Source organism: Actinomycetospora lemnae, assembly GCF_028737315.1.
Lineage (GTDB): Bacteria > Actinomycetota > Actinomycetes > Mycobacteriales > Pseudonocardiaceae > Actinomycetospora > Actinomycetospora lemnae.
Window position 1 is genome coordinate 455,655 of record NZ_JAQZAO010000005.1, and the last position, 57,302, is coordinate 512,956.

54 protein-coding genes and 1 tRNA gene (2 of these 55 cut by a window edge) are annotated in these 57,302 nt (G+C 74.1%); 36 read left to right on the plus strand and 19 right to left on the minus strand.

Annotated features, from left to right (window positions below):
• Nucleotides 1-762, minus strand: partial view of an ArsA-related P-loop ATPase gene (locus tag PGB27_RS14360; RefSeq protein WP_274201029.1) — the 5' portion only. The gene continues 255 nt to the left of window position 1, outside the view; 762 of the gene's 1,017 nt are visible here — the first part of the coding sequence; it begins with the start codon at nt 760-762; the stop codon falls past the left edge of the window.
• Nucleotides 763-857: 95 nt separating this feature from the next.
• On the opposite strand from PGB27_RS14360, the gene PGB27_RS14365 reads away from it, so the two are divergent.
• From PGB27_RS14365 to PGB27_RS14390, 6 genes are all read left to right on the plus strand, one after another.
• The gene (locus PGB27_RS14365; protein ID WP_274201030.1) at nt 858-1,025 is read left to right on the plus strand and encodes a DUF4177 domain-containing protein; all 168 of its coding nucleotides are present in this window, start codon (nt 858-860) and stop codon (nt 1,023-1,025) included.
• Nucleotides 1,022-1,486, plus strand: coding sequence for a RidA family protein (locus tag PGB27_RS14370; RefSeq protein WP_274201031.1), 465 nt, complete (start codon nt 1,022-1,024; stop codon nt 1,484-1,486). The genes PGB27_RS14365 and PGB27_RS14370 overlap by 4 nt, the downstream gene beginning before the upstream one ends.
• A gap of 152 nt (nt 1,487-1,638) precedes the next feature.
• Nucleotides 1,639-2,250 (plus strand): hypothetical protein, encoded by a 612-nt coding sequence (locus PGB27_RS14375; RefSeq protein ID WP_274201032.1) that lies wholly within the window; start codon nt 1,639-1,641, stop codon nt 2,248-2,250.
• Nucleotides 2,243-5,347 (plus strand): hypothetical protein, encoded by a 3,105-nt coding sequence (locus PGB27_RS14380; RefSeq protein WP_274201033.1) that lies wholly within the window; start codon nt 2,243-2,245, stop codon nt 5,345-5,347. Before PGB27_RS14375 ends, PGB27_RS14380 begins: the two co-directional genes overlap by 8 nt.
• Before the next feature lie 10 nt (nt 5,348-5,357).
• A complete protein-coding gene (locus PGB27_RS14385; protein ID WP_274201034.1) occupies nt 5,358-6,176 on the plus strand; it encodes an NUDIX hydrolase in 819 nt (272 codons plus the stop codon).
• Nucleotides 6,173-6,988 carry an MBL fold metallo-hydrolase gene (locus PGB27_RS14390; RefSeq protein WP_274201035.1) on the plus strand — a complete coding sequence of 272 codons (816 nt, stop codon included), beginning with the start codon at nt 6,173-6,175 and terminating at the stop codon, nt 6,986-6,988. The genes PGB27_RS14385 and PGB27_RS14390 overlap by 4 nt, the downstream gene beginning before the upstream one ends.
• Here PGB27_RS14390 and PGB27_RS14395 read toward each other — a convergent pair.
• The gene (locus PGB27_RS14395) at nt 6,985-7,659 is read right to left on the minus strand and encodes a Crp/Fnr family transcriptional regulator (RefSeq protein WP_116708603.1); all 675 of its coding nucleotides are present in this window, start codon (nt 7,657-7,659) and stop codon (nt 6,985-6,987) included. The genes PGB27_RS14390 and PGB27_RS14395 overlap by 4 nt on opposite strands.
• 245 nt (nt 7,660-7,904) lie before the next feature.
• On the minus strand, nt 7,905-8,159 hold the full coding sequence (locus PGB27_RS14400; RefSeq protein WP_274201104.1) for a hypothetical protein: 255 nt from the start codon (nt 8,157-8,159) through the stop codon (nt 7,905-7,907).
• Nucleotides 8,160-8,316: 157 nt separating this feature from the next.
• Between PGB27_RS14400 and nth the strand changes: the two genes are divergently transcribed.
• Genes nth through PGB27_RS14420 form a run of 4 tightly spaced genes read left to right on the plus strand, consistent with a single transcriptional unit; the run spans nt 8,317 to nt 11,658 of the window.
• Nucleotides 8,317-9,069: an endonuclease III gene (gene nth / locus PGB27_RS14405; RefSeq protein ID WP_408630063.1), complete on the plus strand. Its 753-nt coding sequence runs from the start codon at nt 8,317-8,319 to the stop codon at nt 9,067-9,069.
• A complete protein-coding gene (locus tag PGB27_RS14410; protein ID WP_274201036.1) occupies nt 9,066-9,716 on the plus strand; it encodes a TlpA family protein disulfide reductase in 651 nt (216 codons plus the stop codon). Before nth ends, PGB27_RS14410 begins: the two co-directional genes overlap by 4 nt.
• Nucleotides 9,713-10,465 carry an NUDIX hydrolase gene (locus PGB27_RS14415; protein ID WP_274201037.1) on the plus strand — a complete coding sequence of 251 codons (753 nt, stop codon included), beginning with the start codon at nt 9,713-9,715 and terminating at the stop codon, nt 10,463-10,465. Before PGB27_RS14410 ends, PGB27_RS14415 begins: the two co-directional genes overlap by 4 nt.
• Nucleotides 10,462-11,658, plus strand: a complete 1,197-nt coding sequence (locus tag PGB27_RS14420) for a MarP family serine protease (protein WP_274201038.1) — start codon at nt 10,462-10,464, stop codon at nt 11,656-11,658. The genes PGB27_RS14415 and PGB27_RS14420 overlap by 4 nt, the downstream gene beginning before the upstream one ends.
• A gap of 82 nt (nt 11,659-11,740) precedes the next feature.
• On the opposite strand, the gene PGB27_RS14425 is transcribed toward PGB27_RS14420, so the two are convergent.
• From PGB27_RS14425 to PGB27_RS14440, 4 genes are all read right to left on the minus strand, one after another.
• Nucleotides 11,741-12,592, minus strand: a complete 852-nt coding sequence (locus PGB27_RS14425; RefSeq protein WP_274201039.1) for an alpha/beta fold hydrolase — start codon at nt 12,590-12,592, stop codon at nt 11,741-11,743.
• Between the two features lie 74 nt (nt 12,593-12,666).
• Nucleotides 12,667-13,146 (minus strand): phage holin family protein, encoded by a 480-nt coding sequence (locus PGB27_RS14430; protein WP_274201040.1) that lies wholly within the window; start codon nt 13,144-13,146, stop codon nt 12,667-12,669.
• Between the two features lie 179 nt (nt 13,147-13,325).
• Complete coding sequence (gene arfB, locus PGB27_RS14435; RefSeq protein WP_274201041.1) at nt 13,326-13,772, minus strand: alternative ribosome rescue aminoacyl-tRNA hydrolase ArfB; 447 nt, start codon at nt 13,770-13,772, stop codon at nt 13,326-13,328.
• 18 nt (nt 13,773-13,790) lie between these two features.
• Entirely contained in the window at nt 13,791-14,459 is a 669-nt protein-coding gene (locus PGB27_RS14440; RefSeq protein ID WP_274201042.1) for an acetate uptake transporter, read from the minus strand.
• Nucleotides 14,460-14,643: 184 nt separating this feature from the next.
• Here PGB27_RS14440 and PGB27_RS14445 point away from each other — a divergent pair, with 184 nt between their 5' ends.
• The 9 genes from PGB27_RS14445 (at nt 14,644) to PGB27_RS14485 (ending at nt 21,631) form a co-directional block, all read left to right on the plus strand.
• Nucleotides 14,644-15,381 carry an oxidoreductase gene (locus tag PGB27_RS14445; RefSeq protein WP_274201043.1) on the plus strand — a complete coding sequence of 246 codons (738 nt, stop codon included), beginning with the start codon at nt 14,644-14,646 and terminating at the stop codon, nt 15,379-15,381.
• A gap of 169 nt (nt 15,382-15,550) precedes the next feature.
• Nucleotides 15,551-16,657 (plus strand): septum site-determining protein Ssd, encoded by a 1,107-nt coding sequence (gene ssd / locus PGB27_RS14450; RefSeq protein WP_274201044.1) that lies wholly within the window; start codon nt 15,551-15,553, stop codon nt 16,655-16,657.
• Nucleotides 16,654-17,946 (plus strand): TadA family conjugal transfer-associated ATPase, encoded by a 1,293-nt coding sequence (locus PGB27_RS14455; RefSeq protein WP_408630064.1) that lies wholly within the window; start codon nt 16,654-16,656, stop codon nt 17,944-17,946. The genes ssd and PGB27_RS14455 overlap by 4 nt, the downstream gene beginning before the upstream one ends.
• On the plus strand, nt 17,943-18,761 hold the full coding sequence (locus PGB27_RS14460; protein ID WP_274201045.1) for a type II secretion system F family protein: 819 nt from the start codon (nt 17,943-17,945) through the stop codon (nt 18,759-18,761). The genes PGB27_RS14455 and PGB27_RS14460 overlap by 4 nt, the downstream gene beginning before the upstream one ends.
• Nucleotides 18,762-18,801: 40 nt before the next feature.
• Entirely contained in the window at nt 18,802-19,521 is a 720-nt protein-coding gene (locus PGB27_RS14465) for a type II secretion system F family protein (protein ID WP_274201046.1), read from the plus strand.
• A 42-nt stretch (nt 19,522-19,563) separates the two neighbouring features.
• The gene (locus PGB27_RS14470; protein WP_274201047.1) at nt 19,564-19,758 is read left to right on the plus strand and encodes a DUF4244 domain-containing protein; all 195 of its coding nucleotides are present in this window, start codon (nt 19,564-19,566) and stop codon (nt 19,756-19,758) included.
• Nucleotides 19,759-19,826: 68 nt separating this feature from the next.
• The gene (locus PGB27_RS14475; RefSeq protein ID WP_408630065.1) at nt 19,827-20,342 is read left to right on the plus strand and encodes a TadE family type IV pilus minor pilin; all 516 of its coding nucleotides are present in this window, start codon (nt 19,827-19,829) and stop codon (nt 20,340-20,342) included.
• On the plus strand, nt 20,339-20,740 hold the full coding sequence (locus PGB27_RS14480) for an Rv3654c family TadE-like protein (RefSeq protein WP_274201048.1): 402 nt from the start codon (nt 20,339-20,341) through the stop codon (nt 20,738-20,740). The genes PGB27_RS14475 and PGB27_RS14480 overlap by 4 nt, the downstream gene beginning before the upstream one ends.
• 246 nt (nt 20,741-20,986) lie before the next feature.
• Entirely contained in the window at nt 20,987-21,631 is a 645-nt protein-coding gene (locus PGB27_RS14485) for a bifunctional DNA primase/polymerase (protein WP_274201049.1), read from the plus strand.
• Nucleotides 21,632-21,955: 324 nt separating this feature from the next.
• On the opposite strand, the gene PGB27_RS14490 is transcribed toward PGB27_RS14485, so the two are convergent.
• On the minus strand, nt 21,956-24,298 hold the full coding sequence (locus tag PGB27_RS14490) for a DEAD/DEAH box helicase (protein WP_274201050.1): 2,343 nt from the start codon (nt 24,296-24,298) through the stop codon (nt 21,956-21,958).
• A gap of 221 nt (nt 24,299-24,519) precedes the next feature.
• Here PGB27_RS14490 and PGB27_RS14495 point away from each other — a divergent pair, with 221 nt between their 5' ends.
• From PGB27_RS14495 to topA, 3 genes are all read left to right on the plus strand, one after another.
• Entirely contained in the window at nt 24,520-26,838 is a 2,319-nt protein-coding gene (locus tag PGB27_RS14495) for a sodium-translocating pyrophosphatase (protein ID WP_274201051.1), read from the plus strand.
• Between the two features lie 124 nt (nt 26,839-26,962).
• Nucleotides 26,963-27,922 carry a hypothetical protein gene (locus tag PGB27_RS14500; RefSeq protein WP_274201052.1) on the plus strand — a complete coding sequence of 320 codons (960 nt, stop codon included), beginning with the start codon at nt 26,963-26,965 and terminating at the stop codon, nt 27,920-27,922.
• A 205-nt stretch (nt 27,923-28,127) separates the two neighbouring features.
• Nucleotides 28,128-31,130, plus strand: a complete 3,003-nt coding sequence (gene topA, locus PGB27_RS14505) for a type I DNA topoisomerase (protein WP_456298476.1) — start codon at nt 28,128-28,130, stop codon at nt 31,128-31,130.
• Between the two features lie 95 nt (nt 31,131-31,225).
• On the opposite strand, the gene PGB27_RS14510 is transcribed toward topA, so the two are convergent.
• The gene (locus PGB27_RS14510) at nt 31,226-31,885 is read right to left on the minus strand and encodes an FMN-dependent NADH-azoreductase (RefSeq protein WP_274201053.1); all 660 of its coding nucleotides are present in this window, start codon (nt 31,883-31,885) and stop codon (nt 31,226-31,228) included.
• Nucleotides 31,886-31,986: 101 nt separating this feature from the next.
• On the opposite strand from PGB27_RS14510, the gene PGB27_RS14515 reads away from it, so the two are divergent.
• The 3 genes from PGB27_RS14515 (at nt 31,987) to PGB27_RS14525 (ending at nt 35,899) form a co-directional block, all read left to right on the plus strand.
• The gene (locus PGB27_RS14515) at nt 31,987-32,475 is read left to right on the plus strand and encodes a MarR family winged helix-turn-helix transcriptional regulator (RefSeq protein ID WP_274201054.1); all 489 of its coding nucleotides are present in this window, start codon (nt 31,987-31,989) and stop codon (nt 32,473-32,475) included.
• A 141-nt stretch (nt 32,476-32,616) separates the two neighbouring features.
• Complete coding sequence (locus PGB27_RS14520; RefSeq protein WP_274201055.1) at nt 32,617-34,551, plus strand: bifunctional MFS transporter/dTMP kinase; 1,935 nt, start codon at nt 32,617-32,619, stop codon at nt 34,549-34,551.
• A 148-nt stretch (nt 34,552-34,699) separates the two neighbouring features.
• Nucleotides 34,700-35,899 carry a DNA polymerase III subunit delta' gene (locus tag PGB27_RS14525; RefSeq protein WP_274201056.1) on the plus strand — a complete coding sequence of 400 codons (1,200 nt, stop codon included), beginning with the start codon at nt 34,700-34,702 and terminating at the stop codon, nt 35,897-35,899.
• Between the two features lie 187 nt (nt 35,900-36,086).
• Here PGB27_RS14525 and PGB27_RS14530 read toward each other — a convergent pair whose 3' ends face one another.
• The gene (locus PGB27_RS14530) at nt 36,087-36,629 is read right to left on the minus strand and encodes a CGNR zinc finger domain-containing protein (protein WP_274201057.1); all 543 of its coding nucleotides are present in this window, start codon (nt 36,627-36,629) and stop codon (nt 36,087-36,089) included.
• A gap of 88 nt (nt 36,630-36,717) precedes the next feature.
• Here PGB27_RS14530 and PGB27_RS14535 point away from each other — a divergent pair, with 88 nt between their 5' ends.
• Both PGB27_RS14535 and PGB27_RS14540 read left to right on the plus strand, forming a co-directional pair.
• Nucleotides 36,718-37,548, plus strand: coding sequence for an alpha/beta fold hydrolase (locus tag PGB27_RS14535; protein ID WP_274201058.1), 831 nt, complete (start codon nt 36,718-36,720; stop codon nt 37,546-37,548).
• Between the two features lie 125 nt (nt 37,549-37,673).
• Nucleotides 37,674-38,030, plus strand: coding sequence for a hypothetical protein (locus tag PGB27_RS14540; RefSeq protein WP_274201059.1), 357 nt, complete (start codon nt 37,674-37,676; stop codon nt 38,028-38,030).
• A gap of 6 nt (nt 38,031-38,036) precedes the next feature.
• On the opposite strand, the gene PGB27_RS14545 is transcribed toward PGB27_RS14540, so the two are convergent.
• Nucleotides 38,037-38,825 carry a carbon-nitrogen hydrolase family protein gene (locus PGB27_RS14545; RefSeq protein WP_274201060.1) on the minus strand — a complete coding sequence of 263 codons (789 nt, stop codon included), beginning with the start codon at nt 38,823-38,825 and terminating at the stop codon, nt 38,037-38,039.
• Between the two features lie 20 nt (nt 38,826-38,845).
• Between PGB27_RS14545 and PGB27_RS14550 the strand changes: the two genes are divergently transcribed.
• From PGB27_RS14550 to PGB27_RS14560, 3 genes are all read left to right on the plus strand, one after another.
• Nucleotides 38,846-39,595: an arylamine N-acetyltransferase family protein gene (locus PGB27_RS14550; protein ID WP_274201061.1), complete on the plus strand. Its 750-nt coding sequence runs from the start codon at nt 38,846-38,848 to the stop codon at nt 39,593-39,595.
• 41 nt (nt 39,596-39,636) lie between these two features.
• Nucleotides 39,637-40,008 (plus strand): hypothetical protein, encoded by a 372-nt coding sequence (locus tag PGB27_RS14555; protein ID WP_274201109.1) that lies wholly within the window; start codon nt 39,637-39,639, stop codon nt 40,006-40,008.
• A gap of 48 nt (nt 40,009-40,056) precedes the next feature.
• A tRNA-Thr gene (locus PGB27_RS14560) sits at nt 40,057-40,130 on the plus strand.
• Between the two features lie 174 nt (nt 40,131-40,304).
• Here the strand turns inward: PGB27_RS14560 and PGB27_RS14565 are convergent.
• Nucleotides 40,305-40,826 (minus strand): hypothetical protein, encoded by a 522-nt coding sequence (locus PGB27_RS14565; protein ID WP_274201062.1) that lies wholly within the window; start codon nt 40,824-40,826, stop codon nt 40,305-40,307.
• 259 nt (nt 40,827-41,085) lie between these two features.
• Here PGB27_RS14565 and PGB27_RS14570 point away from each other — a divergent pair, with 259 nt between their 5' ends.
• The 3 genes from PGB27_RS14570 to PGB27_RS14580 all read left to right on the plus strand — a co-directional run bounded on the left by PGB27_RS14570 (nt 41,086) and on the right by PGB27_RS14580 (nt 44,465).
• Nucleotides 41,086-42,588, plus strand: coding sequence for a Z1 domain-containing protein (locus PGB27_RS14570; protein ID WP_274201063.1), 1,503 nt, complete (start codon nt 41,086-41,088; stop codon nt 42,586-42,588).
• A 5-nt stretch (nt 42,589-42,593) separates the two neighbouring features.
• A complete protein-coding gene (locus PGB27_RS14575; RefSeq protein WP_274201064.1) occupies nt 42,594-43,184 on the plus strand; it encodes a hypothetical protein in 591 nt (196 codons plus the stop codon).
• A gap of 906 nt (nt 43,185-44,090) precedes the next feature.
• A complete protein-coding gene (locus PGB27_RS14580; protein ID WP_274201065.1) occupies nt 44,091-44,465 on the plus strand; it encodes a hypothetical protein in 375 nt (124 codons plus the stop codon).
• 109 nt (nt 44,466-44,574) lie between these two features.
• On the opposite strand, the gene PGB27_RS14585 is transcribed toward PGB27_RS14580, so the two are convergent.
• Together PGB27_RS14585 and PGB27_RS14590 are read right to left on the minus strand one after the other, a co-directional pair.
• Nucleotides 44,575-46,173, minus strand: a complete 1,599-nt coding sequence (locus tag PGB27_RS14585) for a serine/threonine protein kinase (protein ID WP_274201066.1) — start codon at nt 46,171-46,173, stop codon at nt 44,575-44,577.
• Nucleotides 46,170-46,925 carry a hypothetical protein gene (locus PGB27_RS14590; protein WP_274201067.1) on the minus strand — a complete coding sequence of 252 codons (756 nt, stop codon included), beginning with the start codon at nt 46,923-46,925 and terminating at the stop codon, nt 46,170-46,172. Before PGB27_RS14590 ends, PGB27_RS14585 begins: the two co-directional genes overlap by 4 nt.
• 667 nt (nt 46,926-47,592) lie before the next feature.
• Between PGB27_RS14590 and PGB27_RS14600 the strand changes: the two genes are divergently transcribed.
• Nucleotides 47,593-47,925, plus strand: coding sequence for a hypothetical protein (locus PGB27_RS14600; protein WP_274201068.1), 333 nt, complete (start codon nt 47,593-47,595; stop codon nt 47,923-47,925).
• 228 nt (nt 47,926-48,153) lie between these two features.
• Here the strand turns inward: PGB27_RS14600 and PGB27_RS14605 are convergent, their stop codons facing one another.
• The 4 genes from PGB27_RS14605 to PGB27_RS14620 all read right to left on the minus strand — a co-directional run bounded on the left by PGB27_RS14605 (nt 48,154) and on the right by PGB27_RS14620 (nt 54,868).
• A complete protein-coding gene (locus PGB27_RS14605; RefSeq protein ID WP_274201069.1) occupies nt 48,154-48,507 on the minus strand; it encodes a hypothetical protein in 354 nt (117 codons plus the stop codon).
• Nucleotides 48,508-49,601: 1,094 nt separating this feature from the next.
• Complete coding sequence (locus PGB27_RS14610) at nt 49,602-50,099, minus strand: HAD domain-containing protein (RefSeq protein WP_274201070.1); 498 nt, start codon at nt 50,097-50,099, stop codon at nt 49,602-49,604.
• A 133-nt stretch (nt 50,100-50,232) separates the two neighbouring features.
• Nucleotides 50,233-50,658, minus strand: coding sequence for a hypothetical protein (locus tag PGB27_RS14615; RefSeq protein ID WP_274201071.1), 426 nt, complete (start codon nt 50,656-50,658; stop codon nt 50,233-50,235).
• Between the two features lie 169 nt (nt 50,659-50,827).
• Complete coding sequence (locus PGB27_RS14620) at nt 50,828-54,868, minus strand: nSTAND1 domain-containing NTPase (RefSeq protein ID WP_274201072.1); 4,041 nt, start codon at nt 54,866-54,868, stop codon at nt 50,828-50,830.
• Between the two features lie 152 nt (nt 54,869-55,020).
• Between PGB27_RS14620 and PGB27_RS14625 the strand changes: the two genes are divergently transcribed.
• Nucleotides 55,021-55,674, plus strand: a complete 654-nt coding sequence (locus tag PGB27_RS14625; protein ID WP_274201073.1) for an RNA polymerase sigma factor — start codon at nt 55,021-55,023, stop codon at nt 55,672-55,674.
• Nucleotides 55,675-55,986: 312 nt separating this feature from the next.
• Entirely contained in the window at nt 55,987-56,367 is a 381-nt protein-coding gene (locus tag PGB27_RS14630; RefSeq protein ID WP_274201074.1) for a hypothetical protein, read from the plus strand.
• Nucleotides 56,368-57,027: 660 nt separating this feature from the next.
• Here PGB27_RS14630 and PGB27_RS14635 read toward each other — a convergent pair.
• Nucleotides 57,028-57,302 carry the 3' portion of a hypothetical protein gene (locus PGB27_RS14635; protein WP_274201075.1) on the minus strand. 133 nt of this gene lie beyond the right edge of the window, so the window shows 275 of its 408 coding nt (coding positions 134-408); its start codon lies off the right edge, out of view; it ends in the stop codon at nt 57,028-57,030.

Sequence of the window (57,302 nt, forward strand, 5' to 3'; positions counted from 1 at the left end):
GGCCGCCCCCGTCAGCGCCGTGGCCGGCAGGCGCGAGGGGCGGACGCGGTTGACCAGCACGGCGCCCATGGGCAGCCCGGCCTCGCGGATCTCGTCGACGGTGTCGAGGGTCTCCTGGACGGGGAGGTCCTCGAGCTGGGTGACGAGGTGCACCGCCGTCTGCGGCGAGTGCAACAGCTCGACGACGCCCTCGCTCTGCGAGTGGATCGGGCCGGTGCGCGCCAGCGAGCCCATCGCCTTGGTGACGTCGAGGAACTTCACGACGCGGCCGGTGGGCGGCGCGTCGAGGACGACGGCGTCGTAGAGCGGCACGCGCCGGCCGCCGCGGCGGTCCTCGCCGACGGTGCGCCCGACGCACTCCTTGACCTTGCCCGTGAGCAGGACGTCGCGCAGGCCCGGTGCGAGCGTGGTCGCGAACTCGATCGCGCCCATCCGCCGCAGGGTCCGGCCGGCCAGCCCGAGGTTGTAGAACATCTCGAGGTACTCGAGCAGGGCCGCCTCGGCGTCCACCGAGAGCCCGCGGACCTCGCCGCCGTCGGGGGCGACGGCGATCCGCTGCTCGGCGTACGGCAGGGGCGGGGTGTCGAAGACCTGGGCGATGCCCTGCCGGCCCTCGACCTCGACGAGCAGGGTCCGTCGCCCGCCCGCGGCGAGGGCCAGGGCCAGGGCCGCGGCCAGCGTCGTCTTGCCCGTGCCGCCCTTGCCGCTCACCACGTGCAGCCGGGCCTCGGCGAGGGCGGCGGGCCAGCGCTGATCGGTCACGCCGTCCACCCTAGGCCGGGCCGTCGGACGCCGCGGCCGGTGCGCACGGGGTCCGGGTCACAGCGGTGTCGGGGACCTTCTCTACCCTCGCCGACATGAGTGCCGAGGCCGTGAAGTGGGAGTACGCGACGGTGCCGTTGCTGACCCATGCCACCAAGCAGATCCTCGACCAGTGGGGCGAGGACGGCTGGGAGCTGGTCACCGTGCTGCCCGGACCCACCGGTGAGCAGCACGTCGCGTACCTGAAGAAGCCGCGGGGATGACCGCGTCCGGTCCTCGGGAGGCGCTGCGGTCGCTGGGCCTCGAGCTCCCGGCGGTGGCGGCGCCCAAGGGTGTCTACGTCCCGGCGCGGCGCAGCGGGAACCAGGTGTGGACGTCGGGCCAGCTGCCGCTCGTCGGTGGCGAGCTGCCGGCGACCGGCCTGGTCGGCGCCGAGGTCGACCCCGACGACGCGGCCGCCTACGCGCGGATCGCGGCCCTCAACGCGCTCGCCGCGGTGGACGCGCTCGTGGGGCTCGAGGCGGTGGCGTCGGTGGTCAAGGTCGTGGGCTTCGTGGCGTCGGCGCCGGGGTTCGGCGGTCAGCCCCACGTGGTCAACGGCGCGTCGGAGCTGCTGGGGGCCGTGTTCGGCTCGGCGGGCGAGCACGCCCGCTCGGCGATCGGAGTGGCGGCGCTGCCGCTGAACGCCCCCGTCGAGGTTGAGGTCGTCGTCGACCTCACGTGAGCTGGAAGGCGACCCACTCGGCAGACCGGGCGGGCGAGCGGTGACGCCGCGGGCGGATCGGAGCACTGAGCGTGGAATCGAGGACCGGGACCGGATCCTGGACCCCCTCGTCCGGCGAGGCCGAGCAGGCGTGTCACGACGTCCTTCTCGCCATGGCCGGGCGACTGCCGGACCGCCTGCTCTGGCGCCTGCGCGACTGGCTGTCCTGCGGCGCCCACGTGGCGCTGCGCACCGCGCTGCCCCGGGCCCTGCTGCGCCACCGCGTCGGGGTCACCGAGGACGAGCGCGCCCGGCTGCGCGCCGCGGTGCTCGCGTGGGGCGGGCCCGCCCGCCTCGTGGACGCGGTGCTGCACGTCGACGCGGTCGGCGAGCCGGCCGCGACGTTCCTCGAGCCCGGCACCGGTCCCGGCTGGGACGACACCGATCTCGTGCTGCGGGCCCTCGCCCCGGTCACCGAGGGGGTCACGGCGATCCGCCGCGCCTGGCGCGCCGGCTCGGGCGCGCCGGTCCGCGTGGTGCTGGTCGCCGCCGACGGCCACGCCGACCGTCCGACGCTGGCCGGCGCGGTGCAGCGCGCGCTGCGGGCCCGCGGCGAGGCCGACCCGTGCGTCGAGGTCCTCGGGCCGTCGGCTCCCCCCTCTCCCTACCACCGGGCCGCGCTGACGGCCTCCGAGGTGCTGTGGCGCTCGGCCGAGGGGCGCGTGCCGTCACCGACCCGCGCCGGGCAGGGCGCCCAGGCCGGGGAGCTGGTGGGCCATGGCTGAGCGCGACATGACCGGCGAGGACCGTCCGGGCGCCGAGCCCGCGCCGGGTCTCGCCCGCCGGCGCGCGCAGGACCCGCCGCGCATCGGCCGGCTCGGCTTCGGCGACCTCGGCGAGCTCCCCGACCTCGGCGGCCTCGCCGGGGGCGGCGGGGACCTCGCGAACCTCCCGCCGTGGTCGGTGCGCGACGAGCGCGCCAACGGTGCGTCCGGGACCGAGCGCCCCGACCGCGACCCGGTGGCCCTCGCCGCCTGGCGCCGCGTCGCCGAGCGCCGGCGCCAGCGCGCCGCGGGCCTCGGGGGCACGTCCGTGGGCGAGGCGACCCCGGCGGGCGGCGACGCCGCCGTGCCCGATCAGCCCTCCTCGGCCGAGCCCGTGGCGCCCGGACCTCCCGAGCCCGACGAGCCGGTGGTCGCGGAGCCGGCGGGGGCTGCGTCCGCGGAGCCTGCTGTCGCGGAGCCCGAGCCGACGGCGGCCGAGCCGGTCGACCCGGTGGCCGCGGTGCCGGACGAGGTCGAGGACGTCGCCGAGGACGTCGCGGAGGACCGTCCGGACGACCCCGTCGCCGCCGAGCCCGCGCGCGTCGAGGAGGAGCCGGCACCCGAGGCGGCCGTCGAGCCGGCGGCCGCCCGTGACGTCGAGCCCGTCGATGAGCCCGTGGTCCCCCGCGCCTCCGGCCCGGGCGACGACCCGCGGCCCGAGCCGGCCGCCGCGCGTGAGCCCGGCCGGGCCGAGGCGTCGGCGCCCGAGCCGCGGCACGAGCCGGTGGCCTCCCGCGACCTGGGCCCGGCCGACGAGGACGACCTCGCGCCGTGGTTCGGGTCCCGCATCGTCGAGCCCGAGGCCCGGGACGCCGGCGCCGGCCCCGGTCGGCGGCCGCCGGGGGCGCGGAACGCCCGCAGCGGTCTCGACCCGCGACCCGGCGGCACGCCCACCGAGGGCGGCAGCCGTCACGAGGTCCTGCTCTCGCTCGCCGGGCGCATCGACGACGACGCGCTGACCTCGGTGCGCGAGCTCGTCGCCGTCGAGGACGAGGCCGCGGCGGCCGAGCTGCTCGGCGGCTGCCTGCTGGCCGCCGGCGCGGGCGTCACCGCGCGCGAGCACGCCGTGCTCGGGCGCTGGTTCGCCGCGTCGCGCGTCGACCCCGAGCTGGTCGACGCCCTGCCCCGCGACCCCGACGCCGACCGTCGCGAGGACCACCGCTTCACCGCCGACCCGCCGCCCGGCGCCACCGCGGGCGGGGCCGGCGAGGCCGTCGCGCGTGCCGCCGCCCGCCTGCCCGGCGTCCAGCGCGTGCGCCAGTGCTGGCGGACGACGCCGGCGGGCACCGCGCCCGGGCCCGTGCCGCACCGCGTCGTGCTGGTCGAGACCCACTCGCCCGACGACTGCGAGCACGTCGCCCACCACGTGGCCTACGCGGCCCGCGAGCACGGCGCCGTGTCGGTCGAGGTGTTCGCCGCCGGCGCCGAGCTGCCCGCCTACCACCGCGCCGCCGTGCGCGCGGCCCGCCCGCTCGGGACCCCGCAGACGGTGCCCGCCGCGTCGACGCCCGCACCGGCCCGGTCCTCGGCCCCCGGGCCGGCGCCCCGCTCCCGCCCGGCGGTCGACCTCCGGCCCGAGGCCGCGCCGTGGCGCCGCCCCGCCGACGAGGTGCCGCCGTTCGGCGTGCCCGCCGCCCCGCGCGAGGAGCCCGACGAGCCGGTCGAGGAGGAGTACCGCACGGTCGCCGCCGCGGGCACCGACCCGCTCGAGCGCGCGGACCGCACCGACCCGGCGCCCGACGCCCGGCTGCCCCGCCGCACGATCGAGGCCCGCGAGCCGGTCCGGGAGGCCCCCCGCGAGCCGGTGCGGGAGACACCCCGCGAGCCCGGTCCGGTCTCCGAGAGCGACGTGGCGCGCGAGGCGCTGCGGGAGATGGCCCGGTCGATGCCACCCGAGCCGGAGCCCGCCCCGCCGCCGGCCGACACCGCCGGGGCACCCGACCGGCCCGCCGCCACCCCGCGTCCCGAGCAGGCCGAGCGCCCCGAGGCGCCCCGCCCGGCCCGGCCGGAGCCCGAGACCCGCCACGTCGGGCCGGAGCCCGAGAGCCGCGAGGACGAGCCGGAGCCGGAGACGGTCGCCCCCGAGGCGCCCGCGCCGGTCGACATCGACCCCGACGCCACCGCCGAGCGCATCGCCGCGCTGTGGCGCACCCCGCCGCCCGACGAGATCCTCTCCGACCAGCACCCGATCTCGTCCTGGACCGAGGGCCCGGTCGGCGTGACCTTCGGCCCCGACCAGGACGACCCCGCGGAGCCGCCGCGCAGCGCCGACGTCCCGGCGTGGCGCACCGAGGCGCCGGTGGACCCGGACGCGGCCACGGGCGACCTCCCGGTCGTCGGCCCCGCCCCCACCACCCCGCCGCCCACGCCGCCTGCCGCTCCCGACAACGGGAGCAGCAACGGCCGCGTGCGGCGCGCCCGGCACAGCCGCAGCGAGACCGGTGAGCTCGAGGTCCCGCCGGAGGCTGCTGAGTACAGCGCCGAGTACACCGCGGAGTACCCCGGCGGCCGCCCCACCGGGACCTCGTCGACCAACGGCCACCACCACGGCCCCGAGGCCGACGGGCACGACGCCGCCCGCGCGGAGCCCGCGACCGGCCCGGTCCAGCATCCCGGTGGCCCCGAGCCGACCGCTCCCGCCGCCGCGCAGGCCCCGTCCCCGACGCCGCCCGCGTCGTCGGGACCCGACTCGTTCGACGTGCAGCTCTCCGAGCGCGAGCGGGAGCTGCTGGCCCGCCTGCACGAGGAGCTCGCGTCCCGCGAGCGGCTCGCGGCCGACGCCCCGGACCCGCTGCTCGGGCGCCCGCCCCAGCAGCCCCCGCCCCCGCCCGGGTCGGAGGACACCACCGCGCCGCGGCCCCGTCCCACCGGGCCCCACCCCGGCCCGGGTCGTCCCGGCCGTCCGGGAGGCCCCGGGCCGTGGCAGGGCCCGCCGCCCGGCGTCGCCGGCACGAACGGCGCCGGCACCAACGGGCACCCCCACGGTCCCGTCAACGGGCACGGGCTGCCGCGTCGAGGAGATCACGACGACCAGGACGGGCCGCCGCGCGACGCCTAGGGTGCGGCTCGTGACCACCGAGCTCGTCGACCTGCCCCCGCGGTTCGGGATGGACCGGCCCGCCTTCGACCGGCTCGGTAGCCGCCCGCCGGGCGAGCTGCGCCTGGCGTCGACTGTCGTCCTGCTCCGGGACGCGGCCGCCCGGTCGGGCATCGAGGTGTTCCTGCTCGAGCGCGCGGGCGAGATGGCGTTCGCGGGCGGGGTGTCGGTGTTTCCCGGCGGTGGGCTGGACGCCGCCGACCGCGAGGCGCTCGCGGCGGGTCTCGTGGACGAGGCCACGGCCGCCGCGACGGCCCGCAGCTGGGCCACGACGCCCGAGGGGGCGGCGGCGCTGCTGGCGTGCGCGGTCCGCGAGACGTTCGAGGAGACCGGGGTCCTGCTCGCCGGCACCCGGCCGTCCGACGGCGCCCGCGAGCGACTGACCGCCCGCGAGATCGGCCTGCGCGACGTCCTGCCCCGGCTCGACGCGGAGCGGCTGCGGCCCTGGGCGCGCTGGATCACCCCCGAGGGCATGCCGCGGCGCTACGACACGGCGTTCTTCCTGGCCACGGTGCCCGAGGGTCAGGAGCCCGACGGCGCGACCACCGAGGCCGTCGGGGCCGGCTGGTGCGCGCCCGCGCAGGCGCTGCGCGAGTGGGAGGACGGCGCGCGGGCGCTGATGCCGCCGACGTGGGCCGTGCTCTCCGAGCTCGCCGACGCCCCCGACACCGTGACGCTCCTCGACCGGGCGACCGGCCGGCGCCCCGAGCCGGTGACCCCGCAGTTCCGCCCCGGCGACGACCGCGTCGGGCTCGCCGTGCCCCCGCACGCGTTCGGGGCGGCCCGGTGAGCGGGCGCGTGGTCCCGGGGCCGGACACCCCCGAGCACCCGGCCTACGAGCAGCTCCGCCCGGTGACCGCAGCCGCCTCGGTGGTGCTGGCCGACAACCCGTCGCCGATGACCCTCGACGGCACCAACACCTGGATCCTGCGCGCGCCCGGCCAGGCGGGCTGCGTGGTCGTCGACCCCGGGCCCGACGACCCGACGCACCTCGACCGCCTCGCCGCGTGCGGGCCCGTCGAGCTCGTCGTGCTCACCCACCGCCACCTCGACCACACCGAGTCCGCCCGCACGTTCGCGGAGCGCGTGGGCGCGCCGGTCCGGGCGCTCGACCCGACGCTCGTGCTCGGCGCCGAGGGCCTCGGCGCCGGGGAGCGCCTCGCGGCGGCGGGGCTGGACCTGCGCGTGCTCGTCACGCCGGGGCACACCGACGACTCGCTGTGCCTGGTGGTCGAGGACGACGCGAGCGTCCTCACCGGCGACACGGTCCTCGGGCGCGGCACGACCGTGCTGGGCGACCACGACGGCGCGCTGACCGAGTACCTCGACTCCCTGCGCCGGCTCGCGGAGCTGCCCGAGGGCACGACGCTGCTGCCCGGGCACGGACCGGACCTCCCGGACGCCGGCGACACCGCCCGGTACTACCTGCGCCACCGGGAGCAGCGCCTCGACCAGGTCCGTGCCGCGCTGGGCGAGCTCGGGCCCACGCCCACGCCCCGCCAGGTCGTCGAGATCGTCTACGCGGACGTGGACGAGGACCTGTGGCCGGCGGCCGACCAGTCGGTGGCGGCGCAGCTCGCCCACATCCGGCGCGTGGGTTAGCGGGCTCGGCGCGCCAGGCGGTCCGGCTCGAGGATGAGGACGCTCTTGCCCTCGAGGCGCAGCCAGCCGCGGGCGGCGAAGTCGGCGAGGGCCTTGTTGACCGTCTCGCGCGAGGCGCCGACGAGCTGGGCGATCTCCTCCTGGGTGAGGTCGTGGGTCACGCGCAGGAGGCCGGCCTCCTGGGACCCGAAGCGCTGCGCGAGCTGCAGCAGCGCCTTGGCGACGCGGCCGGGCACGTCGGTGAAGATGAGGTCGGCGAGCAGGTTGTTGGTGCGGCGCAGCCTGCGGGCGACCACGCGCAGCAGCTGCTCGGCGATCTCGGGACGCTGGGCGATCCACTCGCGGAGCGCGTTGCGGTCCATCGTGTAGGCGCGCACGTCGGTGACGGTGGTGGCCGTCGAGGTGCGCGGGCCCGGGTCGAAGATCGAGAGCTCGCCGAACATGTCCGACGGACCGAAGATCGAGAGCAGGTTCTCGCGTCCGTCCGGTGACCGACGGCCGATCTTCACCTTGCCGGTCGAGACGATGTAGAGCCGGTCACCCGGCTCGCCCTCGTTGAAGATGACCGTCCCGCGCGGGAACTCCACGCGCTCGAGGGACTCCGTGAGCACCTCGATCGCGGCGGGGTCCACCCCCTGGAAGATCCCGGCCCGCGCCAGTACCTCGTCCACCGTGCGCTCCTCGCCCACTCTCGCTCAACCGCGCGCGGGCGCCGGGCTCTCGGCCCGCGTCCGCACCTCTGTGTCACCAGTCACGTCCGCCGCAGCATAGTCACGTGTCGACCCATGATCGCGCCACGCGGGGTCGACGGACGTCACCGCATCGGGGTCGTTCGCCCGATCCCGATGCAGGTGTTCGCCCGATCGGACCATGATAGCGCCTGAGATCTCCGCGACGTCGCTGCCGTCCGTGAGCGTCAGGCCCGTTCCTTGGTGCGGCGGGGGCCGAGGCCCCCGCGCTTCCCGAGGTTCCGGAGGCGGAACAGCTGGAGCGCACCGCCGATTCCCTGCCGGAACAGGGCCTTGACCTCGTCGGGACGGGCGCGCTCGAGGAAGTCCTCGACCTCGTCCTCGCGCACGGTGCCCGACCGCAGGCGGGTCTCCAGGCGCTCCATACCGAGCGCGAAGACCATCACCAGCAGCGGGATGAGGATGGCGAGCCAGGCGGTCATGGTGCGGTCATCGTCCCGCACCGTGCCGTGACGGTCCGCACCGGGGCCCGGGTCGGGCGTGTCGGGGTGCCACGCGGGACAGTCGTCGTCGAGCGGTCGTCGCGGCATCGCCGGGCACCCGTCCGGGACCTCGGGGGCGGCGTCCTACCCTGGGTGGGTGAGCAGGGCAGCCCGCGCCGGTGGTGAGGAGAGCCGACTCGCGCTCGTGCGACGGGCCCGGCGGATGCACCGTGACCTCGCGGTGGCGCACCCGGACGCCCACTGCGAGCTCGACTTCACGTCGCCGCTCGAGCTGCTCGTGGCGACGGTGCTCTCCGCGCAGACCACCGACGTCACCGTCAACCGCGTGACGCCGGCCCTGTTCGCCCGCTACCCCGACGCCGCGGCCTTCGCCGGGGCCGAGCGCACCGAGCTCGAGGAGATCCTGCGGCCCACCGGCTTCTACCGGGCGAAGGCCGAGTCGGTGACGAAGCTCGGCGCCGCGCTGGTCGAGCGCTTCGACGGCGTCGTGCCCGGGCGTCTCGAGGACCTCGTGACCCTGCCCGGCGTCGGGCGCAAGACCGCGAACGTGGTGCTCGGCAACGCCTTCGACGTCCCGGGGATCACGGTCGACACGCACTTCGGGCGCCTCGCGCGCCGCTTCGCGTGGACCTCGGCGGAGGACCCGGTGCAGGTGGAGAAGGAGGTGGGCGAGCTCATCCCGCGCAAGGACTGGACGATGCTCTCCCACCGGATGATCTTCCACGGCCGCCGCGTCTGCCACGCCAAGAAGCCGGCGTGCGGGGCCTGCTCGCTGCGCCGCGACTGCCCGGCGGCCGGGACCGGCGAGATGGACCCGGTCAAGGCCACGAAGCTCATCAAGGGCCCGGACGCCGACCACCTGCTCGCCCTCGTCGGCCTCACGCGGTGACCCGCGCCGAGGTCCGGGCCACGCTGGTGGTCGTGGTGCTGGCCGTGGTCGGCGTCATCGCGCTGTGGCCGCGGGAGAGCACCCCCGCCCCGGCGACCGACCCGTCCTCGGTGCTGCAGCCCGCGCCCGCCGCCGGCCCGGACGACCCGGGCGCCCTGGCCGACGCCCGCGACGCCGCCGAGCTCACCCCGTGCCCGACGCCGACGCCGGGGGCGACGCCCGTGCCGGCGCTCGCCGGCGTGACCCTGGAGTGCCTCGGTGCGCCCGGCCCGGTCGACCTCGCCGCGGCGCTCGCCGGGCGGGACACCCTGGTCAACCTCTGGGCGTCGTGGTGCGGGCCGTGCCGCGAGGAGATCCCGGCGCTGCAGGCCTACACCGAGCAGCCCGGTGCCGTCGCCGTGGTGGGTGTCGACGCCGCCGACCGCGCCACCACCGCCCTGGCGCTGCTCGAGAGCCTCGGCGCGCGCTACCCGTCGGTGAGCGACCCGGCGCAGGTCGTCGGGCCGAAGCTCGGCGCGCCGCCGATCCTGCCCGCGAGCGTGCTCGTCCGCGCCGACGGCACGGTCGTCGACATCCCGCCGCAGGTCCTGCGCACCCCCGACCAGGTCCGGGCGGCGGTCGACGCCGCACGCGGGGGTGCCGGGTGAGCGACGAGCACACCGTCCGCCCCGAGGCCGCGCCGTCCTGGCTCGCGCCGCTGGTGGACGCGTGCCGCCGCCTGGGCCCCGACGACGTCCCGTTCCGCCGGCGCCCGGCCCCGGGCGCGCGCCGGGCCGCGGTGCTCATGCTCTTCGGCGACACGGGGGCGGGCCCGGAGCTGCTGCTCACCGAGCGCGCCGCCGACATGCGCTCGCACGCCGGGCAGGCCGCGTTCCCCGGCGGGTCGATCGACCCCGAGGACGCCGGCCCGGTCGCCGCGGCGCTGCGCGAGGCCCGCGAGGAGACCGGCCTCGACCCCGACGGCGTCGTCCCCCTGCTGACCCTGCCGCCGCTGACCATCCCGGTGACCGGCTTCGCCGTGACGCCCGTGCTCGCGCACTGGGAGCGCCCGGGGCCGGTGGGCGTCGTCGACCCCGGCGAGACGGCCTCGGTGGTGCGCGTGCCGGTCGCCGCGCTGGCCGACCCGGGCGCGCGCTTCCGCGTCACGGGGCCGTCGGGGTACGTCGGTCCCGCGTTCGCCGCAGGAGGACTGCTCGTCTGGGGCTTCACGGCGGGTCTGGTGGACTGGATGCTCACCCTGGGCGGGTGGGAGAGACCGTGGGACGGTTCGGACGTGCGTGACCTCGACGTGGTGTGGGCGCAGCGGCACGACCTGAGCGCGGCGAGCACGGCGACGACCGCGACCACCACGTCGAGCCGGCCGGGTGCGGCCGCCGAAGGAGGGCCGTTCCGGTGAGCTGGGTCGACGTCGTCGTCGTGCTGCTCGCGATCGCCGCGGGCATCTCGGGCTGGCGCCACGGGCTCGCCGTCGCCGCCCTGAGCTTCCTCGGCGTGCTCGGCGGGGCGCTGCTCGGGCTGAAGATCGCGCCGGCGCTGGTGGACGCGTTCGAGGGCACGACCGCGCGGATCGTCGTCAGCGTCGTGCTCGTCGTCGCGCTGGTCGCGATCGGCGAGACGCTCGGGGTCTACCTCGGGCGGGCGGTGCGCGACCGCATGCGCCTGCCCGCCGTGCGCACCGTCGACTCGGCCTTCGGGTCGGTGCTGCAGGCGATCACCGCGCTCATCGTCGCCTGGCTCATCGCCCTGCCGCTCGCGGGCTCCTCGGAGACGGCGCTGGCGTCGTCGTTGCGGGACTCGCGGGTGCTCGCCGGTGTCGACGCCGTCATGCCGACCCCGCTGCGCCAGCTGCCCAACGAGCTGCGCGCGCTGTTCGACGCCTCGGGCTTCCCGGACGTGCTCAGCCCGTTCTCGTCGACCCCGATCGCCGACGTGCCGCCGCCGGAGGCCGCGCTCGTCGAGGACCCGGTGGTCCAGCAGGCCCGGGCCAGCGTGCTCAAGGTCCGCGGGCGCGCGCCGTCGTGCCAGCGCGCGCTCGAGGGCACCGGGTTCGTCGTCGGCCAGGGCCGGGTGATGACGAACGCGCACGTCGTGGCGGGGACCGACGAGGTGTCGGTGGAGGTCCCGACCTCCGACGGCGACTCGCGCACCCGCTCGGCGCGCGTCGTCTACTACGACGACGAGGTCGACGTCGCCGTGCTCGCGGTGCCCGGCCTCGAGGCCCGGCCGCTGGAGTTCGACTTCCGCGGCGCTGAGACCGGCGACAACGCGGTGGCGCTCGGCTACCCGCTCGACGGGCCGTTCTCGTCGTCGCCGGCGAAGGTGCGCCAGCGCATCCAGCTGCGCGGACCGAACATCTACGAGAGCGAGACCGTGACCCGCGACGTCTACACGATCCGCGGGCAGGTGCGGTCGGGGAACTCGGGCGGCCCGCTGGTCGACCCGAACGGCAACGTCATCGGCGTGGTCTTCGGCGCGGCCGTGGACCAGGGCGACACCGGCTTCGTCCTCACCGCCGACCAGGTCCGCCCCGCCCTCGAGGCCTCCCCGGGCGCCACCGGCCGCGTCAGCACCGGCTCCTGCGCCGCCTAGCTGTACACCTAGCCGGCTTCCCCGGGCGGCTGTGCCAGCGTGGCGTCCACGCCGGCGTTCAACGCCAGGACAGCCCCCACGATCACGCGTCGTCGAGGAAGTCCAGCAACGCGTCGGTGACGTGCTGCGGTGCCTCCTGGTGCGGGAAGTGCCCGACGCCGTCGAGTCCCCGGTACCGGAACCCAGCGTCGCACCACCGCGCCGAGGCGCGCGCCACGCGCTCGGGCACCCACGGGTCGTCGGCACCGTGGACCTGCAGCACCGGCACCGTCACGTGCCGCCCCATCGCCGCCGCGTAGCGCGCCCCGTCGGGCCGGAACTGCGAGCGCACGCACCAGCGGAAGCCCTCGATCGCCGTGTGCGCCACCCGCGGCAGGAGCATCGCGGCGCGGTGGTGGTCGGCGACCTCGGCGAACTCCGGCGCCACGACCCACCCGGGCCCCGAGCCCGCGCGCAGGAGCTCCTCCACCCACGCCCCGCCGTCGCGGCGGATGTGACGCTCGGGCAGGCGGGGCGCCTGCACCGACAGCAGCGTGCGCACCGCCGGCGCCCAGGGCCGGCGACGGGCGGCAGCGCGCGCCGTGCGCGGGTGCGGCGCGGCGAGCACCGCCAGCCGCGCCACCACGCCCGGGCGCAGCGTCGCCAGCGTCCACGCGACGGCTCCGCCCCAGCCCGCGCCCACGACCGTCGCCTCCCGCGCCCCCAGCGAGCGGACGAGGCCGGCGGCGTCGCCGGCGAGGGTCCACAGGTCGTAGCCGCGGGGCGGGCGGTCGGAGTCGCCGTAGCCGCGCAGGTCGGCGGCCGCGACGCGGTGCCCGGCGGCGGCGAGCGCGGGCAGCTGGTGGCGCCAGGACCACCAGAAGCCCGGGAAGCCGTGCAGCAGCAGCGTCAACGGCCCGGACTCCGGACCCGCCTCGGCGACGTGCAGCTGCACGCCGTTGGCCGAGACGGTCCGGTGGGTCCAGGGGCCGGGGATGTCGACGGCGGACCCGGAGGTCGGGACGGTGCTCAGGCGGCGTCCGCGCGGCCGCGACTGAACACCGCGACCGACTCCTTCGCGCTCTCGATCGTGCGCTCGGGGGCCCGGATCTTGCGGACCTTGAGGTAGCCGAGGAAGCCCATGAGACCCGCGAACAGGACCATGAGGCCGAAGGTGACGGCGTAGCCCGCCCACTGCTGGCTCGGCCAGATGAGGTTGAACGCCTCGGACACCGCGATGAAGAGGAAGAAGAGGCTGAACAGCGCGACGACGCCGGCGACGACGAAGAAGACGCTGCCCTGCACGCCCTTCTTCACCTCGGCGGTGATCTCGGTCTTGGCGAGCTCGACCTCGGCCCGGACCAGGGTCGAGACGTGCGTGGTGACTTCCTTGACCAGCGAGCCGACGGAGGCGTCGCCCTCCTGGCGCACGGGCTCGGCGTTGAGGGGGATCGACGGCACGACCGGCGGGTTGGACGGGCCGCTGGCCGGCTGCTCGGGGCGGGTCACGGGCGCTCCTGGCGGTGTTCGGTCGCTCGGGACGGATCGGCGAGCGGGTGCTGAGGTCGGTCATCGTGCCACGTCACCGGCGGTTCCCCGCGCTGCACGGCAGGGTGGACGCTGATCACGGTCGGCGTCGGTCTTCCCCCCGACGGCGCGGCGTACTCCGCGACTTCCCCCGAACGGGGCTACTCGCCCGTCGGGCGCCGGCGCAGGGCCTTGACCGCGCCCTGGCGGCGCTTGCTCTCCAACCGGCGCCGGCGGGCGGCCCGGGACGGCGCGGTGGGGCGGCGGCTCGGCGGGTCGGGGGCGAGGGCGTCGCGCAGCAGGGCGGCCAGGCGGTCGCGGGCGGCGCGGCGGTTGCGGCGCTGGGCGCGGTCGTCGGCGGCGACGACGGTCAGGACGCCGTCGTGGAGGCGCGGTCCCAGCCGGTCGAGCAGGCGCTCGCGGACGACCTCGCGCAGCGGGGCCTGGTGGAGGTCGACCGAGAGCTCGACGCGCGAGTCGGTGGTGTTGACGCCCTGCCCGCCCGGGCCGCCGGCGCGGGAGAAGCGCCAGTGCAGCGACGCCGCGGGCAGCACGACGTCGCGGGTGACGACGAGGTCACCCGCGACGTCGTGATCAGCCGTCGGCACATCCGCAGGATGCCCGCTCTAGCTGCGCGGACCCACCGGGAGAACGGTGCGGCCCCACGTGGCGTTGGTGACCACGGCCGCCGAGGCGTACCAGGCGATCAGCGCGGACAGGAGGCCCACGAAGCCACCGACGGTCGCGATGCCGTCGACACCGGTGAGGTCACCGATGGCGAGCAGGGCGAAGGTCAGGAACAGGGTGGCGAACACGCCGACCAGCGCGCCCGTGGTGCGCAGCGACGCGATGAGCATGTAGAGCGTGAAGATGGCCCAACCCACGAGGAAGAGGCCGGTGGCCGTGGTGATCCCGGCCTCGGGGACACCCTTGGCCTGCATCTCCGGCTCGATGAACTGCACGTAGGCGGCGAACGCGAGCCAGAACGCCCCGTAGGAGCAGAAGGCCGTGGCGCCGAAGGTGTTGGCCTTGCGGAACTCCCACAGCCCCGCGACGAACTGCGCGATACCGCCGTAGAACAGGGCCAGCGGCAGGACGGCGGGCTCCAGGGACTCCGGGGCCAGGCCGGCGTTGAAGAGGCTGAGCACGAAGGTGGTCAGCGCGAACGCGGCGAGCCCCAGAGGTCCGGGGTCGGCGATGCTCGCGGTCGGGTCGGCGGGTGCCTGCTGCGGGGCCTGCTCCCGCGTCGGGGTCGGTGTGGCGCGCTCCTCGCGCAGCTCGGCCGTGCTCGACATGCTGGCTCCTCTCTACCCACGCTGTGTGTGGTGACGATCACGTCGAGCGAGACTGCCCAGCATGTGGGGCGCGCTACTCCTGTCCTCGTCGCGAAACCGATACAGGTCCGTTCGGCGGTATGCGCGGAGACCGAGCGGGCGTGTGACGTGGGCCGGCGACGGCCGCCTGCGAGCATGGCCCGCCGTGGCCGACCCGCTGGAGCCCCTGACCCGCCTGCCCGGCGTCGCGCAGGACGCCGACGCCGTCCGCGAGGCGCTGACGCGGGTGCACAACCACCGCACCAACCGTCGCGGCTGGCCCGCGACGGCCGCCGAGGCGTCGGTCCGCGCGGCCCGGGCGTCGGCGAGCCTCGACGGCGGGTCCGCCGAGCTACCCGCCGACGGTCCGGTCACCGACCCCGTGCTGGCGGGCTCGCTGCGCGTGGCGGAGGCGCTGGGCGGGCTGCTGTCGGCCTGGCGATCGGCGCCGCGCCAGGCGCTCGCCCGGCTGCACGTCCTCGCCGCCGCCGACCTGCCCGGCGTCACCGACGACGACCTCGGCCGCCCGCGCCGTGACGCCGGGGTCGGCGAGCGCCTCGACGCCCTCGCGGGACTGGTGACGGGCGGGACGGCGGTGCCGGCGCCCGTCCTCGTCGCCGTCGTCCACGGCGAGCTGCTCGCGCTCGCGCCGTTCCCGACCGCGACCGGCGTCGTCGCCCGCGCCGCCGCCCGGCTCACCGCCGTCGCCACCGGCCTCGACCCCAAGGGCCTCGCGGTGCCCGAGGTCGGCCACTACCGGGCCGCCGACGAGTACCGCGAGGCCGCCGCCGCCTTCGCGACCGGCGAGCCCGAGGGCCTCGCGCGCTGGTTCGCGCACTGCGCGGCGGCCTGGCAGGTCGGGGCGCGCGAGGGGCTGGGCATCGCGGAGGCGGCGAGCGCGTAGGCCGTTCGGACCCCGCCTCTGCCTTCTCCGGGGGCGTCCCCGGCTCACCGTCGCACCGGTCCGTCCCCACCCCGGCCGGTCGTCCCCAGCCCGCCCGCCGACGTTCACGGCTGCGGGCCGTCGCCCGGCAGCGTGCTCCTCGTCGGGTGAGCGAGGAGGGACGCGGGAGATGGCGCGGACGGGCAGGGCGGGCGGGGCCGGGCAGGCGGTCGTCATGACCGACGACGAGGAGCTCCTCGACGAGGTCGTGCGGCTCGCGGCGGCGGCCGGGGTGGAGCTCGAACGGGTGCCGGACGCCGCGGGCCTGCGACGACGGTGGCACGCGGCCGGGCTGGTGCTCGTCGACGAGGACGCCGCGCGGGCGGTCGGTCCGCTGCGGCTCGGGCGTCGCGAGGGCGTGGTGGTGCTGTGCCGGGGCGAGCCGCCGGGCTCGGTGTGGGAGCGCGCGGTCGGGATCGGCGCCGAGCACGTCGTGTCGCTGCCGGACGGCGAGGACTGGCTGGTGGGAGCGCTGGCCGACGGTGGGCCGGCGACCGCGGGCGCGGGTCCCGGACGCGTGGTGGCGGTGGTCGGCGGACGCGGTGGGGCGGGCGCCTCGGTGCTGGCGGTGGCGGTCGCGGCGCGGGCGGCCACCCGGGGACGGGTGGTGCTGGTCGACTGCGACCCGCTCGGCGGCGGCCTGGACCTCCTCGCCGGCGCGGAGGAGCTCGAGGGCCTGCGCTGGAGCGGGCTCGCCCTCGGCGGCGGTGGCGGGGGCCGGGTCGCCGCGGCGTCGCTGCACGAGGCGCTGCCCTCGCCCGACGGGGTGCTCACGGTGCTCGCCTGCGACCGGGCGGGTGCCGGGCCCGATCCCGGCGCGGCGGTCGCCGTCGTGGAGGCGGGTCGGCGCGCGGGCGAGGTCGTGGTCTGCGACCTGCCGCGCCACCCCACCGACACCGCCCTCGCCGTCGCGGACGCCGCCGACCTGCTCGTCGTCGTGGTGCCGGCGGAGGTCCGCGCGGTCGCGGCCGCGGCGCGGGTGGCCGAGCCGCTGGTCGAGCGCGGGGTCCCGCTGCGGCTGGTGGTCCGTGGGCCGGCGCCGGGTGGGCTCGACGCCGACGACGTCGCCCAGGCCCTCGGGCTCGAGGTGCTCGCCTCCGTCGCGCCCGAGCCGGGCCTGGCCGCCGCGCTGGACCGGGGCAAGGTGCCGGGCCTGCGGCCCGGGCCGCTGCAGGACGCCGCCGCGGCCGTGCTCGACGCGCTCGAGGCCGTCGCCGACCCGGGACGGGCGGCGTGACCACCGCGCCGGCCGACCTGGTCGAGCGGGTCCGCACGCGCCTGGTCAGCGCGGGCGGGCAGGCCGGCGCCGGTGAGCTCGCGGCCGCGGTGCGGGCGGAGGCCCGCGGGGTGGTGGGCGACGCGGACGTGCTGACCGCGGTGCGCGGCCTGCAGCGCGAGCTCGTCGGCGCCGGGCCGCTCGAGGACCTCCTGCGCGAGCCGGGCACCTCGGACGTGCTGGTCACCGCGCCGGACGCGGTGTGGGTCGACCGTGGGGCGGGGCTGGAGCGCACCGCGGTGTCGTTCCCGGACGAGGACGCGGTGCGCCGGCTGGCCCAGCGCCTCGCGAGCGCGGCCGGGCGCCGCCTCGACGACGCGAGCCCCTACGTGGACGCTCGCCTGCCGGGCTCGGGGGTGCGGCTGCACGCGGTGCTCGCCCCGGTCGCGGCCGACGGGACGTGCGTGTCGCTGCGGGTGCTGCGGCCCGCCCGCCACGACCTCGCGACGCTCGCGGCCACCGGCACGGTCGACGCCGGCGGCGCGGCCCTGCTGCGCGCGATCGTCGCGGCACGGCTGGCGTTCCTCGTCGTCGGTGGGACAGGGTCGGGGAAGACGACCCTCTTGTCGGCGCTGCTCGGCGAGGTGGCGCCGGGCGAGCGCATCGTGTGCGTCGAGGACGCCGAGGAGCTGCGGCCGGTCCACCCGCACGTGGTGCGCATGGTGTCGCGGCCGGCCAACGTCGAGGGCGCCGGGCAGGTGCTGCTGCGCGAACTCGTGCGCCAGGCGCTGCGGATGCGGCCGGACCGGCTCGTCGTCGGCGAGGTCCGCGGCGGCGAGGTGGTCGAGCTGCTCGCCGCGCTGAACACCGGCCACGACGGCGGGGCCGGCACGGTGCACGCCAACGCGCCGCGTGAGGTGCCCGCGCGCCTGGAGGCGCTCGCGGCGCTCGGCGGGCTGGGGCCGGCCGCGCTGCACAGCCAGCTCGCGGCGGCGGTTCAGGTGGTCCTGCAGGTCCGCCGGGGACGCGACGGCGCGCGCACGCTCGACGCGGTCGGGGTGCTGCGGCGCCGCGACGGGGCGGGCGAGGTCGTCGTCGTGCCGGCGTGGACCCGCGGCGACGGCTGGGCGGTCGGCCGCGCCGACCTCGCGGCGATGCTGCGCGAGCGCGGCGTGGCGCCGCCGTGGGAGGACGCGCCCGACCCGCCGGACCCCGCCCCGCCGGACCCCGTGCCGCCGGTGTCGGGGCGCCCGCCCCGGGCCGTGGCCGTGGCGGCCGGCGTGGCCGTGCTGCACCGGGAGCCGGCGTGAGTGCCGCGCCCGGGCTGGGCCTCCTGGCGGCCGCGCTCGCCTGCTGGCCCGCGCCGGTGGCCGCGGTGCGGGTGGTCCGCCGGGCGCCGCGCGTCGCGGACCGGTCGCGGGTGCGGCCGGCGGAGCTCCTCCGGCGCCGGGGTGTCACGCTCGCGGCGGCTCCGGTGACCGGCCTGGTGCTCGCCGGTCCGGGCGGTGCGCTCGCGGCTCTGCTGCTCGCCGCCACGCTCGACCGGCACCGGGCCGCCGCCCGCGCCGACCGGGAGCGGACCACCGCGACCGCCGGCCTCGCCGAGGCGCTGGCGTCGTTCGCCGCGGAGGTCCGCGCGGGCGCGCCCCCGACCGCCGCGGCCATCTCGGCCGGCGCCGACGCGCACCCCGTCGCGACGCGGGTGATGACCGTGCTCGGTGCGACCGCCCACCTCGGCGGGGATGTACCCGCGGCCCTGCGCGCGGCCCGGACGCGCGAGCCCGCGGTCGCCGCGCACCTCGACCGGCTCGCGAGTGCGTGGGCGCTCGCCGACCGCCACGGGATCGCCCTCGCGGGCCCGGCCGGCGCGGTCGCCCACGACCTGCGGAGCCGCGCGCGGATGGCGGGCGGGCTGCGGGCGCGTCTGGCCGGTCCGCGCGCCACGGCCGCCGTGCTCGCCGGCCTGCCGGTGCTCGGCGTGCTGCTCGGCGAGGGGATCGGCGCGCGCCCGTGGGCGGTGCTGACCGGCGGGCTCGTGGGCCAGGTGCTCCTCGTCGTCGGGGTCGGCCTCGTGTGCGCCGGGCTCGCCTGGACCGAGCGGATCGTCGCGGGGGTGGCCCGGTGAGCGCGGGTTCAGCCGTGCCGAGCGTGACGGGAGCGGGCCGGTGAGCGCGGCCGCGGGCGTCGCGGGCGCCCTGCTGGCGCTCGCCGCGGCGCTGGTCGTCGCGCCCGGGCCCGTCACCGCACGACACCGCACCGCCCCGCCCACCGCGGCGCGGCGACCCGCCCGCGACGGCCTCGTGCCCGGTCTCGCGCTGGTCGCCGCCGGGCTCGCCGCGGGAGCGAGCGACGCGGGGCTCGTCGCGCTGCTCGGCGTCGTCGCCGGCGTCGCGGTCGTCGTCGTGCTGCCGCGGTGGCGGGCGCACCGGACCCGGCCGCGCCCCGACCCGCTCGGGCTGGCCGGCGCGTGGGACCAGCTCGCCGCCTGCCTGCGCGCCGGGCTGCCGCTCGACCGCGCCGCGCGGGCGGTCGTGCCCGCCCTGCCCGCGGCCGCCGGTGAGGCCCTGGGTCGCGTCGCCGACCTCGTCGCCCTGGGCTCCGACCCGGCCGCCGCCTGGGCGCCCGCCCTCGACGAGCCCGACACGGCGCGCCTCGCCCGCGCCGCGCGGCGCTCCTCGCGCAGCGGGGCCGCGGTCGCCGACGTCGTCGAGGCCGTCGCCGCCGACCTGCGCGCCGAGGCGGCCGACGTCGTCGAGGCCCGCGCGGAGCGGGCGGGCGTGCTCGTCACCGGGCCGCTCGGCCTGTGCTTCCTGCCGGCGTTCCTGGCCCTGGGCATCGTCCCGGTGGTCGTGGGGCTCGCCGGGCCGCTGCTGGAGCAGCGATGAGGCCGCACGCCCCGCCGGGGCGTGGGAGGAGAGGAGAACCCCATGAGCACGACCACGTTCCGGGACCGCCTGGCGCACCTGCGCGACGACGACGCGGGCATGTCGACCGCCGAGTACGCGATCGGCACGATCGCCGCCGCGGCGTTCGGCGCGCTGCTGTACACGGTGGTGACCGGCGACTCGATCGTCGGCGCGCTCACCGCGATCGTGCAGCGGGCGCTGACGAGCACCTTCTGACGCGCCCGGTCGGCGACGCCGGCTCGGTCACGGTCGAGGCCGCGTTCGCCGTCGGCACGCTCGTCGTGGTGCTCGCCGTCGTCCTCGCGGCGATGGGGGCAGTGGTGCTGCAGCTGCGCTGCGTCGACGCGGCCACCGAGGCGGCGCGGTTCGGGGCGCGGGGTGACCTCGACGGAGCCCGCCGGGCGGCGGCGCGGCTGGTGCCCGGCGGGTCGGAGGTCACGGTCGACGTGGCCGGCGACGACGTCGTGGCGCGGGTGCGGGCCGCGCCGCTCGGCTCGGCGCTGCCGGGGGTGCGGGTGGGCGCGGAGGCGCTGGCGGGCCGCGAGCCCTCGCCGGTCGCGCCCGGCGAGGGCCCGGATCCGCTGGCCGGAGGCTCAGCCGGCGGCTCCGCGACCGATGCGGGGACCGGTGCTCCGACCGGCACCGACGCGACCGCCGCCGGATCGGCCGGCGTCGGATCGGGAGCCGGCTCGAGTGCGGGTCCCGACGACGGCCCGACCCCGACCGCGCCGCCGGTCACGGAGCCCCTGCCGACGCCGCCCACGACCACGGACGGCAGCGCCCTCGGCGGCCTGCGATGAGCGGCACGGCGGGCGGTCGGCGAGCGGCGGACGACACCGGCTCGGCCACCGTGCTCGCGGCGGCCGCGGTCGGCGTCCTGGTGCTCCTCCTGGGGCTGGGCCTGCAGCTCGGCGCCGCGACGCTCGCCCGGCACCGGGCCGAGGCGGCCGCCGACCTCGCGGCCCTTGCCGGCGCCCGCGAGGCCGTGCGCGGCGCGGACGTGGCCTGCGCGCGAGCTGGTGATGTCGCGCAGCGCAACGGCGCCCGTCTGCTCACCTGCTCGGTCGACGGCTGGTCGGTGATCGTCAGCACGGCGACCCGCTGCGGCTGCCTCCCGAGCGTGTCCGGTGACGCGACCGGGCGAGCCCGCGCCGGGCCCGTCGCCGCCGGTCGCGCCCCGACCGGCGGCCTCCGGTGACCCGACGCGACCGGGGCGCAGGTGTCCCGGGACGAGCGGAGGGCCGCCCCGGGTGAGCGGCGACTCGTTCGGGCGCTCGGGTGCCCGTCAGGTGCTCATCGCGCGCTCGCCCGCTGAACGGGGCCGACGGTCACGCTCAACGTGTGATCACGGCCGATGGGCGATGACGGGTGGCGAAGCGACGTACGCAGGCCGTTACTGGTTACAGCACACCGGGGGCAGAGAACCGGGTCCAGGAGGAAGCCGATGCAGTGGTGGGACAGCTATCGAGCCGTCTACGGCACGGAGCTCCGCGCGGAGGCCATGGTCCTGGCTGACCACGGATGGGCGGTCGTCCCCGGCACGTTCCCCCAGGGCGAGTCGTGGAGCGGGTGCCCGGACGCGTCGCAGGAGGGGCCGTGCCCCGTCCTCGACGACTGGGCCCGCCGCGCCTCCACCGACTGCGACCAGATCGCGGAGTGGTGGACCGGCCTGCCGTACTCGATCCTCCTGCCGACCGGGCTCACCTTCGACGTGCTCGAGGTCCCCGCGACCGTCGGGCGGCGCGCCGCCGCGGTGCTCCGGGCGGTCGGGGTGCCGGTGCCGATCGCCGCGACGCCGACCGGTGAGTGGCTGTTCCCGGTCGGCGCGGGCGAGCCGCTGCGCCCAGACCTCGCCGAGCGGGGCGGGATCGTCCTGCACGGGCGCGGCAGCTGGTTCGCCGCGCCGCCCTCGACCTACCCGCAGGGGTCGGTCCACTGGCGGGTCCGCCCGTCGGCGTGCGGCTGGAACCTGCCCGACCCGTTCCGGGTGCAGGACGCGCTGGCCGAGGCCGTCGCCCAGCGCCCGGCCGTCGCCGGCGGCGGGTCGACCTACCGCCTCGCCACCGTCGCGACCGGGGTCCGCTCCTAGACCCGACCGCGACACCCCCACAACTCCAGAGAATCGGTTCCCCCTCGGGGCGACGCCGGACCGGCGAGGCCACACGGCCGCGCGTCCGCCGCCCCACCCGGACACCGCCCACGCCGACGCGCCGGTGCACCCGTCGCGACCGGCCGCCGGTCCGGCCCGGGAGGACCCCGCGGCGGTGGGCAGCGCACGACGGCGCGCCCACCGCCGCCCCACACGGCGCCGCAGGCCGGGTCGATGATCTCCCCGGCCTGCGGCGTACAAGACCTCGCCGCGGGTCGGGACGGACCCCGAACCCCCGACCCGCGGCGGAGCCCAACCCTCGGCTCAGCCCTCCGCCAGCCGCCCCAGCACCGCGTCGAGCACCAGGATCGCGCCGGTCTTGTCGAGCGGGTCGTTGCCGTTGCCGCACTTGGGCGACTGCACGCACGACGGGCACCCCGAGGGGCACTCGCAGTCCGAGATCGCGTCACGCGTCGCCGCCAGCCACTCGCGCAGGGCCTCGTGCGCCCGGTCCGCGAACCCCGCGCCGCCCGGGTGCCCGTCGTGCACGAACACCGTCGGCCGGCCCGTGTCGGGGTGCAGGGCCGTGGAGACGCCGCCGATGTCCCACCGGTCGCAGGTCGCGACGAGCGGCAGCAGTCCGATCGCCGCGTGCTCGGCGGCGTGCAGCGCACCCGGCCACCGGGCCGGCGCCAGCCCCGCGGCCAGCAGCGCCCCCTCCGAGAGCGTGTACCAGACCGCCCGCGTCGGCAGCGACTGCGCGGGCATGTCCAGCGGCGTCGAGTCCAGCACCCGGCCCGAGGGCAGTTTGCGCAGGTAGCCCACCACCTGCTCGGTCACCTCGACGCTGCCGAGGCACACCTGCAGGTCGCCGTACGTCGCGCACTGCTCGGTCTCCTCGACGGTGATGTCGATGACCGAGCGGGCCTGGGTCGTCCACTCCGGGTCCTCGGCGTGCAGCTGCGCGATGCCGTCGTCGAGGTCGAGGGTGTCGACGACGTAGCTCTCGCCCTGGTGCAGGTGCACCGCGCCGGGGTGCACGGTCGCGGGCGCGGTGCCGGGGTCGACGGTGCCGAGCATCCGCCCGGTGTCCGCCTCGACGAGCACGACCTGCTCGCCGCCCGAGCCGCGGATGTCGACGCCCGCGTGCGGGCGGTCGGTGGGGTGCGACCAGAACCAGCCCCCGCGCCGCCGGCGCAGCAGCCCTTCGGCCACGAGGTCGTCGACCACGGCCAGCGCCGCCGCCCCGCCCAGCGCCGCCACGTCGTCGCGCGTCAACGGGATCTCCGACGCCGCGCAGGCCAGGTGCGGCGCGAGGACGTACGGGTTGGTCGGGTCCAGCACGCAGCGCTCCAGCGGCGCGCCGAGCATCGCCTGCGGGTGGTGCACGAGGTAGGTGTCCAGCGGGTCGTCGCGGGCGACGAGCACGACGAGCGCGTCGTCCCCCGACCGCCCGGCACGCCCCGCCTGCTGCCAGAACGACGCCCGCGTGCCCGGGAACCCGGCCACGACCACGGCGTCGAGCCCCGCGATGTCCACGCCGAGCTCGAGGGCGTTCGTCGTCGCCACCCCGCGCAGCGACCCCGACAGCAGCGCCTGCTCCAGCGCCCGCCGCTCCTCGGGCAGGTAGCCCGCCCGGTAGGCCGCGACCTGCTCGCCCAGCGCCGGATCGACCTCCGCCAGCACCCGCCGTGCGCCCAGCGCCGTCAGCTCCGCCCCGCGCCGGGACCGCACGAAGGCCAGCGACCGCGCACCCTCGAGCACGAGGTCGGCGAGCATCCGCGAGGTCTCGGCGCCCGCGGAGCGCCGCACCGGCGCCCCGTTCTCGCCGGTGATCTCCTCGAGCAGCGGCGGCTCCCACAGCGCCACCGCCCGGGCCCCGCGCGGGGAGCCGTCGTCGGTGACCTCGCACACGTCGAGTCCGGTCAGTACCGACGCCGAGGCCGCGGGCTCGGACACCGTCGCCGAGGCCAGCACGAACGTCGGGTGGGCGCCGTAGCGCGCGCACACCCGCCGCAGCCGGCGCAGCAGCAGCGCGACGTGCGAGCCGAAGAGGCCGCGGTAGGTGTGACATTCGTCGACGACGACGTAGCGCAGGCGGCGCAGGAACGTCGTCCAGCGCCCGTGACGCGGCAGGATCCCGCGGTGGAGCATGTCGGGGTTGGAGAACACCCAGGTCGCGTGCTGGCGGACCCAGTCGCGCTCCTGGATCGGCGTGTCGCCGTCGTACGACGCCGCACGCACCCCGTCGATGCCGAGGTCGAGCACGGTGCGCAGCTGGTCGGCGCCGAGCGCCTTGGTCGGCGAGAGGTAGAGGGCGGTCGCGCGGGGGTCGGTGTGCAGGCGCGTGAGCACCGGCAGCTGGTAGGCCAGCGACTTCCCCGACGCCGTGCCCGTCGAGACGACGACGTGCTGGCCCGCCCACGCGTGCTCGGCCGCGGCGACCTGGTGGCTCCACGGACGCTCGACGCCGCGGGCGAGGAACGGGGCCCGCACGGTCTCGGGCACCCAGTCGGGCCAGCCGGTCGTCGTCCCGTCGCGGGCGGGGACGAGCTCGGCGTGGGTCAGCGGGCTCTCGCCCTGCGGGGTGCCGGCGAGGACCCGGCGCAGGAGCTGGGCGCCGCGGCTGCCGCCCCGCAGCACCTCGAGCGCCCGTCCGTCGTCCACGCACGCCGACCCTGACACAGCCCCTTCCTCCCTGCTCTCGTTCGAGAAAGAAACACACCTCACAGGGCACGGGGGAACTGCCGTGCGACCTGGTGACGCCCACCTCCTACACTGCGGCACCTGTCCACCACCCGTCGTGTCGGGTCGTGGCCAAGATCATCACGCGCCGAGGTGGCCGCACGGCCTGGCCGGGCGCGTCGAAGTGCCAACCGGGAGGCTGGATGCAAGCGTCCGTCCTCGCCGCGGGGATCTCGTTCTCCAGCGGCGACAACATCGTGGTCGTCGTGGTGGCGGTGGTCGCCGTCATCGCGCTGGTCGTCGGCTTCGTCCTGCGGCAGCAGGTCCTCGCGGCCGACGAGGGCACGCAGGGCATGCGTGACATCGGCCGCGCCGTGCAGGAGGGCGCGAGCGCCTTCCTGACCCGTCAGTTCAAGACGCTCGCGCCGTTCATCGTCGTGGTCTTCCTGGTGCTGTTCGCGCTGCCGGCCGGCAGCACGGGCGAGCTGATCGGGCGCTCGGTCGCCTTCGTCGTCGGGGCCCTGTTCTCGATGGCGATCGGCGCGCTGGGCATGAACCTCGCGACGAAGGCCAACATCCGCGTCGCCGCGGCGGCCAACGAGCCGGGTGGGCGCGACAAGGGCGCCAAGATCGCGTTCCGCACCGGTGGCGTGGTCGGCATGGCCACCGTCGGCCTCGGCCTGTTCGGCGCCGCGGTCGTCGTGCTGATCTTCGTCGAGGAGGCGCCGCGCGTCCTCGAGGGCTTCGGCCTCGGTGCGGCCCTGCTCGCCATGTTCATGCGAGTCGGCGGCGGCATCTTCACCAAGGCCGCCGACGTCGGCGCCGACCTCGTCGGCAAGGTCGAGCAGAACATCCCCGAGGACGACCCCCGCAACGCCGCGACGATCGCCGACAACGTGGGCGACAACGTCGGTGACTGCGCCGGCATGGCCGCGGACCTCTTCGAGTCCTACGCCGTCACGCTGGTCGCCGCGCTGATCCTCGGCTCGGTGGCCTTCGGCACGCTCGGCCTGACCTACCCGCTGATCATCCCGGCGATCGGCGTCGTCACCGCGATCATCGGTGTGTTCATCACCCGCACCCGCGAGGGCGAGAACGCGCTGCGCGCGATCAACCGCAGCTTCTACATCTCGGCGGTCATCTCGATCCTGGCCTGCTCGTTCGCGGCGTTCACCTACCTGCCGTCGAGCTTCGCCGAGCTGCCCGGCGTCGACGCCGCCCGCATCGGCGACCTCGCCGCGGCCGGGAACCCGCAGGTCATCGCGTTCGCCGCCGTGGTCATCGGCATCGTGCTCGCGATCGTCATCCTGTCGCTGACCGGCTACTACACCGGCACCGAGACCCAGCCGGTCAAGGACGTCGGCACGAGCTCGCTCACCGGTGCCGCGACGGTCATCCTCGCCGGCATCTCGGTCGGGTTCGAGTCGGCCGTCTACACCGCGCTCGTCATCGGCGCCGCGGTCTACGGCGCGTTCCTGCTCTCGGGCTCGGTGTTCGTCGCGCTGTTCGCCGTCGCCCTCGCGGGCACCGGCCTGCTGACCACGGTCGGCGTCATCGTCGCGATGGACACCTTCGGCCCGGTGTCGGACAACGCCCAGGGCATCGCCGAGATGTCCGGCGACGTCGAGGGCCCCGGCGCGGACATCCTCACCGAGCTCGACGCGGTCGGGAACACCACGAAGGCGATCACCAAGGGCATCGCCATCGCCACCGCGGTGCTCGCCGCGACGGCGCTGTTCGGGTCGTACAACGACGCCATCACGACGGCCTACCGCGAGGCGGGCCAGACGCTCGGCGACCTCTACAACATCACCGCCCCGAACATCCTCGTCGGCGTCGTCATCGGCGCGGCCGTCGTGTTCATGTTCTCGGGCCTCGCGGTCAACGCCGTGTCGCGCGCCGCGGGCGCCGTGGTGTTCGAGGTCCGCCGCCAGTTCAAGTCGATCCCCGGGATCATGCAGTACCGGGGCGGCACGGGTGAGGGACGGCCGGAGTACGGCAAGGTCGTCGACCTCTGCACCCGCGACGCGCTGCGCGAGCTGGCCACCCCCGGCCTCCTCGCGATCCTCGCCCCGATCGCGGTCGGCTTCGGCCTCGGCGTCGGCCCGCTCGCGGGCTACCTCGCCGGCGCGATCGCGGCCGGCACGCTCATGGCGATCTTCCTGGCCAACTCCGGTGGAGCCTGGGACAACGCCAAGAAGCTGGTCGAGGACGGCAACCACGGCGGCAAGGGCTCCGACGCCCACGAGGCGACGATCATCGGTGACACCGTCGGTGACCCGTTCAAGGACACCGCCGGCCCGTCGATCAACCCGCTGATCAAGGTCATGAACCTGGTCTCGGTACTCATCGCCCCGGCCGTCGTGGCCCTCTCGGTCGGCGTGGACGCCAACCCGGCGGTCCGCATCACGATCGCGGTCGTCGCCCTCATCGGCATCGCCGTGGCGATCTTCGTGTCGAAGCGCCGCTCGACGGCGATCGCCGACTCCAACCAGGACGCGGCGGCTCCCGCTCAGGCCTGAGGCGTACGGAAGTACTGAGCGGAGGGCCCCTCCGGTCGATCTACTCGACCGGAGGGGCCCTTCGCGTGTTCCCCGGCGTCGGGTTCCGCCGATCGTTCGAACGCGTGTTCTAGGCTGCGTTGCCGTGGGGCAGCTGTCGTTCTGGTCGGCGGACGCCCACCCGCGCGCCCTGCGCGACCTCGAGGGCCTGCTCTGCGGCCCCGGACGCGCGGAGCTCTTCGGCCGCGGCTCGGCGGCGCGGCTGACGATCGTGCTGGGCCCGTCGCCGGAGCCGGAGCCGGAGCCGCCGCCGGAGCCGGAGCCCGAGCCGGAACCCGCGGAGGACGAGGAACCCGAGGCCGGGGAGGAGGACGAGCCCCGGACGAGCGATGCGGCATCGCCGGCGTCCACGGCCAGGATCGCCACCTCCTCGTCGTCGCGACACGCCGAGGCGGCCCCCGATCCCGGTCCCGCGCTCGACCCCGACGAGCTGGCTTTCCTCGACCTCGACCCCGACGAGATCGCGGCCCGGCTCGGGCAGCGCCCGCCGGCACGCAGGGACGACGTCGGCGTGGCGCCACCGGGAGGACGGGACGATCCCGGCGGTGGACGGCGGGAGAGCCGCATCGCTGGCACGGCCACGTGCGACCCCGACCCCGTCACGCGGTGGCGGGCGCGGGCGGTGTGCTGCGCCCTGCGCGGTCGCGGGGTGCCGGCGGAGATCGGGCGGGCGGAGGACGGGCGCCCGGAGGTCCGCACGGCGTTCCGGGCGGACCTCGTCGACCTCGCTCGGGCGTGGACCCGAGGCGGGGGAATGAAGAGCGTGCCGCCCGGGTTCGAGCTGGACGGACCGCGGTTGCGGCTGTGGGTGCTCGCCGCCGGGACGCTCGAGGGGCGGGCCTACACGCTCGGTCTGGATCCCGACGCCCCGCTCGCCGGTGACGATCTGCTCACGGCGAGTCATCGCGCCGGGCTCGGCGCGAGCCTGGCGGGTGCGGCCGGCGCGCCGGTGCTGCGTATCGTCGGACGTCGACGGCACGGTCGTCTGGGCGAGCTGGTGGGTCGCCCGCCCCGCGACCTGGCCGACGGCGTCTGGCCGGTGTGAGCCCGGCGACACCGGCTCCGGGGCCACCTGGACGGCCCCGTCACCAGCACCGATCGGTCCAGCCCGAGGGGCGGTCGGAGGCACCGCGAGCGTCCATCACCACCCTGCTGCCGGGGCGATGCCACCGGTCGCGCCTGGCGCGGGTGACACCGTGAGGCACACTGGCGGCGAGTGGCGATCCGCCACCGGTACGACGAGACGAGGCATGCCCGTGGCACCGACGAAGGGTTCGACGACGGCACGCAGCGCGACCACCGACGCCCCGACCCCCACCGAGAACGGGTCGGCGGCGCGGTCCGGCACGCGCGCGAAGTCCGCCGCGAAGTCCTCCGGGGGCGGCGGCAAGTCGGGTCGCGGCGGCGCCACCCCGGCCGGCGACGGCGGCCGTCGCCTGGTGATCGTCGAGTCGCCGGCCAAGGCCCGCAAGATCGCGGACTACCTCGGCTCGCGCTACATCGTCGAGTCCAGCCGCGGCCACATCCGCGACCTGCCGCGCGGCGCCGCGGACGTCCCCGCCAAGTACAAGGGGCAGTCCTGGGCGCGCCTGGGCGTCGACGTCGACAACGCGTTCGAGCCGCTCTACATCGTCACGCCGGACAAGAAGTCGACGGTCACCGAGCTCAAGGACGCCCTCAAGGAGGTCGACGAGCTCTACCTCGCGACGGACGGCGACCGCGAGGGCGAGGCCATCGCCTGGCACCTGCTGGAGACGCTCAAGCCCAAGGTGCCGGTCCGGCGCATGGTGTTCCACGAGATCACCGAGTCGGCCATCCAGGCGGCCGCGGCCAACCCGCGCGACCTCGACCAGGACCTCGTCGACGCGCAGGAGACCCGGCGCATCCTCGACCGTCTCTACGGCTACGAGGTCAGCCCCGTGCTGTGGAAGAAGGTCATGCCGAAGCTCTCGGCGGGCCGGGTGCAGTCGGTGGCCACCCGCGTCATCGTCGAGCGCGAGCGCGAGCGGATGGCGTTCGTGTCCGCCGGCTACTGGGGCATCGACGCGCAGCTCCGCGCGACGGACACGCAGGACGAGCAGGCCCCGCGGAGCTTCCGGGCGACGCTGTCGAACGTCGCCGGGCAGCGGATCGCGACCGGCCGCGACTTCGACTCGCTCGGGCAGCAGAAGACCGACGACGTGCTGCGGCTCGACGAGGCGAGCGCCCGACGGCTCGCCGAGGGCCTGACGGGGCAGGACCTCCGGGTCACCTCCGTCGAGGAGAAGCCGTACACGCGCAAGCCCTACGCGCCCTTCATGACCTCGACCCTCCAGCAGGAGGGCGGGCGCAAGTTGCGGTTCTCGGCCGAGCGGACGATGCGCACCGCGCAGCGCCTCTACGAGAACGGCTACATCACCTACATGCGCACGGACTCCACGACGCTGTCGGAGACCGCGATCAACGCCGCGCGCAGCCAGGCCCGCGATCTCTACGGCGACGAGAACGTCGCGGAGAAGCCGCGCCAGTACACGCGCAAGGTGAAGAACGCCCAGGAGGCGCACGAGGCGATCCGGCCGGCGGGGGAGACGTTCCGGACCCCCGGCCAGGTCGCGAACGAACTCTCCGGTGACGAGTTCCGCGTCTACGAGCTGATCTGGCAGCGCACCATCGCGAGCCAGATGCGCGACGCGCGCGGCACCACGATGAGCGTGCGGATCACCGGCACGGCCGCGACCGGCGAGGAGTGCACGTTCTCCGCGTCCGGGCGCACGATCACCTTCCCCGGCTTCCTGCGCGCCTACGTCGAGACCGTCGACGAGGAGGCCGGCGGCGAGGCCGACGACGCCGAGCGCCGGTTGCCGCGCCTGGCCGAGGGCGACGCCTGCGCCGCCGACGAGCTGACCCCCGAGGGCCACAGCACCAACCCGCCCGCGCGCTACACCGAGGCGAGCCTGGTCAAGACGCTCGAGGAGCGCGGCATCGGCCGTCCCTCGACCTACGCGTCGATCATCAACACGATCCAGGAGCGCGGCTACGTCTGGAAGAAGGGCAGCGCGCTCGTCCCCAGCTGGATCGCGTTCGCGGTGGTCGGGCTGATGGAGCAGCACTTCGGGCGCCTCGTCGACTACGACTTCACCGCCGCGCTCGAGGACGAGCTCGACGCCATCGCCGCGGGCAACGCCCAGCGCGAGACCTGGCTGTCGCACTTCTACTTCGGCGCGAACGGCAACGGCGCCAACGGCAGCAACGGCAACGGCGCGGCCGCCGGCGGCCCCGAGGGTGTCGAGGCGTCGATGTCGAACCTCGGTGGGCTGAAGAAGCTCGTCGGCGACAAGCTCGAGGGCATCGACGCCCGCGAGGTCAACTCGCTGCGGATGTTCGCCGACTCCGAGGGGCGCGACGTCGTCGTGCGCGTCGGGCGCTACGGGCCCTACCTCGAGCGGATCGTCACCGAGGACGGCGAGGAGCGCTCGCAGCGGGCGAACCTGCCCGACGACCTCCCGCCCGACGAGCTCGACCTGGCTCTCGCCGAGGAGCTCTTCGCGACCCCGCAGGAGGGTCGCTCGCTGGGCACCGACCCGGAGAGCGGGCACGAGATCCTCGCCAAGGAGGGCCGCTTCGGGCCGTACGTCACCGAGGTGCTGCCCGAGGGCGCGAAGGAGAAGCCGCGCACCGGCTCGCTGTTCAAGTCGATGACGCTCTCGGAGATCACGCTCGACGACGCGCTGAAGCTGCTGAGCCTGCCGCGCGTCGTCGGCACCGACCCGGAGTCCGGCGAGGAGATCACCGCGCAGAACGGGCGCTACGGGCCGTACCTCAAGAAGGGCAAGGACTCCCGGTCGCTGGACAGCGAGGACAAGCTGTTCACGGTGACGCTGGAGGAGGCCCAGAAGCTGTACGCGCAGCCCAAGCAGCGCGGGCGGGCCGCGGCCAAGCCGCCGCTCAAGGAGCTCGGCACCGACCCGGCGTCGGGCAACCCGATGGTCGTCAAGGACGGGCGGTTCGGGCCGTACGTCACCGACGGCGCGGGCGTGAACGCCTCGCTGCGCAAGGGAGACGCGGTCGAGAGCCTCACCGACGAGCGGGCCGCCGAGCTGCTGGCCGAGAAGCGCGCCAAGGACGGCACCAAGCCGACGAAGGCCGGCGCCAAGAAGGCACCGGCCAAGAAGGCGCCCGCGAAGTCGACGGGCACGAAGAAGACGACGGCGAAGTCCGGCACGGCGAAGTCCGGCTCGGGCTCCGGCTCGAAGCGGGGCACCCCGACGAGCTGACGCCGGTGGCGGGACCGTGTCGCGAGGACACGGTCCCGCCCGCGCGTCACTCCGGCGGTGCCGTCTCCTCGGGGACACGGCCCGCCGACGCAGACTCAGCCCACCGGCACCGACACGACGATCCGCGCCATCGCACGGCCGGCGTCGCCCGCGAGCTCGTGGGCGCGGGCACGCACCTGGTCGGCGAGCGGGCGCAGCTCGGCCATCGCCGGCACGGTCTCGGCGAGCGTCAGCTCGGCCTCGACGAGGGTCACGTCGCCGCCCCAGACGTCGCGCAGGATGCGGACGAGCCAGCCGGTGGCGTGGTCCCAGCCCTCCCGCGGCGTCCCCTCGCCGTAGCCGCCGCCGCGGACGACGACGAGCGTGACCGGCTTCCCGGCGAGCGGCGAGGTGCCCGGCGCGAAGCGGGGGTCGGTGATGAGCAGGTCGACCCACGTCTTGACGTGCTGGGACACGCCGAAGTTGTAGAGCGGGGTGGCGACGACGAGCGCGTCCGCGCCGTCCAGCTCGTCGGCCAGGCGGCGCGCCAGGTCGACGGCGGCGCGCTGCTCGTCGGTGCGCTGGTCCTCGGGCGTGGAGCCGGCGAGCGCGGCGGTGGGCCAGGCGTCGGCGGGGACCGGGTCGGTGCGCAGGTCGCGCCGCACGACCGCGTCGTCCGGGTGGTGCTCGAGGTAGGCCCGCTCGAGGGTGTCGGCGACCTCGCGGCTCACCGAGCCCTCGGTGCGGATGCTGCTGTCGAGGCGGAACAGGGTCACGGCGATCCTCCGGGAGGGAGCAGTACGAGCGGTCGGACAGATGTTCTGTCGCACAGAACGTCTTGTCAACAGAACTGCATGCAGGCCGCTAGTCTGTGTCCATGACCACGCCGCGCGTCGAGGCCGACCTGGGCTGGGCGCTGGGCCGGGTCACCCGGGCGCACATGCGCACCGCGCAGGACGTGGTGTCCGACCTGCCGGGTGGCCCGCGCGGCTACCACGTGCTCGCCGGGCTCGAGGAGGGCCCGCCGCGCACGCAGCTGGCGCTGGCGCGCAGCCTCGGCGTCGACCGGACGGTCATGACCTACCTGCTCGACGAGCTCGAGGGCGCCGGTCTCGTCGCCCGCCGGCCCGACCCCGCCGACCGCCGCGCGCGCCAGGTCCTGCTCACCGACGTCGGGCGCGAGCGGCTGTGCGCGCTCGAGCGCCGTCTGCGCGAGGCGGAGGACGAGCTGCTCGCCCCGCTCGAGCCCGCCGAGCGCGACCAGCTCCGCACGCTCCTGCAACGGCTCGCCACGGGCGGCGACGGGGCGACCGCCTGCCAGGTCGCGGCCGAGATCCAGGAGATGCAGGCCGACGACACCTGTTGAGGGCAGTGAGGGCCCCGACGGCGCGCCGATACCCTGGGAGACCTGTCGGGCCGACGCGAGGAGTGATCCGGGATCGACGAGCAGGCTGCCGGTGGTGATGCCGGTGCCGCGGCGCCGTCCGCGACGCACCGCATCCGCAGCGTGCTCGCGATCCGCCCGTTCCGCCGGCTCTGGGCGGTCACCGCGGTCGCGAGCTTCGGCGACTGGCTCTCCCTGCTCGCCCTCACCGCGCTCGCCACGCAGCTGACCAGCGGCTACCAGGCCCAGAGCTTCGCGCTCGGCGGTGTCGTCGCCACCAAGCTCCTGCCCGCGCTGTTCATGGCGCCCCTGGGCGGGGTGCTCGCCGACAAGTTCGACCGGCGCACGGTCATGGTCACGTGCGACGTCCTCAAGGCGGCGCTGTTCCTCTCGATCCCACTCGTGGGCTCGCTGTGGTGGCTGTTCGCGGCGACGTTCCTCATCGAGCTCTGCGCGCTGGTCTGGATTCCGGCCAAGGACTCGTCGGTCCCCAACCTGCTCAAGCGCACCGACCAGATCGAGACGGCCAACCAGCTCTCGCTGGTCATGACCTACGGCGTCGCCGTCATCAGCGCCGCCGGGGCGTTCGCGCTGATCTCGAAGTCGGGCAACATCGCGGGCTGGCACCCGAGCCCGACGACCACGGTCTACCTCGCCCTCGTCGTCAACGGCCTCGCCGCGCTGCTCACCGCGGCCACCGTCGCCTTTCGCATCCCCGAGATCTCCGGGCGCAGCGCCGAGCGCCGCGAGGCCGCGCCGGGGCTGCTCGCCATGCTGCGCGACGGCGCCCAGTTCGTCACGACGACGCCGCTGATCCGGGGCCTCGTCGTCGGCATCGTCGGGGCGTTCGCGGCCGGCGGCGCGGTCATCGCCAGCGCCCGGCTCTACGCCGCCAGTCTCGGCGGCGGCGACGCGGCGTACTCGGTGCTGTTCATCGCGCTGTTCACCGGGCTCGCGCTCGGCATGGCGCTCGTGCCGCGGTTCTCCCGACGGATGCCGCACCACCGCCTGTTCGGCGTGGCCATCGTCGGCGCCGGGACCTCGCTGCTCGCCGTCGCGGTCGCCTGGCACCTCTACCTGGCGCTGCTCACCGTCGTGTTCGTCGGCTTCTTCGCCGGCACCGCGCTGCTCACCGGGCTGACGATCATCGGTGCTCAGGTCGAGGACGCCGTGCGCGGGCGGGTGGTCGCGTTCGTGCAGTCGATCGTGCGGGTGGACCTGCTGGCGTCGATGTCGGTGGTCCCGCTGCTGGTCGGGCTCGTGCAGTCGCGGACGCTGACGCTGTTCGGGCAGCCCGCGCAGGTCGACGGCACACGGTTCGTGCTGCTCGGCGCCGGGGTCGTCGCGGCCGCCGTGGGCGTGCTCGCGTACCACCAGATGGACGACCGTCGCGACCGCACGATCCTCGCCGACGTCAAGCGCGCCCTGCGCCGCAGCCGCCACGGCGAGCCCGGGCTGCTCGTCGCCGTCGAGGGCGCCTCGCGGCACGACACCGCCGAGCAGAGCGAGCGGCTCGTGCGCTGGCTCGGCGAGCAGGGCGCCGACGTGGTCCTCGCCGGGCGCAGCGCCGCCGACGCGGCCCGGGCGGCCGCCGCCGTCTCGGCGAGCGGGCTCGACGGCCAGCGCGCCAGGGCCCTCGTCGCCGCGGCGGTGCGCGCGGACGTGCTCGCCCACGAGGTGCTGCCCGCCCTGCGCGCCGGGCGGGTCGTGGTCATCGAGGGCTGCCTCGACTCGCCGCTGGCCCGGGTCGGCGACGAGCTCGACGCCGCCGACCTGCAGCGCCTCGGTGCCTGGGCCACCGGCTCGCTGCGCCCCGACGTCACCGTCCTGCTCGACCGCGACCCGAGCCACGACCCCGCGCCGGTCACCGGCGGGATCGTCGACGCCTGGCAGGTGCAGCGCACCCTCACCGAGATGGCCGCCGCCGACCCCGGTCGCTACGTGCGCGTCGACGCCGACGGCGACCCCGCCGACGTCGCGGCCCGCGTGCGCGACCTGCTCGCGCCCCTGCTGGCGCGCGTGCTGCCCGCGCCCGAGGGCGCGCGGACCGGCAGCTAGCGCCGGGCCGGCGGAGCAGCCCCTGCGGCCCCTCGCGCACATCCTCGTCGGGGCGTTGGACGAGGCCTGCTCGACGGCCTCCTCGTCGGCGGCCCGGAGCGACCGGCGCCGTGACCCACCGTCGGACGGCTGGGGCATCATCGACGGCGTGAGCGTGTGGTCGCAGGTCGTCGGTCAGCCCGCCGCGGTGGCCGAGCTGCAGGCCGCGGCGGCGCGCGCGGCGCGGGTGCGGTTCTCCGACGAGGACAACGACGGCGCGCCCGGCGGCGCCGGCATGACGCACTCGTGGCTGTTCACGGGCCCGCCGGGGTCGGGGCGCTCGGTGGCCGCGCGGGCGTTCGCGGCGGCGCTGCAGTGCCCGGACGAGGGCTGCGGGTCGTGCACGGCCTGTCGCACGGTCATGGCCGGCACCCACGCCGACGTGCGCGAGATCGTCCCCGAGGGCCTGTCGATCAGCGTCAAGGAGGTGCGCACGACCATCGACGTCGCCGCGCGCCGCCCCACCACCGCCCGCTGGCAGATCGTCATCGTCGAGGACGCCGACCGGCTCACCGAGCAGGCGTCGAACGCGCTGCTGAAGTCGGTCGAGGAGCCCGCGGAGCGCACGGTCTTCCTGCTCTGCTGCCCGTCGGAGCACCCCGACGACATCTCGGTGACCATCCGCTCCCGCTGCCGCGCGGTGCGCCTGCGCACGCCCGCCCCGGAGGCGATCGCCGCGGTGCTCGTCGAGCGCGACGGCATCCCGGAGGCCGACGCGACCTGGGCGGCGTCGGTGTGCGGCGGGCACATCGGGCGCGCCCGGCGCCTGGCCCGCGTGCCCGAGGCGCGCGAGGAGCGCGACGCCGTCCTCGCCCTGCCGCGGTCGCTGCGCTCGGCCGCGGACGCCTTCGCCGCCTCGGACGCCATGGTCGGCGCCGCCGAGGCGGAGGCGGCCGCACTCGCGGCGTCGCGGGACGAGGTCGAGCGCGAGGAGCTCGCGGTGTCGCTCGGCGCGGGCGGCACGGGCAAGGGCACCGCGCAGGCCCAGCGGTCGGCACGCGCGGCGGAGAAGGACCTCGAGAAGCGGCAGAAGTCGCGCCTGACCCGCACGAAGCGCGACGCCCTCGACCGCGCGCTCGTCGACCTCGCCGGCTACTACCGCGACGTCCTCGCCCGCGGCCTCGGCGCGTCGGTCACCTCGACCCACCCCGACCGCGCCACCGAGATCGGCAACGCCGCCCGCGACAGCACCCCCGAGGCCTCCCTGCGCCGCCTCGAGGCGATCCTGGCCTGCCGCGACGCCCTCGCCGCGAACGTGAAGCCGGAGATCGCGATCGACGCGTTGGTGACGGCGCTGCGCACGGGCTGAGCGGCCTGGCCGCCGCATGACGCCGGGGAGCTGTGCGCAAGATCGCGCCGAGACCGACGTCCGCACCCGTCGGTCTCGACGCGATCTTGTGCGTATGTCACCTCCGGGCCGGCCCCGCCGCTCCCGCCTCGCCGAGGAACACCGCGCCGGCGGGCCGGCTGCCTGGCGTCCATGCTGACGCCCGACGTCAGGAAATCCCCCGGCTCGCCTTCTGTCGCGCGCGGTAGGCCGCCACGTTGGCGCGGTTCCCGCACAGGTCGGGCATGCAGTACCGCCGCCGCCCCGGCCGGCTGGTGTCGATGAAGACCCCCGAGCAGGTGTCCGACGCGCAGTCGCGGAACCGCTCGGGCCCCAGCGCGCGCAGTGCCCCGAGCACCCCGACGCCCGCGAGCAGCGCCAGCCGGTCGGCCAGGTCGGCGTCGGGTCGCGGCTGCGCGCACCACTGCTGACGCCCGCGCTCGTCGGTCTCGAGGCCCACCGTCCCGATGCCCCGGGCGACGAGCGCCGCGGCGCCGGCGGCGATCGCGTCGGCGTCGCGCTCGTCGAGCACCGACCGCAGGCGGTCGCGGACGTCGTGGACCGCGGGCAGATCGTCCGCACCGGCGGGCCCGGCCACCCCGTGCTCCGCCAGGAACGCCGCCAGTGCCGCGACGTCGGGCAGCTGGTCCTCCCCGTGCCAGACGCCCGCCGAGGTGTTCACGAGCTCCGTGGCGAGCCCGGCTGCCGCCACGTAATCCTCAAAGAACGCTTGCAACCCTTACGCACCTCTCCTACGGTAAGGCTCCCAGCCCAACTATAGACCTGTCAAAGGAGGAGCCGTGCCGACCGTTCTCTCCCCCTGGGGGCTGCGCGACCGCGTCACCCTGCCGACCGGCACCATCGCCGTCGACGTCCTCGGCGCCGACCGTCCGGGGACGCCCGTCGTCCTCACGCACGGCACGCCGTCGTGGTCCTACCTGTGGCGCCACGTCGCCCCGGCCCTCGCCGCGGAGCGGCCGGTGTACCTGTGGGACCTGCCGACCTACGGCGACTCGACCGGCACGCAGCCCTCGGTCCGGACCCACGCCCGGACCCTCGCCGCTCTCGCCGAGCACTGGGGCCTCGATGCGCCCGTGCTGGTCGGGCACGACATCGGCGCCGCGACCGTCCTGCGCGCCCACCTCGTGCACGGGACGCCCGCGAGCGCCCTGGTCCTCGCGGACGCGGCCGTGCTCTCGCCCTGGGTCACGGCGACCGCGGCGCACATGCAGGAGCACCTCGAGGTCTACCGGACGATGCCGAACGCCGCGTTCACCGCGCTGATCACCGCGCACCTCCGCACCACCGTCGCCGGCACGCTCCCCGACGAGGCCGAGCGGGCCTACCTCGACCGTTACGCCGGCCCCGCGGGCCAGCAGCGCTACCTCGACCAGATCGCGGGCTTCACCGAGGACGACACCCGCGACGTCGTCGCCCGCCTCGGCGAGATCACCGTGCCGACCGACGTCGTCTGGGGCGCCGAGGACAGCTGGCTTCCGGCGGCGGCCGCGACGACCCTCCAGGACGCCGTCCCCGGCGCCCGCCGGCACACCCTTCCCGGCGCCGGTCACTTCCTCACCGAGGACGCTCCGCAGGCCGTGCTCGACGTGCTGACGGGGGTCCTGCGGTGAGGGGCTACGGCGAGGTGAGGATCACAACCTGCGGCAGGAAACCCGTGGTCGTCACATGCGTCTACCAGGACGTAACACCCATGCGTCGTCGCCGACGGGCGACGACCGACCTGGAGCACTGCCCGATGAGCACGCCCACCCGTCCCGCTCCCACCGACACCACCGTCCCCACCACCAGCCAGGTCGACGAGCCCCGGGTCCTCGTCGTCGCCGCCCGCCCCGATGCCCGCGGTCTCGCCGCGGCGCAGGTCCGGGCGGACCGTGTCGGCGGCGAGGCCGCGCACTCGCAGGACGCCGACCTCGACCGCAAGCTCCGCCGCGCCTCCCGGGTCATCGTGCTCGACCCCAGCGCCGTGCGGGCCCGGCTCACCCGCGACCAGGCCTTCACCGCCCCGGCGGACACCGCCGCGCGTCGCGACCTGCTCAGCCGCCTCGCGCCGTTCCAGGACCGCGTGCGCTGGGAGACCCGCCCGGCCGCCTGACGCTCGTCAGAGCCGGCGGTTCGCGAGCACCGGCAGGGCCGCGCGGACGTCGGGGACCTGCTCGGGGTCGACGTCGACCACGAGCAGCCCCGGCTCCGCGCCGAGCTCGTCGATCGTCACCCCGAACGGCGAGGCCGCCAGGCTGTGCCCGACGCCGCGTGGCGCCTTCCCGGCGTCGATCCCGCGGCTGGCGGGGTCGGCCTGGTCGGCGGCGAGCACGAACGTCGTGGCGTCGAGGGCGCGGGCGCGGACCAGCAGCTGCCACTGCTCGACCTTGCCCGGACCGGCGCCCCAGCTCGCCGGCAGCAGCGTCACGGTGGCGCCCTGGTCGGCGAGCGCGCGGAAGAGCTCGGGGAAGCGGATGTCGTAGCAGGTCGCGAGCCCGAGCGTCGTGCCGTCGACGGTGACCGTGGTGGGCTTGGTCCCGGCCGCCACGGTGTCGGACTCGGCGAAGCCGAACGCGTCGTACAGATGGATCTTGTCGTAGGCCGTGTCGACGCCGCGTCCGGTGACGAGCAGCGTGTTGGTCACCCGGCCGTCGTCGGTCGGCGTGAACATCCCGACGACGACGAGCACGTCGTGCTGGGCGGCGATCTCGCGCACGCGCGTCGCCCACGGCCCGTCCAGCGGCTCGGCGACCGGCGTGAGCGACACCCCGAACCGGCACATCGTCGCCTCGGGGAACACGACGACCGTCGCGCCCTGCTGCGCGGCGAGCGCGGTGTGGTCGGCGACGAGCTCGAGGTTCGCCGCCGGGTCGTCGGTGGCGAGGATCTGGGCCAGGGCGACGCGCATGACCCGTGTATACCGGGCCTGTGGACGCGACGGCCTACCTGGCGCGCATCGGCGCCGACGCCGACGACCCGCTCGAGGTGCTCATGGCTCGCCACCTCGAGACGGTGCCGTTCGAGAACCTGTCGATCCACGAGCGCGACCACGTGCCGCTGGAGGACCCCGCGCTGGTCGAGAAGGTCGTCGACCGGCGCCGCGGCGGCTTCTGCTACGAGCTCAACGGCGCCTTCGCGTGGCTGCTCGGCGAGCTCGGGTGGGACGTGACGCGCTGCTCCGCGCGGGTCGCGACGCCCGACGGGCTGTCGTTCCCCGGTGACCACATGGCGTTGATCGTCAACGGCCACACCCTCGTCGACGTCGGCTTCGGCCGCTTCGCCGTCGGCCCGCTCGACCTGCACTCCCGCGACGAGCAGTCCGACCGCGCCGGCGTCTTCACCGTCGCCGACGCGCCCGACGGGGAGCTCGACGTGTTCTGGGACGGCCGGGCGCAGTACCGCCTCGACCCGCGGGGGCGCTCGCTCGCGGACTTCGTGCCGATGGCCTGGTGGCACCGGACGTCGCCGACCTCGCCCTTCACGGCGTCGCTGCTGGCGTCCCGCCTGACGCCGACGGCACGGGTGACGCTCTCGGGCGACCAGTTCATCGAGACCCCCGACGACGGCGAGCGCAGCGAGCGCAGGCTGTCGACGGACGAGCAGCTCGCGACCTACCGCGACGTCTTCGGCATCGCGCTCGGCGCGGTGCCGCCGGCGCTGCACCCGCGGGAGTCCTGACCGTGGCGGTGGCGACGGCGGCGACGTTCGTGTGGCTGGGGATGGTGCTCGCCATCTCGTTCCTCGAGGCGCCGCTGAAGTTCCGGGCGCCGGACGTGACGACGGTGATCGGGCTCGGCATCGGGCGCCTGGTGTTCCGGGCCCTCAACGTCGCCGAGCTGGTGCTGGCGCTGGTGGTGATCGTCGGCGTGGTGGTGGACGGCCTGCCGCTCGGCCCGACCGTGGTCGTCGGCGTGCTCGTGGTGCTGCTGGCGGTCCAGCTCGGGGCGGTGCGGCCGGCGCTGAACCGCCGCTCGGACCGCGTGCTGGCCGGCGGGGACGCGCCGCGCTCCCGGGCGCACCTGGTCTACATCGCGCTCGAGGTGGCCAAGGTCGTCGCCCTCGTCGTGCTCGGGGTCCTGCTGCTGGCCTGACCCCGCCTGGTCGGCCGGCCGTGACCCTGCCCTACACTCGTCGGCATTGCCGCCTTAGCTCAGTCGGCCAGAGCAACGCACTCGTAATGCGTAGGTCGAGGGTTCGATTCCCTCAGGCGGCTCCGCAGGTCAGAGGCTGTTCTTGTCCCCCGGAACGGCCCTCTGACCGATCTTCGTGGCCTCTCTCGTGGCCTCCGGGGGTCGTACTGTCCTCCCATGGCCTCGTCTCGGTCACCTCTGAAGCGCCCTCGCGGCACGATCGGCTGGCTCCCGAGCGGGTCCGCACGGGTGAAGGTCTACGCCGGGCTCGACCAGGTCACCGGCGAGAAGCTCTGGTTGCGTGAGACCGTCCCCGCCCGCGCGACGCGCCGTGAAACCGAGCGGGAGGCCGAGAAGTCCGGACGCGGCTGCTCAACCAGGTCGACGAGCGCCGCAGCCCTCGCACCGAGGCTACGGTGAACGACCTCCTTGACCGGTGGCTCGAGGTCGTCGACATCGACCGCAAGACTCGAGTCGGCTACGTGGGCAAGATCGAGAAGCACGTAAGGCCGGCCATCGGGCGCGCCGCAGTCGGTCGAGTGCGGGCCGAGACCGTCGAGGGCCTCTACGCCGACCTCCGGCGCTGCCGAGACCACTGCGACCGCCGAAACTACGTCCAGCACCGGACCGACAGCGAACACGTCTGCGACGAGCACAGCGCCCGCCGACAGTGCGCTAAGACCGCTGGCGGGGAGGAGGCGCACTGCAGGTGGTGCAAGCGGGCGTGCGCGATCCACCAGTGTCGCCCGCTCGCCGCTGGCAGCATCCTCGTCGTCCACGCGATCTTGAGCGGTGCGTTCGCACGCGCTGTTAGGTGGGGGTGGGTCGCGGTAAGCCCGATCGATCAGACGGAGCCGCCACCGCGGCCGCGACCGAACCCCGACCCCCCGAGCGCGGCTAATGCGGCTGCAATCCTGAATGAGGCGTGGAACAGCGACCTGGATTGGGGCACGCTTATCTGGCTGCTGATGACTACCGGTTCCCGCCGCGGAGCGGTGTGCGGACTGCGTTGGCCTTGTCTCGACCTCGAGTCGAGTGATGGCAGCGCGGGCGAATGGCGAGCCAGTTCCAGAGTCGTTCGACCACCTAAAGAAGTACGTGGCCGAAGCTATTGCTGAGATGACCAGCGGAGGGGCGCACCCCGTGTTGTTGGTCAACTCAGACAAGAGCGTTCAGGACCAGCAGGAGTCGCTGGATTTCGACAAAGGATCGGTGTGGCGGATACTCGTTGGAGGCACCAAGCTTAGCCGTGGCTTCACCCTCGAAGGGCTCACAGTCTCCTACTTTCGTCGTAAGGCCGGTCAGGCCGACACGCTAATGCAGGCTGGTCGATGGTTCGGTTTCCGAGAAGGCTACCGTGACCTCGTTCGCCTCTACATTCGCAGGGACCACAAGGTCGATTTGTACGAAGCGTTTGAGGCTCTGTTGCTCGACGAGGAGGCATTTCGCGACGAGCTAGCCAAGTACGCTGGCTTCGACGAAGATGGTAAACCGATCCTCGAACCTCGGCAGATCCCACCCTTGGTCAGTCAGCATCTACCATGGCTGAAGCCGACTGCGCGGAACAAGATGTTCAATGCCGTCGTCAAGGCGCGCGCATCGGTCGGCGCATTCCATCAATTGTCTTCGGTTCCCGAACGCACCGAAAAGTCAAAGCATGCGGCCAACCTGAGACAGGTGATAATTCCTCTTCTGGCAGTTGTCGGCAAGCCCGTAGCGTTGCCCTACGTCGATCCGACGGACGGTCAGACCAAGCAGCAGCGCGCGCGTGTGGGCCTACTCGGAGCGAGCGAGTTCCTCGCGCTGTTCGATAAGATGACTTGGCACGCCGACTACGACACCGTGATCAAGCCGCTTAGGGAATTCGTGGCGACGGCAACCCAAAGAGGACGCATAGAGGACTGGGCCGTCGTGTGGCCGCAACGCCAAAGCCCAGGCCGGATGGTCGCGATCGATGAGTTGGGTCTAGACGCGCCCGTGTGGAGACGCAAGCGTCGTCAACCGCCCCGGATAGATTTCACCGGCGAGAACAAGCGGAATATCCTGTCGGCCGGTGCGATCCCGGAGGGCGCTGAGGTGGAAACCCTTGGGCACAGCGAGACGCGTAAAGCGGGAAGACGTCGTTGGGCTCGTGTCGCTCAGGGTCCCGAACAGATCGATCCGGAGCCGGCGCGAACTAACCCAGTACGGGGTTGTGATCGCCGACCCGGCATAAGGTGCCAATGTTGGCAAGCATTATCCATCTTAAGCGACTGGCACCAGCGGACCCGGGATCACGTCGGCGCGGCGCTCGTCCGTGCGCTAGCCCGTGCCGGGCGGCCGGAGGAGAGCTCAGCCCGCCTGCAGCAGATCGACGCCGACGCCGTGCGGCTCCGCGCAGAGGCGGACACCGCCTACGAGGCGGTGCTGTACGACACACCCGCACTGTGGGTGCCGTCCGCCGAGCGCGACAGAACGTCGACGACCTGCTGGCCCGGGCAACGGACCGGGATGTCGATCAGCGCCGGTCCGTCCTGCTACGACGGATCGACGACCGACTGAACCCGGTGGCCGGCACCGCACCTGAGCCGGGATCGGTATCCGACCTCCGGGCGATCGCCGACCGCAGGACGAGAGACGTCGCCAAGGCCAACGTCAACCGGGCGCGCGAGCCCAATGTTGACTTCGAATACGGCGAGTACCTCGCCGCCGTGCGCAGGTTGGCACGGGCGGTGCAGGACCTAGCAGAGGTAGACCGCGCCGCGGCGGCCCTCTGGGCGCCTGACATCGAGCAAGTCGCCCTGTCGATCCTGTCCGAGGCCAGGCTGTGGAAGCTGTCGCTTCCTGATGAATGCGCTGCGGTCGGCGCGGCAGCGGCTGCGCTCGCGGCGCTCGGCGCGGAGCGCCGAGCGCAGCTGCTTGCGAACACGCTATCGGCGAGGCTGCGAGAGGTCGCGGAACCCACCACTGACGCCATGATCATGGCCGAGTGCGTGGGTCACACGGCGTCCGCGCTCGCGGCCGCCGCGGCGATGACGGCGTGGGAGGTCGACGGACTACGGGACCTGGCCTGGTCTACGCGCGCTTCGCCGACCTGGGAGCAGGCGACCACCGAGACAGCGAGGAGGATCGCCCCAGTGGCGCGGTGCCGGAGCTAGCCCGGCTCGTTGTCGACCTGCTCCTGATGAACCAGAAGTGGAGGCAGCACGAGGCGTTTGCCTGGTACGGGCCCGCTCTGGCGGTTCTGACCCACCTTACGGAACAGGGTCATGACGACCTTGCGGCTCGGGTGGCGGACGCGTTACTCACAGTAGGAGCCAATGGTGACGTCCTCTGGCTCCAAGAGGCGGAAATCCTGGGCGGCCTTTTTCGAGTCGGTGAGACGACAACGAAGGACGTCGCCCTTCAGCGGCTTCTCCTGTCCCCGGCATTCCTCGACTACGCCCATAACGTCCCCGCCGACCTCTTACGCACGATCCGAGTCCAGCTCAGCCAGGATGCGCTGAGCCGGGCTTGAGAACGCGTCCGATGGTCTTCGGGAGTGGGCTTCTGTTATCCCTGAAGGAGCGGGGCCGGTGGACCATCGAATACTGGTGGTTTCACCCTCTTTTCGGCCTTATCTGTGTCTGTTAGGCGCGTTGGGGTGACGTCGGGGTCAGGGGCGGCCGGAGGCCGACCGCGTCAGCTGTCGTGAGGTCCTTCGGGTGTCAAGTCCGACTAGGTCCGATAACCGGCTTCTATGACGCCTCGCCGAGTTCCCGAGCGACTCGTAGGCGCGACCTCGATCTCGACGGCGTGCCGGGCGTACGGTCGAGGGCGAGCGCTTGGTGCCCGGTGGTCACCGTGGGCGGGAGCGAGCGACACGCCGATAGCGCGACCTTCCTCGGCTGCGCCTTAGCACAGGCGGCAGTCGGTGGCCAGGGGGCGGGCCCGCCCTCTCGGACAACGGGCACGCGAGACCGACTCTCAGGGAGTCACCGGACACGCCGGTGGCTTCTGGAGATCACGGAGCGTGCACCATGTCGGATGTCACCAGCCCGTCCCCGACGATCGCTCACCGCTCAATGCGGTACGCGACCTCGGTCCTCGTCGCGGGGAGCCTCGCACTCGGCGGCGGATTCCTCGCCGCCCCCTCCGCCTCGGCGGCCACCCCGGCGGTCGGCCCGGCGACCGCCTCCGTGGCGGCCGTCCCCTCCTGGTGCCCCCTCGGCACCCACAGCGGGCCCGGCGGCGGTTGCCGGGGCGGCAGCGTCAACGACAACGAGCGCCTCAACCGGTCCCTGGCCGAGACCGGGAGGATGTACGCCGACGCGACCGAGTGCGCGCTCAAGTCGGTCGGCAAGAGCGTGGTGAAGAACCGGAAGAAGCCCAGCGTGCCCGGTATCGCCGGGGGCACGGTCTCGCCCGCCTTCAAGTGCGGCCGCGAGAAGGGCTACTGAGCGTCCGCGGTCCCGGGGGCGAGGCTCGCCTCGCTTCCCGGGCACGCACCGCCGTGCAGGCTCGGACACTGCCCCACCGCGGCATCATGGGTCCAGCCACCCGCGTCCCCTACTGCGCGGGGCCGACACGAACGTTCTCGATGAGCGCCGCGGTGCCCCAGACGCGGATGGCCGCGACGCCACACTCCTCGGTCTCCGTCGCGAACGTCGCCGGGGTGCCGCCGTCGAGCGCCACGCTCATCGACGTGCCCACGGCATCGACGCTGATGTGCCGACGGGTGCCGACATCGGGAGCGTCGACGCGTGCCGTTCTCCCGTTCCACGCACCACCGGGAAGACTGGCCGGTCTTACGCGGGAATTCGGACCTCCGGGCACCGATGCGGGAACCCACTCGTACTGCACCGACGAGCCTGCCGGCTGGTCGCCGCGTATCTCGCTGCGCGGTGCGACGGCGACTCCGAAGCCGTTCGACCGATCTTCGTCGCCCAGCGTGACGTCGAATTCGACGTGCGAGCTGCAGACCGGGGGGCCCGTGGCGTGCATTCCCCAGAGATGTTCAAACCGCTCCGGGCCGCTCGGCGGGACGATCCGCAGGACATCCACCGACTGTTTCGCGTCGAACGGGGCGTAGGTCTGTCCGAACGGCACGAAGGACGCAGCGCCGGCGGACTCCGGCGGCGCGTCAGAGGGTGCCAGGGCGCCGAGGCCCACGACCGCCGCCGTCACGACGACCACTGCCGTCGTGACCGCTGCCGTCACGGGACGCGCAGCGATCACCCGCTCCAGATCGTGCATCCACGTGGCCACGTCCGCCGGACGGTGAGCGGGATCTGGGTGCAGCGGTCCGACCACAAGCGGCACGAGGGTGCGGAGCGGTACGGCGAGTCGCCGGGCCGCCGGGCGCAACACCCCGCGCAGCTCGGCGCTCGCGCCGTCCACACCGGTGGCCGGCGGCACTTCACCCCTCGTCAGGCAGAAGTACAGGACGGCGCCGAGGGCGTACACGTCGGCGTGGGTGGTCGGTCGTCGAGCCGGGTCGTCGATGTACTCCGGGGCGACGAACCCGGGGGTGTGCGGTCGGCGGGGGTCGGCGTCCTCCCCGGCCCGCCGCATCGTCCCGGTGTCGACGAGCACGAGTCCGCGTTCTCGAGTCACGATGCAGTTGGCGGGTTTGATGTCCAGGTGGAGCGTCGGCGACCCGTCCATCCGGGTCTCCGAGTGCAGGACCCGAACCGCCTCGCCCAGGTCGCGGACTGCCCTGACGAGATGACGGAGGGGCTGACGGCCTTCCCGCACGGAATCGTCGAGAGTCGACCCCTCCACCCATTCCATCACGACGTAGACGCAACGGGCCGACGACGCGGGGCGGGTGTTCGGCGCGCAGGGAGGCGGGCCCGCAAACACACCGATGACGCGCACGAGGTGCGGGCTCTTCTCCGTCTGCAGGGGCTCGACGACGTCGTGCCATCTCCTGACCTCCGCGTGCGGCGGCCATTCGGGCCCGGCCCCGACCGGGCGGCGCAACTGCTTGATGGCTCGGAGAGAGCCACCGCGGGATTGCGCCTGGTAGGTCCATCCCTCCCCGCCGCGCACGGGCACAGCGAGGATCTGGTACTCATCCTGGTCATCGCGCAACGAGATGAGGTCCCCGACCGAGCCCACCACGTCGTCGGAGTCGGACGGTGGTGGCTCGAGTGTCTCGCTCACTCCTGGTCCGACTCCGGCGCATCGAGGGCGTCGACATCCGCGCGGGTGACCACCCCGTACCGCAGTGCCCACCCGGCCAGCCGCGCCGCCGGTCCCTCGGCAAATTCCTCCGTGTGCAACAGATCCGGCACACCTGCCCGGATCAGTCTGTCGCGGAGGTCGGCCAGGCGCCGCTCGACTCTCTCCGGGGTGACGCCGAGGCGACGTGCCATCTCCCGGCGGGTCGCGAGCCGGCTCTCCGCGCCCGCCAGCGTGAGCAGCCGCTCGCAGAGGGCCGCCAACAGGCGCACCTCCGGGGCGGACAGGTCGGGCGGTCCGGCGGTCGGTAGACCTGGAGCGGGGCTGGAGGGACCGCCCCCCGATCCGGCCACGGCACGGCCGTCGAGCACGATCTCGTGGACCGCGTTCTCGCTGCCCAGCACCTGCACGTGTACACGACGAGTCGGCAGCCCGACAGCCTGTCCCGGCTCCACCGGTACCGGGGCTCCTGGACGGGGCTGCAGGATGATGCGGGCGAAGCGCGACGAGTTGTGGAGAACCCACCGGCCTCCGGCGAACTCGACCCTGCCCGCTGTTCGCGACACCACGGGATCCTCGGGATCGTGAGCGATGCGTAGATCGCACTCGGGGCCACGCCCGAAGGTCATGACCTCGTTGTTGCCCAGGGTCCGGACCTGCTTGCCGAACCGGACGTGCAGCACTCCGGACTCCGCGGTCGACACCACACGATCATCGATGACCACCGGCGCCACCGCTACCCACCGAGGAAAGCACTGGTCCGATCGGCCCATGGCGCTGAACGACGATCTTGTTACGGTGGACGTGAGACAAAGGAGGAATCTTGTTCTCGCTCCGTTCGTTCCGCCGTCGCATCGCGCAGTGCTCGTTCGTCGTTCTCGTCTCGCTGTCCGGGGCTGCCATGGCTCCAGGCCTGGCCGATGCCGCGGCCTGCTATCCGGCCCCTGCCACCACTCCCACGACGTACACGGTGTGCTGAGTCGTGTTCCGGCCACCCCGAGCCGGGGTGGCCGGGACAATCCTGACACCACGACATCGTCGTCAGCGTTCGTCGACGCGACCATTCGGCCCGTCCGTCACCGGTCCCGAGAAGTATTCGGCGACGTCGACCTGAATCGGTCGCTCCCTGACCGCAGCGCCGTTTCCGACCGGTCATCGGGACACGATGAGCACCACACACCGGGCGGCATACTCGACGGCACCGCGGAGGCACTCATGCGGTCGCGCTACACCGCCTCGCGCGCGGCGACGTCGACCACCTGCTGCGGACCTGGCACCCCGCGACCCGCCCGCCGACGCTGACGCTGGACCCCACCATCCGCTGGACCCAGCAGGAGGGTCCTCGACCGCGTCGGCGGCGGCCCAGTCGACCCACGCGTCGACCTCGACACGGTCACCACGGTGCCCCCCGCGGTCGGCTCGTTCGACGAGGGCGCGCGTGTAGGCCCGGATGCGCTCCGCGTCCTGCCAGGCCTCGATCTGGCGGAGCAGCTCGTCGCGTCGACGCTGGTCGCCGAACGCGCGGCGAGCGTGCTCGATCGCTCCGCGCCACCGCACCTCGCGCTGGCGGGCCTGCTCCTGCTGCGCCTGCCGGCGGGCGAGCGCGTCGTCGACACGACGGTCGACCTCGGCCAGCACATCGGCCAGCTTGTCCTCAAGTCGCCACCGGCTGCGGTCAGCCCACCGGCGGCGCCGTCCCCGATGATCCCTGTCGTCGCCGAGCTGCAGGCATAGCCGCCCGGTCGCCACCAAGCGCTCTTCGGTCTGGACCCGCTGCCAGGAGTACCGAGGCGCCGCGTCGCCGAGCTCGGCCGCGGTGGGCGCCACCGCGCGGTACTCGCGCTCCTCAACGCACTCCACGTCCTCGGTGTGGCCGTCACGCTCGAGGGCGAGCGTCGAGAAAGCCGCCGCCCACGCCACCGTGTAGCGGCGCGATTCGGCGGTCTCGACGAAGATCTGCAGCTAGCGCAGCGCCCGCGGCAGCGACGCCGGCTCGACGTCGAGGTGCCTCCCCAATTCCTGTGTCGAGCCCAGCAGGGGACGCACCTCGACGACCTCGCTGGGTACGAGCAACCGGTCGGGACGTACGGGCGGAGCTTCTTCGGCGGGCTCGAGCCAGATCACCAGGTCGCCGCGGTCGCGGCCAGTGTGGCGCAGTCGCATCCCCTCCGGCGCGAGATGCTCGCGGCGCACCGCATCGATCGCTCGCCGCCACGCCGCCCGCACAGCCGGCTCAGGGTCGGCAACAGCAACTCGCGGGTCGTTGCCGCTGAGCCTGGCGAGCAGCTCGTCGGCTCCGATGTCCTCAACGCTCACCCTGAAGGATCGTCCACCCCCGCCACCACTCGGGAAACAGCGAGGGCCGGCGGAGTCACGCTCTCCGACGTATTTGCGTACTCCCAGGTCGGCAGCCTCAACTCGCGCACCCTGCGGCTGGCGAGTTTCGCTCAAGATCAGGCGTACTTGACCTCTCGATGGGCAAGCGGTGTCGTGACGCGGCTCGTGACACGAACTACGGGCGACAGGCGATGCTGTAGAGCACCCTGAGACGTCGTCCGCAGATGTTGTTGCTGGTAGAGGCCCTAGTCAACGCGGTCGTGCACCTTTGCAAGGCGGGGGTTGAGGGTTCGATTCCCTTCGTCTCCACCGCTGTGACCTGCAGTAACACCGCGCGCGTACGGGTCGTCAGCTCGATTTCGTGGCGGGCGTGACGCGAACAAGGGCGGTGCTCAGGCGTAGCGGTAGGCCTGAGTGGGTCAACGAGCTGCAATAACGTCCGTTGGCTAGATCAAGAACTTCGGCGCTGGCGTGACACGAGTCCGTAGGAGCCCGGTGTTTGCGGAGACTGCGCCGATGTTGCTGCTCGGGTCGACAGCGCTCGGCTCGTGGTAGCCGGGCGCGGGCAGGGCGTCGCGCAGCGTCTGGATGCAGTGACTCGGGCAACCAGACAAGGCGCGACCGACGACCTCTCGAGGTCGCCAGTGCAGACCCACCCAGGCGGGTGGCGGACCCGATCCACCGAATGCTGACGCCCGGCTGACGACGCCGTGCTGCGGTGCGCCTCGGCCTCTCCGCGAGCTCGGCGATGTCGGGTTGGGTGGTGCGCTGCTGAGTGCCTCTGACCGCGTTGTTGGTCGACGCTTCGGTCGTCGACGCCTCAGTCGATGGCGTGCGGTGAAGACAGCTCCATCGCGAGCGCGAGATACGGCTTCGCTGCCTATTCCGCGCGGCCCAGCTGGTGGCTAGGCAGATGTCCCGCAGCGGGTATCGGTTCTTCGCGCTACACGCGCCGAGCTCGGACGGCCACCTGAGGCGGGAGACCATCGCGCACCGGCTGTTAAAGCCGGAGGGTCCCAGGAGCTTGACCCGGGCCGCACCTCATTTGGATATCGCACGTGCCAGGAGGTCGGTCAGTCGGGGTCGAGCGTTTCAAGGAAGGTCCTTGCTGCCTGGAAGTCGACCTCACGCAATCCCTCGACGGGGGAGACCTCGATGAGCTTGGTGGGCTCGGCGCGCGTACGGAGGAACTCGTCCCCGCTGCGTGGGTGGATGACGTGTTCGTCGTCGAACCAGACGAGCGGGCGGCCCTCCGCGAAGGCGAGGATGGAGGGGTATTTCCACACGGTCGTGAGCGTCGCATGGTCGAGGTCGATCACAGGTAGTTCCGGCAGGCCGACCTCCCAGCGGGCGTAGTCGTTGGCCATCTCGCCCCAGTAGGTTGCCCAGACGAGTTCGGCGTTGTGGTCATCGGCCAGGCGCAGTAGCTGTGTGCCGTGCTCCCGGTTCCAGAATGTTCGCATCATGCGGTGGGCGCGCAGGCGTTTGGAAAGCTGATATCCGAGTCGCTCGGCGCGGCTGTTCGACATGTTGTCCGGGTTGAGGACCCCATCGACGTCGATCGCGATCACGGGACGTCCCATGGCTGACTCCGACCGTCCTTCAAGGTGTGGGTGCGGGCGTGCAGCGTCTGTGCCAGCGCGGTGGTGGGGGTGGGTTCGCCACCCCGACCACCGTTGGCGCGTGGGCCAGAGGGCCGGAAGATCAGTCTCCGCGCCGGGCCTCTTCGAAGGCCGCGCGGTACTCGTCGTAGTTCTCCACACCACAGACGAAGCCGCCGGTGATCGAGTCGTGGGCGAGACGTCCGAGTCGTCGCGGGTCGCGAATACCTTCCGAGGCTGCGCCGCCGACGCCCTCCATCGCGCACCGTCCTGCCTCGCGGTACTGGACCCAGGTCCCGCGCGCTGCGCGGTTGACCCGCTCGTTGTCGTTGATGCCCCCTCCGCGGCAGCCCGAGCCGGCGCCATCGTGGGTGCCGAACGGGCACCACGTGGGCAGGAGCGACGCGCTCGTCGCGAGGGGTGCGGCGTGGCTGATCGTCGTCACACCGACAGAGGTGGCCGCTCCCCAGCTCAGGACGCCGAGGAGGACGCCGGCGGCGATTGCGCACGTGGCGAGGCGCCGGACCACGGCGAGGCGGCCGGTCGGTTGGCCCCCCACAGGCGTAGGGGGGACGGTCGGGGTGGTGGTGTCGATTGTGGGTGTCATGTGGTGCTCCGGAGGTCGGTGGGCGGCGGTACCGGCATCGACCTCGCTACCGACTCGTCCGTGGGGGCTAGTGACCCAAGTCACTTCGGTCCTACGGGCACGGTCGGCTCACGTCGCTACCGGGCGGCAGGAGTTGGCGTTCGGCGGCGGTGAATTCTCGGTCCATCAGCCCGCAGAGGTGCTCAACCCAGTCGGGAGCGGATGTACGAAGCGTGAAGGGACCGTTGGAGGAGGACAGCGTCACGCTGTCAACGCTGTCCGAGCCGTCCTGAACCGGGTCGGAGCGCGGCACCGCCAGGCTGCCGCTGACTTCTCCCCGCGCTACATCCCAGAGCTCGAGTCGATCGCCGCTCACGGCCGGTGTCGAGGTCGGGACGACGAGAACGTAGCCATCGCTGGTGATTCCTACGACGCTCTGCGTACGAGCCTGGATTGGTGGTCGGACTGGTCGCCCGGTCTCGACATCCCAGACCGTGAGGGACTCGTCGTCGGAGGTGACCATGCGGCTGCCGGTGGCGTCAAAAGTGACATCTCGCGCGGGGTCTGCGGCCGCGGGGACGCGGGTCAGGAGCCGAGCGGCGGGAACATTCCAGATCTCGACGCTGCGATCTGGCGGCATGACCGCGACCTCGTCGGGGTGACCGGGGCGGGTGAACAGGTACGCCGTCTGCCGGTAGCGCTCGACCTCCTGAGGGGTCGCACCTAGAACCGTGGGGCCGGAGAGCCGTGCGCCGGTGCGGTCGTCCCAGGAGGACAGCACGCCGCCGGCCAGCACGACGAGGGTGCGGCCGCCGTCGGTCCAAGTGACGTCCCACTCGTTCTGAGCACCGTCGACAGCGGGGCCGGGAAGGGTCAGGGCCAGCTCCTGGGTAAGGTCTGGCAGCCGGTGGCGAGAGTAGAGATACTGCTGGTCGAGGCGCCGAAAAACGACGAAACCGTTCGGGCCGACGCCGGTGCCGTACTGCGAATTGCCCTCGCTGTCGGGAGAGAAGACGTCGCGGGGTCGCGACCCGACGACAGCGCCCGTAGCCAAATCGGTGACGCGATCGCCGTCGCGGTTGCTCGTAATTTTCAGGCGACCATCTGCGGAGGTGTGGTCCACCCCGACGACATCGGGTGCAGGCGGTGGCGCGTCGGTCGTGTCGACCAGCAGAAGCGACCGGCCGCGGGCGACGAGCATCCGAGGGCGGTCGCCGGCCCCGGGGATTAGGGAGGTCAGCAGTCCCCGCCCGTTGAGGCTCACCGACGGTGTCTGCGGGTCCGGCGGGAGAACCCCGAGGTATCGGCGACCGGAGCGCAGCTCGAGCGCTCCCAGTGGGGCGTTGAACCCGGCTCCCGCGAACAGCAGATGCCCCAGGTCGCCAGAGACGTCGGGCCGGCCGTCGCACCTCGTTGCGGGGAAGGTTCGTCGGGTCAGATCCGCTCCGCTGGCCACGTCGCGTTGGCTGATAACGGCGTCGGTGACCCCGGCGCCGGTGACCGCGTTGTCGCACGTCACTTCGCGTCCCTCGACGACGACGGCGTCGGTCGGTACGTCGCGCAAGGCCGCGCCGGTCGGGATCGAGCGGACCTGCCCGCGGGCCGTCGCGGTCAAGGACAGGACGACCGCCACCTCGGGGTCATCGGTGAGCACGAGCCCATCGACGCCAAGGAGGGGGTCGACCTCGAGGGCGCCCGGCTGGGGTCGCCAGTCTCCGATCGACCACGATTGGAGGCGGCGGGGGGCGCCGGCGACCGCCGGTGGGATCACCGAGAGCCGCGAGTTGTCCGGAGCGAAGCCCACAGCGGCCGTCGACGAGGTGTTCGGCGGTCGCGGTGCCGGCACGCCAGGGGCCAGGGCGAGCGGGCCGGTGCGGGCGACGGTGTCCCACACGAGCACCGTGCCGTTCCCGCTGACACTGGCCACCCATCGTTGATCTCTGCTGACGGTCCAGGTGGCGCCGCGGGGGAGGCCCGGCACCGCCCAGGTGCGGGGTAAGCCGGTGCTGAGTCCTCGAATCGAGACGATGAAACCGTCTCCGCCGATAGTGGCGGTGTCGCCGTCCGGGCCTGCGCTGAGCCCGGTGATCGGTCCGGGTGCCACACCGGGCAGGATCGCGGATGCCCCACGCAGGTTGCTGTAGGACTCGGCCAGGGCGTTCCGGGCGGCGAGGCTGGTCGGATCGGCGCGGTACGCGGCGAGCGCGAGCTGGGTGGCCGTCACGGGGTCGTCATTCACACGCGAAGACGCAACGCGCCCGAGGGTCTCCGCGGCGGTCGCCTGGAGCTGCTCGCCGATTTGGCCGCCGCGCTGCACGGTGGCGACGAGCGCGGCCCCGGCTAGGAGCGCAAGGACAAGCAGAACCGCTCCGACCGTGCGCCAACGTCGCCTTTCCCGGCGCCGGCGGCTCCGGCTGCGGGTGATGTAGTCGGAAGTGGCGGGACCCACCTCAGACGGTCGACGACTCACCCAGTGCTCGGCCGTGTCGAGCCGGGCGCCGCGCAGCAGCGCGCCGTGGTCGCCTTCGCTCGCGCGCCACCGTTCCGCGTCGTCCTCGACCGACGAGCGCCATGTGAGGAACTCGCGGTCCTCGTCCAGCCAGTTACGCAGGCGGGGCCAGTGGTCGATGAGCGCCTGGTGAGCTGGCTCAACGGTGGCGTCCGTCACCACGAGCAGGCGGCGGGCCGCGAGTCGGGGAACGAGGGCCGCGGGACCCGGTGCGAGGTCGTCGAGGGTGATTGGGTGCCGCACGAACCGCCCGTCCCGGGTCGGGCGCACGAGACGAGACATCAACCCGCGCAGGGCATCCTGTTCTGCGGCTGTCAGTTCGCCGACGAGCTCCTCGGCCAGCTGGGCGATCGAGCCGGCGACACCACCGACGTCTCCATAGCTCGCCAGTGTCAGCTGCGCAGCGCGACGTTCCTCCCACAACCGCGCCAGCAGCACGCTGAGTAGGGGGAGCCGGCCGGGTTCGCCCTCCGTGTCATCCAGGATCCGGTCAACGAGTCCGTCTTCGAAGGCGAGCCCCGGGGCGTGCTCGGCCGGGCCGACGATCGCGGCCCGGAGCTGCCCGCGGTCCATTGGCGGCACGAGGACGGCATTGCGCCCGAGGCGGAACGCGACTTCCTGCGAGGTGATGTCGAAAAGCGATTCGGGTCGCAGCGTCAGCACCAAGCAGGCCGGCCTGCTATCGAGGATGCGCTCGAGGGTCGCCTGGGCGGCCACGGGGTCGGCGGCGACGAGCTCCTCGAACTGGTCGAGAATGACCACCGTGCCCAGCGCGAGTACCGCCGGCGCCCGCACGGGAGCGTCGTCGACGGAGGCGCGTACGACCGTACGGCCAGCACCGCGGAGGCGAGGAACGAGACCGGCGGCGATTGCGGAGGACTTGCCGGCACCCGACGGGCCGATCACCGCTACCAGCCCGCCGGGTTCGCCGAGCGCCTCGGCGACGCGGCGCTCGAGCTCGTCGACGACGGCCCGGCGCCCGAAGAGGAAGTTCGCGTGTTCTTCGTCGAACGGCAGCAGGCCCCGGTACGGGTTGGGTAGGAGTTCGGGGTCGAGCCCGAGTACGTGCTCGATCGGAAGGAGGTAGGCCGTGGTGGTCGACGGGTCGCGATCGGTAGCCACCGCGATGCCGACGACGGCGCCGCTGTCGGTGTGCCAGACGGGAGCGCCGCTGAATCCTTCCTGCAGGCGCTGGTCGCCGACCGTCGCCTGCAGTTGTGTCCACCCGGTGCCCTGACCCTCACGGAAGACCCCGGTCGACCACACACCGTCGGTCGCTCCGGCAGGGAACCCGAGTACCGAGAATCCCTGGCCCCACAGACCGTCTGCTCGGCGCAGCGGGGGCATGCGCGTTCCTAGCGGCAGCGCGCCGGACAGGCGAAGCAGGGCGACGTCCCCACGCCCGTCAGGCTGGATCGGCGTCCAGCGACAGGCCTGCGCCGCGACCGGTCGCCCACCGGCGACCGGGACGTCGACGAACACATCACCCGGGGGGACCCGACTCACCGCGGCGTCCTCGTCCGCCCCGGCGTCGTCGTAGGCATCGACGCCAAGGACCCCGGCCACGACGTGGGCGCATGTCCCCACCAGGTCTGGTCCGAGCAGCACACCACCACCCACGACCCGCCCGGAGGCCGTGAGCACGCGGACACTCCCGGGCGCGTGGTCGCGCTCGGCGGAAGACGAGCTCACGTGGCGTCCGTGACCGGATCGAGACCCACGATCTCAACAGCGGACACAACCCGGCACGGGCGGAGGAGGTCAACATCGTTATGGAGACCACGACAATATTTGCCATGCCAGCAGACGCCGACATCGACCACCTCGACCAGGACGACGCCGAGGTCATCGGTCTGCTGCGTCGCGCGGCGGAGGCAGGGTGGGGTGAAGTGCTGGGGTTGGTCCCAGCCCACCAGGCCGGTCTCCGCCGCGTCGCGCTCCCAGTCGCCGAGCTCTCCGCGCGCCTCACTGAGGCCTACCGGCGCGAGCACACGGTGTTCCTGCGTACCGCGCGGGCCCACGTCGGCCGCGACGTCGCCGAGGACGTAGTCCAGCGCGCGTTCGCGAACGTCTGGCGTCGGCTGCAGCGCCCCGACCGCCCCGAGATCGCCAGCATCGTGCAATACACGTGCACCGCTGTCATGCATGAGGTCCACCGTGAATTGCGCGCGATCATCCGGGACCGCGGTCGGCGCGCCGAGGGGGAGCAGCCCGATCACCCCGACCCGGCCACGGAGGAGAAGCCCGCTTTCGTCGACGCCCTCGACGACGCCCTCGAGGTCCTGAGCCCGCGACAGCGGCGAGCGGTCCTGCTGCGCTACCAGATCGGCTGCAGCGTGGCGGAGACCGCACAACTGATGGCGATCGGCGAGGGCACCGTCAAGCGCTACGCCGCTGAGGGTCTGGCCAGGCTGCGCGAACAGCTCAGCGGTCACGTGGGCACGGCCTGACGAAGGATGAGGCCCCGAAGGCTGCGGCGACGCCAACCTGACCAATGGCCGCACCAACGGCTCATGTCCGACAGAACCCCCGATAGCGGACGGCATCGAGGACAATGTAGGCGGTAGATGCCCGACCCGAAACCTGGGTCGGCCCTGCAGTCGGAGCCACGAGGAACGTGAGGCCTTCTTGGACCTACGGATCGGACTTCGTCGAAGGTTCTTCCGCCTGCCGATATCACCACGACACACGCTGTCGACTGGCCGTATCACGGTTATCGAACTAGCGCTTTCATTAGGTTCGAGAGACTTCAGGGAGCTTCCGTGAAGAAAAAGCTGCAACGACTCGCGGCGCTGTTCGTTCTGGTCTTCGTCGGTGTCGAGACGCTCCGGACGTACGGCTTGTCTTTCGGCTGGTTTCTCGGAATGGCGATCAGCGGCGCGCTGCTCTTCCTCATGACCGTGGAACACCGGTGCTGCCCCGCGACGGGTGCACCGGTCAGCACGTTCGTCAAGTGCCGATGCGGGTGCCATCCCGACCCCAATCGACCGCCCAGCCCCGGGCCGTACCAACCCCCCCGACACGTCGACGTCGGCAGTAGCTATTCCGGATCGAACGCCCCCAACTACAGCAAGGGGCCCGGGTACCCCACGAACGCCCAGACTGGCTATGGGAGGTACAGCACGTACAAGAATGGGCGTTGACGCCCCTCATCTCCGTTTCGTTGCGCGCGGCGCCCGAAGTGCACCTCTCGTCGGGCGTTCGTCGGTCGAGGCGACGCACAGGGGTCGCAGCACCGTTGCGACCCCTGTGCTTCTCCCGCGAATCGACGTCGTGCAGCCGGGGTGCGGAAAGTCGGAGCAGCCGGTCGACGATCGCGTCGTGGCGGCGTACGACTCGGTGCCACGACGTGGGGCGAGTTGCGGGCTGCACGTCAAGGAGCGCCGAGCATCGTGTGCCGTCGCGTGGCGCGAGTCCGGCGTAGGGAGGTGCCCGAGCAGGCTTTTCGTCGCCTCGAGGTGTTGCCCGACATCGTGGTCTGGCGGTGATCGTTTGACGGGCCCTCGCTCAGAGGGTCTGACTCTGCGCGCGTGACACGCTTCGTGACACGAACAAGGGCCAACCATCGATGCTGTGGAGCACCGAGTAGCGTCCCGCGAGGACATCGTTGCTGGTAGCGGCCCTGGTCAACGCGGTCGCCCATCTTTGCATGATGGTGCTCGCTGGCTGGGTTTGCTGAGGCGCAGGTACGTCGTCGTCGGCACGGCCGAGCGCCTGGCGCTGGATGCAAGAGCGGACGTGCGGCCTGTGCGCCCGGCCAGGTGGATGGCGACCACGAAGGTCGGCGACCGTCCGTCTGGGTCTCACGATGCCCTCCCGGCACTCGAGCTGCCGAGCAGCGTCGTGATCACCCTCGGACCGAATGGTTGGTCGCTGATCAGAGGCGTAAGACTAGTGTCGTGGCACTTCCACCTGAGCATCAGGCCATCTACAACGATTTCGTCTGCTTGCTGCGTGACCGGCACCAGCACCTGCTCCGCCCTTTCCTGGCGCTCGCGGACGCGGTGAACTGCGACCACGAGTCCGAGTGGCGCGAGGCAGAAAAGTTCCGCCTTGCAGCAGAAGGACACGTACGCCG

Bases quoted from the DNA above. Each gene is read 5' to 3' on its own strand.
- PGB27_RS14365 (WP_274201030.1), top strand. From the start codon at position 858: ATGAGTGCCGAGGCCGTGAAGTGGGAGTACGCGACGGTGCCGTTGCTG.
- PGB27_RS14370 (WP_274201031.1), top strand. From the start codon at position 1,022: ATGACCGCGTCCGGTCCTCGGGAGGCGCTGCGGTCGCTGGGCCTCGAG.
- PGB27_RS14375 (WP_274201032.1), top strand. From the start codon at position 1,639: ATGGCCGGGCGACTGCCGGACCGCCTGCTCTGGCGCCTGCGCGACTGG.
- PGB27_RS14380 (WP_274201033.1), top strand. From the start codon at position 2,243: ATGGCTGAGCGCGACATGACCGGCGAGGACCGTCCGGGCGCCGAGCCC.
- PGB27_RS14400 (WP_274201104.1), bottom strand. From the start codon at position 8,159: ATGACCGCCTGGCTCGCCATCCTCATCCCGCTGCTGGTGATGGTCTTC.
- PGB27_RS14440 (WP_274201042.1), bottom strand. From the start codon at position 14,459: ATGTCGAGCACGGCCGAGCTGCGCGAGGAGCGCGCCACACCGACCCCG.
- ssd (WP_274201044.1), top strand. From the start codon at position 15,551: ATGGCGCGGACGGGCAGGGCGGGCGGGGCCGGGCAGGCGGTCGTCATG.
- PGB27_RS14470 (WP_274201047.1), top strand. From the start codon at position 19,564: ATGAGCACGACCACGTTCCGGGACCGCCTGGCGCACCTGCGCGACGAC.
- PGB27_RS14480 (WP_274201048.1), top strand. From the start codon at position 20,339: ATGAGCGGCACGGCGGGCGGTCGGCGAGCGGCGGACGACACCGGCTCG.
- PGB27_RS14485 (WP_274201049.1), top strand. From the start codon at position 20,987: ATGCAGTGGTGGGACAGCTATCGAGCCGTCTACGGCACGGAGCTCCGC.
- PGB27_RS14495 (WP_274201051.1), top strand. From the start codon at position 24,520: ATGCAAGCGTCCGTCCTCGCCGCGGGGATCTCGTTCTCCAGCGGCGAC.
- topA (WP_456298476.1), top strand. From the start codon at position 28,128: ATGCCCGTGGCACCGACGAAGGGTTCGACGACGGCACGCAGCGCGACC.
- PGB27_RS14515 (WP_274201054.1), top strand. From the start codon at position 31,987: ATGACCACGCCGCGCGTCGAGGCCGACCTGGGCTGGGCGCTGGGCCGG.
- PGB27_RS14540 (WP_274201059.1), top strand. From the start codon at position 37,674: ATGAGCACGCCCACCCGTCCCGCTCCCACCGACACCACCGTCCCCACC.
- PGB27_RS14545 (WP_274201060.1), bottom strand. From the start codon at position 38,825: ATGCGCGTCGCCCTGGCCCAGATCCTCGCCACCGACGACCCGGCGGCG.
- PGB27_RS14555 (WP_274201109.1), top strand. From the start codon at position 39,637: ATGGTGCTCGCCATCTCGTTCCTCGAGGCGCCGCTGAAGTTCCGGGCG.
- PGB27_RS14570 (WP_274201063.1), top strand. From the start codon at position 41,086: ATGGCAGCGCGGGCGAATGGCGAGCCAGTTCCAGAGTCGTTCGACCAC.
- PGB27_RS14580 (WP_274201065.1), top strand. From the start codon at position 44,091: ATGCGGTACGCGACCTCGGTCCTCGTCGCGGGGAGCCTCGCACTCGGC.
- PGB27_RS14625 (WP_274201073.1), top strand. From the start codon at position 55,021: ATGCCAGCAGACGCCGACATCGACCACCTCGACCAGGACGACGCCGAG.